The organism is Actinomadura sp. NPDC000600 (assembly GCF_040492135.1).
Classification (GTDB): domain Bacteria; phylum Actinomycetota; class Actinomycetes; order Streptosporangiales; family Streptosporangiaceae; genus Spirillospora.
This window is the reverse complement of record NZ_JBEUPD010000019.1, coordinates 111,209-163,671: the sequence shown is the minus strand read 5'-3', so window position 1 is coordinate 163,671 and position 52,463 is coordinate 111,209. Positions and strand designations below refer to the sequence as shown.

The window sequence follows — 52,463 nt, the reverse complement described above, 5'->3', positions numbered from 1 at the left end:
CGCGGGCCCGCCCCCGCGCGTTCACCCCCCCCCCCCGCTCACCCGCCCCCCCGGGTGTACGGCCCCCTGCCCGACGGGGGGCGCCCCCCCCGGGGGCCCGCCCCGCCGCGCGCTCGGGTCGGGTGTCAGACGGAGGCTTCGACCTTGGTGTCGCTGTTCTCGGGCTCGGGACGGGCCCGGGACGTGCGGGCCGCGAGCAGGTCGCGGGCGGTGCCCCAGACGCCGCGGCGGAACAGCAGGACCACCACGATGAAGATCGCGCCGGTGATGATCCCGGTCTCCTCGAAGCCGGCGGTGGCCAGGTAGTCGTTCAGCTCCACGATCAGCGCGGCGCCGATGGCGCCGCCCCACAGGGTGCCGATGCCGCCGAGGACGACCATCATCACGGCCTGGCCCGAGGTCGTCCAGTAGACGCCCTGGAGGGACGCGAAGCCGTGCCCGACGGTGAACAGCCCGCCCGCGAGGCCCGACAGGGCCGCCGACAGGACGAACGCCAGCAGCTTGTAGCGGTCGATGCTGTAGCCGAGCGCCCGCGCCCTGTTCGGGTTGTCGCGGATGGACATCAGGACCCGGCCGAAGGGCGACCGGACGATGCGCCAGGCGGCGAACAGCCCGGCCAGGACGAACGGCAGCGCCGCGTAGTAGAAGAAGAACGGGTCGGACAGGTCCAGCCCGAACAGCTCCCTGGGGATGCCCTGGAGGCCGTTCTCGCCGCCGGTCGCCTCCCTCCACTGGTTGGCGATGAAGTACACCATCTGCGCGAAGGCCAGCGTGACCATCGCGAAGTAGATGCCGCGCAGCCGCACCGACAGGAAGCCGATCGGGACCGCGAGCGCCGCCGCGAAGGCGGCGCCGCCCAGCACGGCCACGGGGAACGGCAGCCCGGAGTGCAGCGCGATCAGGCCGGTGGCGTACGCCGAGCCGCCCCAGAACGCCGCGTGTCCGAACGACAGGAGCCCGGTGAAGCCGAGCAGCAGGTCGACCGCGGCCGCGAACAGCGCCCAGCAGACGATGTCGAGGGCGACCGGCGGATAGATGAACCAGGGCAGGACGAGCGCCGCGACCAGACCCGCGGCCAGCAGGACCGGCCGTCCGGCCAGCTTGGAGAGGATCACAGGATCTCCTCTGAAATCACGGGATCTCGGGCGGTCACAGGGCCTCGGGCGGTCACAGGGCCTCGGGCGGTCACAGGGTCCCGGGCGGTCACAGGGCCTCCTCGCGTCCGAACAGGCCGGCGGGGCGCCACAGCAGCACGGCGGCCATCAGGATGAACACCAGCGTCTGCGACAGCGACGGGACGTAGTAGTTGCCGAGGGCCGAGACGAGCCCGACCGCGAACCCGGCGGCGACCGAGCCGAACACCGAGCCGAGGCCGCCGATCACGACCACCGCGAACACCGTGATGATCAGGTCGGAGCCCATCAGCGGGTTGACCGCCCGCATCGGCGCGGCGAGCACGCCGGCGAACGCGGCGAGCGCGATGCCGAACCCGAACACCGGCGTCACCCAGCGGGCGACGTCGATGCCGAGGGCCCGCGACAGCTCGGGCCGCTCGGTCGCCGCCCGGACGATCATGCCGACGCGGGTGCGGGTCAGCACCACCCACACGACCCCGCACACCAGCACCGACACCGCCAGCACGAACACCTGGTACTTCGGGTAGGTGAACAGGCCGAGGTCGATCGACCCGTCCAGCAGGGACGGGCGCCGATAGGGCTGCGACTGCACCCCGTACTTGCGCTTCACCAGGTCCTGGAGGATCAGCGCGAGCCCGAAGGTGAACAGGAAGTTGTAGAGCGGGTCCAGCGGCGCGAGCCGGTGGATGAACAGCCGCTCCAGCAGCACGCCCGCGATCCCGAGGACGACGGGCACGATCAGCAGCGCGAACCAGAAGTCCACGCCGAACGAGTCGAGCAGCACGAAGGAGCCGAACGCGCCGAGCATGTAGAACGCGCCGTGCGCGAAGTTGACCACGCCCAGCATCCCGAAGATGACGGCCAGGCCGAGGGCGAGCAGGGCGTAGAACGCCCCGCCCACCAGCCCGTTGAACGCCTGTTGCAGCACGTCGCGGCCCGCCTAGAGGGAGCAGGACGGGTCGGGCTGCTGGAACGCCTCCGCCGCCGGGATCGTGCTGAGGATCTTCTCGTAGTCCCAGGGCTCCTTGACCTCGCTCTTGGGCTTGACCTGGGCGACGTAGGCGTCGTGGGTGAGCAGGTGGTCCTCGGCGCGGATCGTACCGGTGGAGGTGAACATGTCGTTGACCTTGGCGCCTTCGAGCTGCTTCACCACGTCGTCGGACTTGTCGGTGCCGCCGCGCTGCACGCCCTCCAGGTACTGGAGCGCCGCCGAATAGTCGGCCGCCTGCACGGCCGTCGGCCGGGTGCCGGTCTTGGCCTTGAACTTGTCGGCCCAGGCGCGGTTGCCCTCGTTGGCGTTCCAGTACCAGAAGTCGGTGAAGCGCGTCCCGGCGAGGGCGTCGGAGCCGAGCGAGTGGATGTCGGTGAGGAACATCAGTCCCACGGCGAGGTCCACGCCCTTGTCGCGCAGCTTGTACTCGTTGTACTGCTTGACCAGGTTGACGAGGTCACCGCCGGCCTGCATGGCGCCGAGCACCTGCGGCTTGGGCTTCAGGCCCGGCGCCTTCAGCAGGAACGTGGAGAAGTTGTCGTTGGGGAACGGCGTCGGGTCGCTCTTCACGACGCTGCCGCCGGCGCCCTTGATGGCCGTCGTGAACGTCTTCTGCATGTCCTGCCCGAACGCGTAGTCCGGGTAGACGATGTACCAGTTCTTACCGCCGTCCTTGGTGACGCCGGTGCCCGTGCCGTGGGCCAGCATGTAGCTGTTGTAGCCGTAGTGGAAGGTGTACTTGTTGCACTGCTTGCCTTCCAGCTCGGTCGTCGCGCCTCCGACGTCGATGAACACCTTCTTCTTGTTCTTGGCGACGGTGGCGACGGCGAGCGCGGCGGACGAGGTGGGCACGTCCAGGATCAGGTCGGCCTGCTTGCGGTCGTAGAGCTCCTGGGCCTTGGAGTTGGCGACCTCGGGCTTGTTCTGGTGGTCGGCGGAGATGACCTCGATCTTGTCGGTGACGGCCTTGTCGCCGTACTTGGCCTTGAAATCGGCGACGGCCATCTTCACCGCCTCGACGGCGTTCTTGCCCGACAGGTCGGCATACACGCCGGACTGGTCGGTCAGCACCGCCAGCACGATCTTGTCGTCGCTGATCTTGCCCCCGCCCCCGCCGGGTCCGCCCGCGCAGCCGGCCAGCAGCGCTCCGGCGGTCGCGAGCGCGGCCGAGCGTCCGAGAACTCTCATCGGGGTCTCCCTATATTCCGAGGTACTGGAGGAGTTCGCTCTCGCGGGCGCGGACCTCGTCGTTGTCCATGGACTCGACGATCCGGCCCTCGGCGAGCAGGTGGTGGCGGTCGGCGACGGTCGCGGCGAAGTGCACGTTCTGCTCGATGAGCAGGACGGTCACCCCGGCCGCCTTGACCTCGCGGAGGATGTCGCCGATCTGCTGGACGATCAGCGGCGACAGGCCCTCGGTGGGCTCGTCGCAAAGGAGCAGGCGGGCGCCGGTCCGCAGCACGCGGGCGAGCGCGAGCATCTGCTGCTCGCCGCCCGACAGCTTCGTCCCGGGGAAGCGGCGGCGCTCCCGCAGGCGCGGGAAGGTCTCGTACACCCGGTCCAGCGACCACGGGTCGGGACCCATCGCGGGCGGCAGGGTGAGGTTCTCCTCCACCGAGAGCGTCGCGAAGATCCCGCGGTCGTCGGGGACGTACCCGAGGCCGCGGCGGGCGCGCTTGTGCGGGCTCATCGAGGAGATGTCCTCGCCCAGGAAGCGGACCGTTCCGGACGCGCCCTTGTGCAGCCCCATCAGGGAGCGCAGGAGCGTGGTCTTGCCGGCGCCGTTGCGTCCGACGAGGGTGACGATCTCCCCCTCGTCGACGTGCAGCGACACCTCGCGCAGGGCCTGGGCCTCGCCGTACCAGGCGGACAGTCCGTCAACGCGCAGCATTGGAGTCTCCGAGGTAGGCGGTGACGACGCGGGGGTCGTGGCGGATCTCGGCGTAGGGGCCCTCCACGAGGACCTGGCCGTGCTGGAGGACGGTGACCCGGTCGGCGAGGCTGGAGACGACGCTCATGTTGTGCTCGACCATGACCACGGTCCGCCCGTCCCGCACCTTCTTGATGAGGTCGACGGTGCGGCCGACGTCCTCGACGCCCATGCCGGCGGTCGGCTCGTCCAGCAGCAGCACCTTCGGGTCCAGCGCGAGGGCCAGCGCCAGTTCGAGGGCGCGCTTGCGGCCGTACGCCAGGGATCCGGCCGGCACGTCCGCGTGCCCGTCCAGCCCGACCTGCCCGAGCAGCTCGGCGGCGCGGTCGGAGTGGCGGTCGAGGGCCTTGTCCGACCGCCAGAACCGCCAGCCGAGGCCCGTCCGCCCGGCGAGCGCGAGCTCGACGTGCTGGCGCGGGGTCAGCTCCGCGAACAGGCTCGTGATCTGGAAGGACCTGGCGAGGCCGAGCTTCGCGATCAGCTCCGGGCGCCGCCCGGCCAGCTCGTGCGCGCCGAGCCGCACGCTGCCCGCGGTCGGCTTCAGGAATCCGGTCAGCAGGTTGAACAGCGTGGTCTTGCCGGCGCCGTTCGGCCCCACCAGCGCGTGGACGGACCCTTCGGCGATGTCGAGGTCCACCCCGTCCACGGCCCTGAAGCCGCGGAACTCCCTGACCAGGCCGCGCGCCGCCAGCACCGGGGCCTTTCGGTCCGGGTCGCCCATGCGCCCTCCTCGCGCTCGTCGTGGACGGCCCGAACCACACTCGGGCCGCCGTGACCGGGAACGCTAGGTGGGACCCGCGGACCGGACCATGTGACCGGGACCCACATTCGGACGGCCTGATACGGGTGTGAGCCACATCACGCGCAGGTCACGACCACGGGCACATGGCGGCTTCGCCGGATATGTGGGCGGTCCACGTGGCAGCGGTCACAAGCGGCGCCCACCATGGCGGGCACCTGACATCCGTCCCGAGGAGCCGGAATGCCGATCGTCCGCCCCGCCCTTACCGCTGGCACCGCCCTTACCGCCGGCACCGTGGCCGGCGCCCTCACCGCGGCCCTGGCCTTTCCCCTGGCCGCGCACGCGCAGGCCCCGCAGGCCGGCGCGCGGCAGAGCCCAGGCTGCGCGTCCGGGCTCGCGGTGCCGGGAGCGGAGAAGCAGGCGGCCGCCTGCCTCGACGACCTCACGACCGCCGGGACGGTCGGCTCCGGCCACACCGTCCCCGCCGACTGGGCCGGGCTGCACGCCGCGGGCACGCGCAACCCGTCGGGCGTCCCGGGCATCCAGCTGGACGGCTACTTCCCGGACACCTCGACGTTCAACACCAACAACGGCTGGAACCACGACGCCCAGTTCGTCATCCGCCTGCCCGAGCGCTGGAACGGCGGGCTCGTCGTCGCCGGCTCGCCCGGCAACCGGCGCCAGTACGCCAACGACTTCACCATCTCCGACTGGGCGCTCGCCAAGGGCTACGCCTACGCCGCGACGGACAAGGGCAACAGCGGCATCGAGTTCTACAAGGACGGCCGCCGCCCAGGCGACGCCGTCGTGGAGTGGAACGACCGGGTGACGCAGCTGACGCGGGCCGCCAAGAAGGTCGTGGCGCAGCGCTACGGCCGGACTCCTCGCCGCACCTACGCGGCGGGCATCTCCAACGGCGGCTACCTCGTCCGGTGGCAGCTGGAGAACCGCCCGGAGCTGTACGACGGCGGGATCGACGCGGAAGGCACGCTCTGGCGCGCCGACGGCCCCAACCTGTTCACCTACCTGCCGAAGATCCTGCGCGCCTACCCGTCCTACGCGGCCACCGGCGACCCGTCCGCGCACGAGGCGCTCCTGAACGCCGGTCTCGCCCCGGGCTCGGAGTTCCTCTGGCCGTTCCACAACCAGGTCTATTGGGAGCTCACCCAGCGCATCTACCGCCAAGAGTTCGACCCGGCCTACACCGGAGAGGAGGCCGACTACAACTACGCCGCACGTCCGAAGGAGGTCCGCCGTGCCGTCGCCCGCGTGGCGCTCACGGGCAGGATCCGCAAGCCCCTGATCACCCTGCACGGCACCTACGACTCGCTCCTGCCCATCACCACCGACTCCGACGTCTACGCGAAACTCGTCCGCGCCAAGGGGAAGGCGCCCTACCGCTACTACCGCCTGGAGGCCGCCAACCACGTCGACGGCCTCTACGACTCCTTCCCCGACCGCCTGCGCCCGCTCCTGCCCTGCATGCGCACGGCCTTCACGGCCATGGAGTCCTGGACGCAGAACGGCACCACCCCACCGAAGAGCGCCACGCTCCCCCGCCCCACGTCGGGCGACCCCGTGAACACCTGCTCCCTCAGCTAGGGGAACACCCCCTATTTATTGCGTTTTCTCCTCCTTCGGGCCTTGGCGGCCCTCCACCGTCGATAAACGCGGGCGATCGCTGGCATCGCTCCGACTCGCCTTGCGGCTCGCTGCGCGATCAGGGTCTCGCTTCGCTCGCCCCTGCCCTCGGACGCGATCGCAACCTTGAGGTCGTCGCGTGGTTGCGGCGAGGGCTGGGCTCCGGTGCTTCGGGCCGCGTTTCGTCCCGTCTCCACTTCGGGATGGCCTCCGCCGTGCAGGCTGATGGTGGCGCTGCACGGATGCCAGCAGGGGCGCGGCGTCGTCGCGAACACGTTCGCGACGAAGACCTACCTCAACGAGTACGCCGACACCAACGGCATGATCGTCCTGTATCCGCAGGCCACCGCGTCCAGCTGGCTGGGCGGCAACCCCCAGGGCTGCTGGAACTGGTGGGGCTACGGCGGCGACACCGCCTACGACATGAAGGGCGGCAAGCAGATCGAGACCATCATGCGCATGGTCCACGCCTCGGCGGCTGACGTCTCACAGGTCGAGTTCGCCGCGTTTCACCCGGGCCAGAAAAGCGGCGAACTCGGCCCCTCCGAAACAGAAAACCGCTCCGCCCGGCGCCTTGGAATCACGGACGAACACGACCGGATCCGGGCTGCCGACCGCGGCGCGCGCCGCCAGTTCGACGCATTCGTCAGCGGAGGCACTGCGGGTGCTCTTTCGCCATGCGAGGGCGGCACCATGAGACGTCGTCGTCATTAACGGAGATTCACTGTTCTTCTAGTATTCCCTGGCGATGCGGTCGATGAGGTCACGCGAGGCGGTCTCGTCGAGCGCATTGCCGCAGATTTTCTCGAACGCATTCGTATAACGAAAGACCTGACGTTCGTCCTCGATGATGAGACTACCGCCCATCTGCTCGATGTAAACGATATCCGGGTACTCGGGCTCCTGGAATCTCAGAATGCTGAAGTCCGTGAGACCGCCAGGGTAGCCGTTGTCGAAAGGAATGACCAGAATTCTCACATTCGACAGCTTCCCGACCTCCAGCAGGTACTCCAGCTGGCCCCGCATCACCTCGTCGCCGGCGATCCGGCGGCGCAGCGCGCCCTCGTCCAGGACGGCGAAGAGCTCCATCGCCTCCAGGGACCGCAGCCGGGCCTGCCGCTTCAACCGGATCTCCACCTGCCGGTCGACCTCGCCGGGAGACAGCGCGGGGACGTTGGCCATCATGCAGGCCCGGGTGTAGTCGGCCGTCTGCAGCAGCCCGTGGATGATCGCCACCCGGTAGGACTGCATCGCCTGCGCGTCGGCCTCCAGGCCGATGAAGGCGGCGTAGCGCTCCCCGAGCGTGTCGCCGTAGGTCTCCCACCAGCCGCGTTCGCGCGCCGCCCTGGCCAGCTTGATGTAGCGCTCCACCGCGGGTTCGTCCACCCCGTAGAAGGCGAGCAGGCGCTGCAGGTCCGCGACGGTGATCAGCGTGTAGGCGGTCTCGATCCGGGAGACCTTGGCCGTCGACCAGTTCATCTCCGCGGCGACCTGGTCGATCGTCACTCCGGCGCGGGTGCGCAGGCCGCGCAGCTCGCGGGCGAGCTGCCGGGCTCGCACGGACGGCGACTGGCGCACCGCCATGTCCTCCTCCTGAGAACTCTCGGCCTGAAAACACTCGTGCACGGATTCAAGAAACCCTACATGCAACCTTGCATGAATGCTTGCGGGCGCGCAACATGTGAAGCGGGGGCAGTGGGCGCGTCGGCCATGACCGAAGGCAGGGGTGTGATGAGAACCGGGGTACCACGATCGCCAGGCCGCACACCGGAGTAGCGGATGAGCGGTGCAGCGACGAACACGGCGGCGACGAGCACGGCGCCGGACCCGGCGGACACGCCGTTCACCGTGCCGGTGACCGACCGACTGACGTACCACTTCCTCATCGCGGTCGACGTCGAGGGTTTCAGCAGGCTGAGCACGGCGCAGCAGAAGCAGGTCCAGCTGGATCTGCACGAGGTGCTGGAGACCGCGGCGGCCGCGGCCGGTCTCGACCGGCGCACCTGGTTACGGCAGGTCGGCGGGGACGGCGAGATGGCGATCCTTCCCCCCGACACCGACGGGCTGCTGGTGCTCGTGTCCTATCCGCGCGCCCTGGCCGCCGCGCTCGCCGGGCTCAACCGGGAGCGCACGCCGCCGATCAGGCTGCGGGTGGCGATGCACCACGGTCCCCTGTCGGGCGGGCTGTTCGGGGCGGTGGGCCGCGCGCCGATCGTCGTCGCCCGGCTCCTCGACTCCCAGGAGCTCCGGGACGAGCTGCGGGCCGATCCCGTCCGCGAGATGGCCCTGATCGTCTCCTCCTCCCTCTACAGCGACATCGTCGAGACCGGTTTCGAGGGCCTGGCCCCCGAGGAGTTCCATCCCGTGGAGATCACCGCCAAGGGCGCCTCCTTCCCCGGGCACATCCACCGGGGACCTCGCTGATCGTCAGAGTTTCGAGCGCGTCCAGGTGAGGAGGTCGTCGACGGCAAGCGTGTTGACGATCCGGGACGCGGGGACGCCGCACCGGGCGGCTCGCTCGCAGCCGAACGGCTGCCAGTCGAGCTGCCCGGGCGCGTGGGCGTCGGAGTCGACGGAGAACCGGCAGCCCGCCTCGACCGCCAGGCGCAGCAGGCGCTTCGGCGGGTCGAGGCGCTCCGGGCGCGAGTTGATCTCGACGGCGACGTCGTAGGCGGCGCAGGCGTCGAAGACGAGGGCGGCGTCGAACTCCGACTCCGGGCGCAGGCCGCCGCGCTTGCCGCCGGCCTTCACGATGCGCCCCGTGCAGTGGCCGAGGACGTTCACGCGCGGGTTCGCGATCGCGGCGACCATCCGCTTGGTCATGGCGACGCGGTCCATGCGGAGCTTGGAGTGGACGCTGGCGACGACGACGTCCAGGCGGTCGAGCAGGTCGGGCTCCTGGTCGAGGGCGCCGTCCTCCAGGATGTCGACCTCGATGCCCGTCAGGATGCGGAAGGGCGCCAGGGACTCGTTGAGCTCGGCCACGACGTCGAGCTGGCGGCGCAGGCGGTCGGCGGACAAGCCGTTGGCGACCTTCAGGCGCGGCGAGTGGTCGGTGAGCGCGAGGTACTCGTGGCCCAAAAAGCGGGCGGTCTCGGCCATCTCCAGGATCGGGGACCCGCCGTCCGACCAGTCGCTGTGGGTGTGCAGGTCGCCCTTCAGCGCGGAGCGGAGCGCGGCCGTGGCCTCGTCCAGCGGCTCGCCCTCGGTGGCCTCCAGTCGCCGCAGGTAGACAGGGGTCTCGCCGCGCAGCGCCTCTTCGACCACCAGGGCGGTGACCTTGCCGATGCCGGGCAGCGCGGTCAGCGTCCCGTCGCGGGCGCGGTCGGCCAGCTCGTCCGGGGCCGTCTCCTCCACGCGGTCGGCGGCGGTGCGGAAGGCCCGCACGCGGTAGGTCGGCTCGTGGGCGCGCTCCAGAAGGAACGCGATGCGGCGCAGCGCTTCGACGGGCTCCACGCCTCGCACCGTACCCAGGTATGACCCGGCACGTCCCACCCCGGTGTCATCCGAGTGAGACCGGGGCTCCCTAGCCTGGTCCCCATGGCGGGCGAGAACCTCACACTGCGCGGCGTCCTGCGGGACGTGCTGCTCGCCGCCGCCGTGACCGGCAGGGCGGACCCGGCCCCGCTGAACCGGCCGTGGCCGCTGCTGCTGCGCTGGACGCGGTACATCGGCGTCGGGCGGCTGCCGTACGGGCTGGTGACGAACCTGTTCGGACTGGCCCTCACCGTCGGGCTCGTCGCCGGGACGGTGTCGCTGCTGTCCACCGAGACGCTGCGGCGCGGCATCTACGTGTCCGACGGGACGAAGCTGTTCATCGCCGTGGCGGTGACGGCGCCGCTGGCGCTGCGCGACCGGCATCCGCTCGGCGCGTGGCGGCTGAGCTTCCTGGCGATGGCGCTGATCGACGTCGACGGCTGGCTGACCGTCCCCTTCGTCCCGGCGGGCTCGGTCGCGGCGCTCGTGGCCGTGTACACGGTCGCGGTGCGCTGCTCGCGCGACATCACGCTGGGCGTCGGGCTCATCTCGTTCGCCGGGCTGTGGATCAAGGCCCCGGAGACCGGGCCCGGGGCGTCGGTGCTGCTCCTGCTGGCGCTCACGGTGGGCTATGCCGTCCGGGTCCGGCAGACGTCCCGGCGCGAGCTGGCCGAGCAGGAGAAGCGGCACCAGGACGCCGAGGCTGTGCTGACCGAGCGGCAGCGGATCGCCCGGGAGCTGCACGACGTCGTCGCCCACCACATGTCGATGATCGCGATCCAGGCGGAGGCGGCGCCGTACAAGGTGGAGTCCGTCCCGGACGAGACGCGCCGCGACCTCGCCGAGATCCGCGCGACCGCGCTGGACGCGCTGACGGAGCTGCGCCGCGTCCTCGGCGTCCTGCGCGCGGAGGACGGCGCAGAGACCGCACCGCAGCCCAGCCTGGCGCGCCTGGACGAGCTGGTCGGCAACGCGCGCGGCGCCGGCCTGCGCGTCGAGACGCGGCTGAGCGGCGACCTCGCCGGGCTTCCCCCCGGCGTCGGGCTCACCGCCTACCGGATCGTCCAGGAGGCGCTGAGCAACGCCATGCGGCACGCGCCCGGTTCCCGGGTCGAGGTCGAAGTGTCCTGTGATGACGGCGCTTCCGGTGATGGCGGCGCTTCCGGTGATGGCGGCGTAGTGTTGCTCGGCGTCGTCAACGGCCCGCCCGCCGGGGGCCGAGGCTCCGTGCCGCCCCTTCCGGGCGGCGGCCACGGGCTGGTCGGGATGCGGGAGCGGGCCGCCGCGCTGGGCGGCGAGCTCACCGCCCGCCCCACCCCCGAGGGAGGATTCGCCGTGACCGCATCGCTGCCGGTGAAGGCGCGGGAAGCGACGTGACGATCCGGGTCGTGATCGTCGACGACCAGGGCATGGTGCGCACCGGCTTCGGCGTGCTGCTGAACGCCCAGCCCGACATCGAGGTCGCGGGCGAGGCCGCCGACGGCGCCGAGGGCCTGCGCCGCATCGCGGAGCTGCGTCCCGACGTGGTGCTGATGGACGTCCGGATGCCGGTGATGGACGGCCTGGAGGCGACCCGCCGGCTCCTCGCGGACGCCGGGGAGGACGCCCCGAAGGTCCTCATGCTGACGACGTTCGACCTCGACGACTACGTCTACGAGGCGCTGCGGGCGGGAGCCAGCGGGTTCCTGCTCAAGGACGCGTCCGCGACCGAGCTGTCCGACGCGGTGCGGGTGGTGGCGGCGGGCGACGCGCTGCTGTCCCCGTCGGTCACGCGGCGGCTCATCGCGGAGTTCTCCCGGCTCGGCGGCCCGCGCGCGCCGTCCCGCAAGCGGCTGGAGCAGCTGACCCAGCGGGAGACCGAGGTGCTCGCGCTGGTGGCGCGCGGGCTGTCCAACGGCGAGATCGCGGGGCGGCTCGTCGTCGCCGAGCAGACCGTCAAGACCCACTTCGGGCGGATCCTGATGAAGCTCGGGCTGCGGGACCGCCCGCAGGCGATCGTCTACGCCTACGAGGTGGGGCTGGTGCGGCCCGGCGACTGACGCCCGGCCGCCGTCGTCATACCTGGGGCGCACCCGTCATACCGGGGGCGCACGGCGCGGGACGGCACCGCGGGCCGATGTGCTCTTGTACGTCCGATTTCTACCTTCCTGATCAGTGCTCCACTCCACTGACCAGGAAGGACGCGCGGGATGCCCAGCGTTCGCAGGACCCTCGCCGTTCGCAGGCCCCTCCCCGTCCGGCGAAGCCTCGCCGCCGTGTCGGTGCTGGCCGCCACCGGCTCGGCGACCGCCGCCGGGCACGCCGAGGTGTACGCGCCGCCGGCCGCGGCGCCCGCCCTGGCGCCGTCCGCCCTCGGCGCCCGCTACGAGACGACCGGCCGGGACATCACCCGCGCGCTGGCCACCGCCAGGCGCGTCCACGACGAGGGGCGGGCGCGGGTCCTGGCCGCCTTCCTGGCGCCTGACCGGCGGTTCCTGTCGTTCGACCCGCGCGGCGACGGGCGCGCTGTGGAGGTCCTGGGCGATCTGGAGCACGCCGACCGGATCGCGGTGGTCGTGCCGGGCGCGGACAACTCGCTGGCCAACTACGACTCGCCCAAGTTCGTCGGCGGCGGCAGCCGGGCGCTCTACCGGCAGGCCCGCGACGCCGCGCCCGGCGCGCGGATCGCCGTCATCGCCTGGCTCGGCTACGACTCGCCCTCGACGCTGAGCACGAGCGCCCTGACGAGCGGAAGCGCCGAGAAGGGCGCGCGCGGTCTCGAACGTCTCCTCACCGGCGTGCACCGCCTGAACGGGAGGGCCCGCTTCGCCCTGCTCTGCCACAGCTACGGCTCGGTGGTCTGCGGCAAGGCCGCGCGGCGGCTCGCGCCCCTGCCGGTGGACGAGATCGCGCTGTTCGGCAGTCCCGGCACCACCGTGCGCCACGTGTCCGGCCTGGGGACGTCCGCCCGCGTGTGGGCGGGCCGGTCCAAGGGCGACTGGGTGCGGTACGTGCCCCACGTCCGCTTCGCCGGGCTCGGCTTCGGGGCCGATCCCGTCACTCCCGGCTTCGGCGCATTGCGCTTCGACGCCGGGACGGGCCCGCACAGCGGCTACCTGAAGCCCGGGTCCCTCGCGCTGCGCAACCTCGCCCTGATCGCCCTCGGCCGCGACGCGGAGGTCACCCATGCCTGAAGCCCAGGCCTACGACCAAGCCCAGGACCGCGAAGAGGCCAAGAACCGCGACGGGGCCGTGGACGCCATGCGCGCCTTCGCGATCCTCGGCGTCGTGCTCGGCCACTGGCTCGTCACCGCGCTCGTCGTGGACGGCACAGGCCACCGGCTGCACGTCACCAGCCCCCTCAAGACGATGCCCGAACTGACTCCCATCTCCTGGGTCCTGCAAACGCTCGCCGTCTTCTTCTTCGTCGGCGGCTACTCGGCGGCCAAGAGCCTGCGTCCCGGCGAGCCCTGGGGCCGCCGCCTGCGGCGGCGCCTGGCGCGCTTCGCGCGGCCCCTGCCGGCTCTGATGATCGTCTGGCTCCCCGTCGCCGCGGTCCTGTCATGGGCCGGGTTCTCGGGGAGCAGCATCCGCGTCCTCGTCGAGCTGGTGCTGAGCCCGCTGTGGTTCCTCTGCGTCTACGTGGTGCTGACGGCGCTCACCCCGCTCATCGCCGCCTCGTGGAACCGGTTCGGGATCGCGGGCGCGGCGGTCCTCGCCGCCGCGACCGCCGGGATCGACCTCGGCCGGTTCGCCCTCGGCGCGCCCGGCTGGACGGGCTGGGCCGCCGTCCTCACCGCCTGGCTCCTGCCGTTCTATCTCGGCATCGGCTGGGCGGACGGAGCGCTGCGGTCCCGCAGGGCCGGGCTCGCCCTGCTGGGCGGGGGCGCCGCGTCGGCCGCGCTCCTCGTCCTGTTCGCCGGATACCCGGCGAGCATGGTCGGCGTCCCCGGCGCCGCCGTCTCCAACCTCAGCCCGCCGACCCTCGCCGCGGTCGCGTTCGGCCTCGCCCAGACGGGCCTGGCCGTCCTGCTGCACGGGCCCCTGACCCGCTGGACGCGGCGCGCAGGGCCCCGGTCGGTGATCGCCGCGGCCAACCGCTCCGCGATGGCGATCTACCTCTGGCACCAGACCGCGATGATCTCCGTGACCGTGGGGGCGCTGCTCGCGTTCGGTAGGCTGAACGGGTTGCACACCGTGCCCGACCAGCCGGAATGGGTCGCCGAGCGGCTCGCCTGGCTGGTCGCCTTCGGTGGCGCGCTCGCCGCCGGCAGAGCGGTGGCCGCCGCCGCCCGGAGGCCGCGGCCGCTCGTGCGCGGCACCGCCCCGGGAACCAACCCGGCCCCCGGCCCGTACATCTCCAGAGGCGTCTCCTGACCCGCCAGGGGGTGAGCCGAACCCGCACCGATCTTCGATGGTAGAAAGGCGACGATGCCGCCGCACCTCACGACGACGACCTCGCCGCGCCCCGGGCGACGGCACGCCCGCCGGCTCCGGCGGGCCACGGCCGCCGCCGCCTCCATCGGAGTGGTGATGCTGACCACCGCGGGGACGGGCCACGCCGACCCCTACGCGGCCCCCGTCGCGGTCCCCAAGATGGCCCCCTCGACGCTGGACGTCCGGTACGCGGCCGAGCGCGGCTCCATCGAGAAGGCCCTCAAGACGGCGGAGAAGGTCGGCGACGCCCCGCGGCAGAAGGCGCTCGGAGGGTTCCTCCAGCCCGGACGCCACTTCCTGTACTTCGACCCGCGCGGCCGGGGCCGGGCCATCGAGGTGATCGGCGACCTCACCCGGGCGCAGCGCGTCGCGGTGCTCGTCCCGGGCGCCGACACCACGCTGTCCTCGTTCGACAAGCGGGGCGGCAAGCCGTGGTCGACGCCGGGCGGGGGCGCCCGCGCCGTCTACGCGCAGGCCCGCGCCGCATCGCCGGAACCCGGGCTGGCGGTCGTCGCCTGGCTCGGCTACGCGGCCCCCAAGACGTTCAGCGGCGACGTCCTCACCAGCGACCGGGCCACCGAAGGCGCCGTCCAGCTCCGCAAGTTCATGAAGGGCGTCCACCAGGTCAACCCCCGCGCGAGCGTGGGCCTCCTCTGCCACAGCTACGGATCCGTGGTCTGCGGACGGGCCGCGTTGGACGGCTCCAACAACACCGCCTGGAAGCAGGTCACCGACATCGCCCTCTACGGCAGCCCGGGAACGACCGCCTGGTCGGCGTCCAAGTTCGGCGGGACGGCCCGCGTCTGGGCCGGGCGGGGCGCGACCGACTGGATGGAGGACGTCCCGCACGTGCGGATCTTCGGGCTGGGGCTCGGCCCCGACCCGGTCTCCCGCGGCTTCGGCGCGCGGGTCTTCGACGCCGGGGGCGGCGGCCACAGCGACTACCTCGCACCCGGCTCCGCGTCCCTGCGCAACCTCACCGGCATCGCGCTCGGGCACGCCTCCGAGGTGACCCGCGGCTGACCCGTTTGCTCACTTCCGGCCAGGACACCGCGGGTGTGGTGGCACCCTGGGGTGGTGAACACCGCGAACGACGCCGAGATCCGCGAGCAGACCACCCAGCGCCTGGAGAAGGCGATGGGGACCTTCGGCACCGCGGCGCTGAGCAGCATGGAGGAGCAGCTCCCCTGGTTCCGCCGCATGCCCGCCGACCAGCGCTCCTGGATCGGGCTCGTCGCGCAGGCCGGCATCGCCGCGTTCGTGGAGTGGTTCAAGAGCAACGAGCGGAGCCGCCCGGCCATCGCCGGTGAGGTGTTCGGCACCGCGCCGCGCGAGCTGCTGCGCTCCATCAAGCTCCAGCACACCATCGACATGATCCGCGTCATCATCGACGTGGTGGAGACCCGGCTCGCCGAGCTGGCCGCGCCCGGTGGCGAGGCCCAGCTGCGCGAGGCCATCCTGCGCTACACCCGCGACGTGGCGTTCGGCGCCGCCCAGGTCTACGCCCGCGCCGCCGAGACCCGCGCCGCCTGGGACGCCCGCCTGGAGGCCCTCGTCGTCAACGCGGTGCTGCGCGACGAGGTCGACGACGGCATGCACTCCTGGGCCGCCGCGCTCGGCTGGACCTCCAAGCCCGTCACCGTCATCGCGGGCTTCACCCCGGAGGACGAGGAGCCCGAGGTCACCATCGACCAGATGCAGCTCGCCGCGCGCCGCGCCCGCGCCGACGTGCTCGCCGGCGTCCAGGGGCACCGGGTCGTCGTGATCGTCGGCGGCGACACCGACCCCATGGAGGCCGCCCGCCCGATCGCCGCCAAGTGCGGGCCGGGCCCGGTCGTCGTCGGCCCGCAGGTCGCCGACCTCTACGAGTCCACGAGCTCCGCCCGCGCCGCCGTCGCGGGCCTGCGCGCCGCCGCCGGATGGCCGGACGCGCCCCGCCCCGTCCTCGCCTCGGAGCTCCTGCCCGAGCGCGCCCTCGACGGCGACGACGAGGCGCGCCGCTACCTGGTGGAGAGCGTCTACAACCCGATGCTCGCCGCCGGCGCCCCGCTCCTCGACACGCTCACCACCTACCTCGAGCAGGGCTCCTCCCTGGAGGCCACCGCCCGGCTCCTGTTCGTCCACCCCAACACCGTCCGCTACCGGCTGCGGCGGGTCAGCGAGCTGACCGGCCTCGCCCCCACCGACGGCCGCAACGCCTTCACGCTCCGCATCGCCCTCGTCCTCGGCCGCTTCCACTCCCGCGCCTCCAGGGGCCAGGGGCAGTGACCGGCGTCGCACCGGCGCGTTGGCCGGTGCTTACAGGCGCTCACCAGGGTTCCTTGTAGGGGTCGTACAAAGCGCCAAGACCAAACTTCGTCGTGATCGGCATCGTGGGCGCGACCACATGACGGCAGGCTGGACGCTGTGATACTCCTCGCATCGCCCGGCCAGGGCGCCCAGACCCCCGGCTTCCTGCAGCCATGGCTAGAGATACCCGGAGTCGCCGACCGGCTCGCGTGGTGGTCGGCGGTCACGGGTCTCGACCTGGTCCGCTACGGGACGGTCGCGGACGCCGAGGAGATCCGTGACACCGCGGTCGCGCAGCCGCTGCTCGTCGCCGCCGCGATCGCCGCCTGCGAGGTGCTCTACGAGGACGCCCCGGCCGGCAAGCCGGGGCCGGACGCCGTCGCCGGGCACAGCGTCGGCGAGCTGGCCGCCGCCGCGATCGCCGGGGTGCTGACCCCCGAGGCCGCGCTGGTCCTGGTCCGGGAGCGGGGCCGGGCGATGGCCGAGGCCGCCGCGGTCACCGAGACCGGCATGACGGCCGTGCTCGGCGGCGATGCCGACGAGGTCCTCGCCGCGATCGACAAGCACGGGCTCACCCCCGCCAACGTCAACGGCGCCGGCCAGGTCGTCGCCGCCGGGACCACCGAGCGGCTCGCGCGGTTCGCCGAGGAGCCGCCCGCCAAGGCGCGGCTGCGGTCGCTGTCGGTCGCGGGCGCGTTCCACACCGAGCACATGGAGCCCGCCGTCGGCGTCCTGCGCCGGCTGGCGCCCGGCGTCCCCGTCGAGGACCCGCGGGCGAAGCTGCTCCAGAACCGCGACGGCGCCGTGGTCGACGACGGCCGCGAGTTCGTCGCCCGGCTCGTCGAGCAGGTCAGCGCCCCCGTCCGCTGGGACTCGTGCATGGCGACCATGCGCGAGCTCGGCGTCACCGGGATCATCGAGCTGCCGCCCGCCGGGACGCTCACCGGGCTCGCCCGGCGCGAGCTGAAGGGCGTCGAGCTGGTCGCCCTCAAGACCCCCGCCGACCTGGACAAGGCCCGCGAGCTGATCAAGGCGGACGCGTCATGACCGCCCTCACCATCCCCGAGGCGGCGCCCGGCGCCCGCGTCCTGGCGTTCGGCGACTACCGCCCCGCCCGCATCGTCACCAACGACGAGCTCGCCGAGACCGTCGACACCAACGACGAGTGGATCCGCAGCCGCGTCGGCATCTCCGAGCGGCGCATCGCCGGAGACGACGAGGGCATCGTCGAACTCGGCGTGCACGCCGCGGGCAAGGCGCTCGCGGGCAGCGGCCTCGCCCCCTCCGACATCGACCTCGTGATCCTCGCGACCTGCTCGGCGGAGACGCCGATGCCGGGCCACGCCGCGCAGGTCGCGCACCGCCTCGGCATCGAGGCGCCCGGCGCCTTCGACCTCAACGCCGCGTGCGCCGGCTTCTGCTACGCGCTCGGCACCGCCAGCGCCGCCGTCCGGGCCGGCAGCGCCCGCAACGTGCTGGTGATCGGCGCGGAGAAGATGTCCCAGTGGGTGGACTGGACCGACCGCTCCACCTGCATCATCTTCGCCGACGGGGCGGGCGCGGCGGTCGTCGCGCCGAGCGAGACCCCCGGCATCGGCCCGGTCGTGTGGGGCAGCGCCGGCGACAAGTACGACAAGATCATCATTGACGACCGCAACTCGTTCATCCGGCAGGAGGGGCAGGCGGTGTTCCGCTGGGCCACCAGCGCCATCGCGCCGATCGCCCTCCAGGCGTGCGAGCGGGCCGGGGTGAAGCCCGAGGAGCTCGCGGCGGTCGTCCCGCACCAGGCCAACCTGCGGATCATCGAGGCGATCGCCCGCAAGGTGAAGGCCTCCAACGCCGTCGTGGCCGACGACATCGTGCAGTCCGGCAACACCTCGGGCGCCTCGATCCCGCTGGCCCTGTCCCGAATGATCGAACGCGGCGACGTGCCGTCCGGCGCCCCGGCCCTGCTGGTCGGGTTCGGCGCCGGACTGTCCTACGCTGCCCAAGTCATCCAGATCCCGTAGGCCGTCACGCCTGAACGCAGGCTCTGGACCAACCCACCGAAGGAGAACGCAGAACCATGGCAGTCGCCACCGAACAGCAGATCCTGGACGGCCTCGCCGAGATCATCGACGAGATCGTCGGCATCGACAAGTCCGAGGTCACCCCGGAGAAGAACTTCATCGACGACCTCGACATCGACTCGCTGTCGATGGTCGAGATCGCGGTGGCCGCCCAGGACAAGTTCGGCGTCGAGATCCCCGACGACGAACTGCGCAACCTGAAGACGGTCAAGGACGTCATCAACTTCGTCCAGAACCTGCAGAGCTGAGCCGCGGGAGGGCGCGCCGCCACCCGGGAGGCGGCGCGCCCTGCCCTCCTCCCCTCACAGTCCGCAAGGAGCACCCAATATGAGCAAGAGCCAGACCAGGGTCGTCGTGACCGGTCTCGGTGCAACGACCCCACTCGGCGGCGACCTGCCGTCGACCTGGTCCGCCCTGCTCGCCGGCGAGTCCGGTATCCGCAAGCTGGACTGGGAGGGCGTCGAGGACCTGCCGGTCCGGTTCGCCGCGACGCTGAAGGTCGACCCGTCCGAGGTGATGCCGAAGCAGAACCTGCGCCGGCTCGACCGCAACCAGGCGATCGCGCTGATCGCCGCGCGCGAGGCCTGGACGAGCGCCGGGTTCGCCGCGCCGACGGGCGGCAAGCCGCAGAAGGGCATGGAGCGCCCCGGCGTCGAGGGCGGCTTCACCGTGGACGGCGAGCGCCTCGGCGTGGTGCTGTCCAGCGGCATCGGCGGCCTGCACACCGCCCTGAACAGCTATGACGTCTTCCGGGAGAAGGGCTGGTCGCGGGTCTCGCCCTTCACCGTCCCGATGCTGATGCCGAACGGCGCCTCCGGGCACGTCGGCATCGAGTTCGGCGCGATGGCCGGCTCGCACGCCCTGGTCAGCGCCTGCGCGTCCAGCGGCGAGGCCGTCGGGTACGCCATCGACATGATCCGCGCGGGCCGCGCCGACGTGGTGATCTGCGGCGGCACCGAGTCGTGCATACACCCCCTGCAGATGGCCTCGTTCGGGGCGATGCGCGCGATGTCGACCCGCAACGAGGAGCCGGAGCGCGCGTCCCGGCCCTACGACAAGAACCGCGACGGGTTCGTGCTCGGCGAGGGCGCCGCCGTGATGATCCTGGAGTCGGAGGAGCACGCCCGCGCCCGCGGCGCGACCGTCCACGGCTTCGCGGCCGGCTGCGGCTACTCCGGCGACGCCTACGACATCGTGCTGCCCGACCCGTCCGGCTCGGGGCAGGCGAAGGCGATGCAGCGGGCCCTCAAGGACGCGGGCCTGGAGCCGACCGACCTCGTCCACATCAACGCGCACGCCACCTCCACCCCCGCGGGCGACGTCGCGGAGCTCGCCTCCATCAAGGCGGGGCTCGGCGAGGAGGCCGCCCGCCAGGTGGTCATCACCGCGACCAAGTCGATGACCGGGCACCTGCTCGGCGGCGCCGGCGCGCTCGAGTCGATCTTCACCGTGCTCGCGCTCAAGGAGGGGCTCGTCCCCTTCGTGGCGAACCTGGAGGACATCGACGACGAGGTCGACCTCGACATCGCCCGCGACGAGCCCCGCAAGCTCCCGGACGGACCGGCCGCGGCGCTCAACAACTCGTTCGGATTCGGCGGCCACAACGTGTCGGTCGCCTTCCAGCGCGCTCTCTGATCCGTCTCGTCGAGCGGCCCGGCCGGGGGTTCCCGCCGGGCCGTTCGCGTGCGCCCGTCCGGCCGCGCTCGTTCGGCCGCGCTCGTTCGTTCAGGGGACCTTGAGGGTGACGAGCGCGATGTCGTCGCGCGGCACGCCGTCCTGGAAGTCCAGGACGCGGTCGGCGATGCGGGCGGTGATGCCGTCGGCGTCGAGGGCCCGCACCTCGGACAGCAGGTCGGCGAGCCGTTCCTCGCCGAACAGCTCCCGGCCCCGGCGGGCCTCGCTGACGCCGTCGGTGAAGAAGAGGACGCTGTCGCCGGACCGCAGCTCCACGGCCTCGTCGGCGAGCGCCACGTCCTCGAACACGCCGAGCAGGTCGCCGGTCCGGCCGATGGACCGCACCTCGCCCGCGGCGGTGCCGAGAAGCGGCGCCGGATGCCCGCCGAGCGAGACGGTCAGGAGCGGCCCGCCGCCCGGACCGCGCTCGATGCCGGCGTAGACGGCGGTGCAGAACCGCTCCGCGCCGGGGCGCAGCAGGGACGAGTTCAGCCTGCGGAGGACGCCGGCGGGCGAGTCGGCCTCCGCGGCGACCGCCCGCACCGTGTGCCGCGCCAGGCTCGTCACCACCGCGGCCTCGACCCCCTTGCCGCACACGTCCCCCAGCACCAGCCCCCACCGGCCGGGAGAGACCTCGAACACGTCGTAGAAGTCTCCTCCCACCTCGTCGCCGGCCCCCGCCGGGCGGTAGGCGTCGCCCACCTCCAGGCAGGGCACGGGCGGCAGCGCGGGTGGGATGAAGCTGCGCTGCAGGGTCTCAGCGAGCTGCCGGACGCGCGCCTCCGACTCCCGCGCACGGCCGCGGGCGTGAAGCAGCTCCCGCTCGTACTCCCGGCGGTCGGTGGCCTGGAAGACGCTCACCAGGACGGCGGCGGGCCCGCCCGGCTCCTCCGGGTGCAGCGTCGAGTTGACCAGGACGGGCAGCCGCTCGCCGTCCGCGCACCTCAGGTCGACGGCGATCTCGCGGACCTCGCCCTGCATGGTCAGCAGCGGCGTGAAGTGCGTCTCGTAGTAGATGCGGTCGCCGATGGGGAGCAGCTCCTGGAAGCGCGTGCCGCCGAGCAGGTCTTCGGCGCGGTGGCCCGTCCAGTCGAGGAACGTCCGGTTGACCCTGGTGATCGTGCCGTCCGGGCGCAGCGACAGGTAGCCGCAGGGCGCGTGCTCGTAGAGGGTGCGCAGGCGGGCGAGTTCGTCATCCGTGCCGGCCATCGCGGCCACCCGGAACCTTCGCCAGGAAATCCCTGATCGCCTCGATCGTCTCCTCGGGCGCGCTCAGGTTGGGGCAGTGCCCGGTCGCCTTCATCCTCACCAGCTCGCTCCCGGGGATGGCGCGGTGCACGTACTCCCCCACCGCCTCCGGGGCGATGATGTCGTCCGAGCATTGCAGCAGCAGTGCCGGGACGCTCAGTTCGGCCAGGTCGGCCCGGTTGTCGGACAGGAAGGTCACCCGCGCGAACTGCCGCATGATCTCGGGGTCGGTGCGGCAGAAGGAGTTGGTCAGCTCCCGGCCCAGCTCGGGCCGTTCCGGATTCCCCATGATCAGCGGCGCCATCCGGCTGGACCAGCCGAGATAGTTGCTCTCCAGCGACTCGAGGAGCTCGGTGATGTCGGCGCCGGTGAACCCGCCGACGTAGTCCCCCTCGTCGACGTAGCGGGGCGAGGGGCCGACCAGCACGAGGCCGGCGAAGCGGTCCGGCTCCCGGTTGGCCGCCAGCACCCCGATCATCGCGCTGACGGAGTGCCCGACGAAGACCACGTCGCGGAGGTCCAGTTCGTGGACGATGTCCAGGACGTCCTCGGCGTAGGCGTCCAGGGTGTCGTACCGGTCCGGCGAGTAGGCCGCCAGATCCGAGTCCCCCATCCCGACGTGGTCGAAGAGGACGACCCGATGGTCGGCCTCGAAGGCGGGCGCGGTGAGCCGCCACATCGTCTGGTCGCAGCCGAACCCGTGCGCGAAGAGGAGGGGCTGCTCTGACCGTCGGCCCAGGTCGTGGACGTTGTTGCGGGTCAATGCGGTCATTGCCCCAGCCTGCCCCGGACCTCCCGTCTCCACACCTCCCGGGCCGCCCGGTCGCGGGCCTGGGCGCCTCCCGATCGGGCGGAGCGTACGAGTTGCGGGACGGGTACGCTTCGCGCGGACGGCGCCCGGCCGGCCGTTCGGACGGCGGCCGGGCGGCTCAGACGGCGGCGTGCAGCCAGCGGACGGGGGCGCCGTCGCCGGCCCTGCGGAAGGGCTCCAGCTCGTTGTCCCACGGCGTGCCGAGCAGCCGGTCGAGCTCCTGCTCCAGGGCGGTCTTGCCGACGGCGGCGTTCGCCATCACCGCGCGGAGCCGGTCCTCGGGGATCATGATGTCGCCGTTGGCGCCGATGACCCCCGTGAACACCCCGAGGGACGGGGTGAAGCTGAAGCGGACGCCGTCGGTGCCGGGCGTCGGATCCTCGGTGGCCTCGAACCGCACCAGTTTCCAGTTGCGCAGCGCGGAGGTGATGCCCGCGGCGGTGCCGGGCCTGCCCTCCCAATGAAGCTCGGCGCGCAGGGTTCCGGGCGCGGCCGGCTGATCTGCCCACTCAAGGGAAACGGGCACCCCAAGAACACCTGCGGCGGCCCACTCGATGTGCGGGCTCAGCGCAGGTGGCGCGGAGTGGACGTAAAAAACGCCACGTGCGGTCACCGGACCTCCTGGATCTGTACCGAGGCTCGTCTTCCCCTACGGCCTCGTACGTCCCAAGTCGGCGTCCGCGTCCCTCATTGTGCATCATCGGCCCGAGTCGCACCACCGGGAGTTCGCAGTTTGTTGAACGCTTGAACACACGATGCACATCGTTCACCCGGCACTTCCGGCAAGATCCACTATTGCGGACGGGCCGGCGGCGTGCCCGCGCCCGGAGGTGACTCCCGTCACGGAGCCGCCGTCGGCCACGTTCCGGTTGCGCTTCCGCACGGAGGGGCATCATTCCGGCGGCCCTGACCACCGCTGGTCGCCAGGGTCGCCTTCGGGTCAGCCTGCGCGCGAGGAGGGCCCTCGGCGCCCCGCGACTCTCAGCGAGGCGGCGCGGGGTCGGCGTTCCGCTGCTTCAGGTAGCGGACGACGAGGAACGCCAGGCCCACCGCCGCGGCGACGACGCCGACGCCCACCAGCGTCCCGACCAAGCCGCCCCAGGCCTTCACCGCGCCGTAGAACGTCATGAAAGCGGCACCGAGCACCAGCGTGATCCCGATGGCGAGACCGGCACGCGCCAACTGCTCGTCGAACGGCATCACCGCCAGACCGACGAGCAGCAGCGCGATCGGGATGGCGACCGGTTTGGGCACACCGACGGCCATCTGCAGCAGGGCGACCAACCCGACCGCGGAAAGGAGTACGAGTATGACGATTTTACGGAGCGACGGGGGGATGCGCACCTCGGTGACCTTTCTTTGGCGTTCATAGAGAGCGCTTTCAAGTGAAGACCATGATCGAAGAAATATCAACAGCGACCGGAGCGCGGGCGGATGGCGGCATGGACAATTCGCCAGGCAACCTGGCGTTTCTTACCGCGATGGCAACAATCGGACAGCCCATCGACCACTTCCCGGCCGAGCGGCTCCTCCGTCCTCGGAGGTGGTCGCAGCCCCGCCTTGGCGGGACGATCAGGCAGGTCAGGCGAATGGGGACCGCAGGCTGCCGCCGGCCGGATGGCGAATTCGCCAACGGCGGCATTGGTTGGACGCGAGAGAACTCCCGCCGGTTTACCGGACTCCTGAATTTTCACCGGGAATCGTCTTCCCTGCGGCCTCATACGCCCCAAGTCGGCATCCACGTCCCGCTTTGCGTGTCATCGACCTGAATCGCGCGACCGAGTTCCCAATCCACTGAACGCTCAGCCCCATGTCGCCACATTCGGCCACCTTCGGCCCTTTACTGGACACGAGGAGTCACCAGGCGGGCACGATGGGCAAGAGGGACCGGTTCGGGGAAGCGAGGGGCGATGTTCGATCAGCAGGCGCGGCTGGACCGGGTGCTGGCGCGGCATCCGGACGCGGTCGTGGTGGAACCGATGCCGGGGCGGCCGGCGCTGGTCCGCCGGGACGAGATCCTGGTCGCCGGGCGGGACGCCGGCGCGGCCGAGGCGCTGGTGCGGCGCTGGTTCGACTCGCGCCACGACGAGGGCGGCGTCGCGCGGCTGCGGCTGCGCGCCCCCGCGAAGGTGGACGTGTGCGAGCTGGCGTCCGTGCTCGGCGGCGCCGACCGGCGGCACCGCAGGCTGAGCGTGTCGCCGAACCACCTCGTCCTCGGCCAGCCGATGTGGTGGAGCGGCCCCGCGGACCTGCCCCGGCCCGCCGCTCCCCTGCCCGCGCCGAGGCGCGTCCCCGTCCGGCGGGACGTGACGGTCGCGATCCTGGACACCGGCCTGGCGCCGCACCCCTGGTACGAGGACGAGGAGTGGTTCCGCGAGCAGCGGGACGAGGTGGCGGAGGTCCTGGACGCCGATCTCGACTTCAGGCTGGACGCGCAGGCCGGGCACGGGACGTTCATCGCGGGCGTCGTCCTGTCGCAGGCGCCGTCCGCCGTGCTGCGGGCCCGCCGCGTCATCGGCGGCGACGGGGTCGGCGACGAGCTGGAAGTGATCCGGGCGCTGGAGTGGCTCGCCGCCTGGGGCCGCGCCGACGTCGTCAACATCTCGCTCGGCTGCCACACCTACGACGACCGGCCCTCACCGGTGCTGTCCCAGGCGATCGCCGCGCTCGGCCGCCGCACGGTCGTCGCGGCGTGCGCGGGGAACGCGGCGACGGACCGCCCGTTCTGGCCCGCCGCGATGAAGCCGGTCATCGGGGTCGGCGCCCTGGACGGCGACGACCGGGCCTGGTTCTCCAACCACGGCTGGTGGGTGGACGCGTGCGCGCAGGGCGTCGGCCTGGCCAGCGCCTTCGTCCGGTTCGACGGCCCCCGCGCCGCGGTGAACGGGTCCGATCCCGACCGGTTCGAGGGCTTCGCGACATGGAGCGGGACGTCCTTCGCGACGCCGGTCGTGGCGGGCCGGATCGCCGCCGTCGCGGCGGAGGAGGGCATCGGCGCGCCCGAGGCGGCCGACCGCGTCCTGGATCCCGCGCGGCACCCGGTTCTTCCGGGTCTCGGCACCGAAGTCCACACTGCGTCATCGGTCGATGCCTTAGGGTGAAAGCGGAGCAGGGGGCCTCGGTAGGAGACTTCGGTGGCCCATAGGGACGATGCCCATAGGGACGACACGGACGAGCTGGTGGTCCGGGCACGCGACGGCGACGGGGACGCGTGGGCCCGGCTGGTCGAGCGGCACAGCGGGCTGCTGTGGTCGATCGCCCGCTCGTACGGTTTGAACGACGCGGACGCGGGCGACGCCGTGCAGACGACATGGCTGCGGCTGGTGGAGCGCATCGGGGAGCTGCGCGAGCCGGCCGCCGCGGCGTGCTGGCTGGCCACGACCGCGCGGAACGAGAGCCTGCGGCTGGCGCGTCGGCGCGGTCGCCCGCTTCCGCCGGTGCCCGCGCCGCGCGCGGCGGAACCCGAGCCCGACCGGGTGGTCGCGGCGCGCGAGCGGCTCGGCCTGGTCGGCGCGGCGCTGGAGCGGCTGCCGCTGCGCTGCCGGACGCTGCTGCGGCTGTTCGCGCTCGCGCCGAGCCACGCCGAGCTGGCCGCCGCCCTCGGCATCCCCGTCGGCAGCGTCGGCCCCACGCGGGCGCGCTGCCTGGAGTCGCTGCGGAGGCTCGTCCCGTGAACGACGAAGAGCTGATGGCGGGGATCCGCGAGACGTTCGAGGTCCTCGACCCCGTGCCGCCGGCCGTCCTCGCCGCGGCCCGCGCGTCGATCGCGTGGCGGGCGCCGTCCGCGCGGCTGGCGGAGCTGGCGCAGGACCAGGATGGGCAGCCGGCCGGGGTGCGCGGCGGCCGGACCCGGACCCTGACGTTCACCTGCCCCGCCGCGACGGTCGAGATCGAGGTGTCCCCGGACGGCCGGTACCGGGAGGTCCACGGGCGGCTGGACCCGGCCGCCCCGGCGCTCGTCGAGGTCCGCCACCGCGACCTGCCGCCGGGCGGGGCCACGGCGCGCACGGACCCGGCCGGCATGTTCTGGCTGCCGCGCGTCCCGTCCGGGCTGGTGAGCCTGATCCTGCGGCTGGACGACGGGACGTCGATCGTCACGAGCTGGATCCGGCTGTGACCGGGCGCGACGAGCGCGCCCTGCTGCGGATGGCGGCCGAGGCCCCCGCGACCGCCTTCACCCGCGCGCTCGCGCTGCTGGAGGACGGCGGCGGGATCCTGCCGCTGCGCGTGGCCGGCCTGGCCGCCAAGGAACTGGGGCGGCTGGACGAGGGGGTCGCGTTCCTCCAACGCGCCCTGGAACTGGCGTCCGGGTCTGATCCGTATGCGGCGGCGCAGGTGCGGATGAACCTCGTCGGGCTGCTCACGGCGCGCGGTGAGGTCACCGAGGCGCTCGCCCACGCTCGCCGGGCGGCGTCCGTCCTGCACGGTCCCGACGCCGACCGCCTGGCCGCGAACACGGCGGGCGCTCTCGCGCGGGCCGGACGTCTGGAGGAGGCACACGAGGTCGCCGTGCAGGCCCTGCCCCGGTTGCGTGAAGGGCACGACCCCGCCGCGCTCAACGGCCTGCTCACCAACCTCGGCCTGGCACGGGCGTTCCGCGGCGACTACGACGGCGCGGAGGAGGCTCTGGCCGAAGCCGTGGCCGTAGGGGAAGCCGCCGGGTTACGCCATCAGACGGCCATGGCGAAGGGGAACCTGGCGTTCACGGTGTCGCGGCGTGGGGACGTCCCGCGCGCGCTTCGCCTCTTCGCAGAGGCCGAACCGGGCCTGACCGGTGAGCGCCTCGCGCAATGCCGGTTCGACCAGGCGGAGACCCTCATCATGGCCGGTCTGCCAGGGGAGGCGCGTCCCGTCCTCACCGCCGCCTTGGAGGCCGCCACAACGAACGGCTACGGATGTGACATCGCGGACGGCTACCTGCTCCTCGCCCACGCCGAACTGGCCGACGGGAACCCCGAACAGGCCACCGTGGCGGCCGAGCGGGCCCGCACGACGTTCGCCCAGCAGAACCGCACCGGGTGGGCGCTCCTGGCCGAGCACGTGCTGCTCAAGGTCCGGTGGGCGTCCGGGGAACGCTCGCCCGTCCTGCTCCGCTCCGCCACGGCGGCGGCAGAACGGCTGGAGGGCGCCGGCTGGGCGGACGCCGCCGACGAGGCCCGCATCATCGCCGCGCGCGTGGCGCTGTCCCTGGGCCGCCCGGCAGGCCATCTCCTGGCCTCCGTCCGGCGGACGTGCGGCCCGGCCTCGGCCCGGATCGCCGCCTGGCACGCGATAGCCCTCGAACGCTCCTCCCGGGACGCCCGCAGGGGCGCGCTCGCGGCGGTGCGCGCCGGGCTGGAGGTCACCGAGGAGCACGCGGAGGTCCTGGACGCGCTCGACCTGCGCGCCCGTGCGGCGGGCCTGGCCGCGGAGCTGGCGGAGCTCGGCCTCCGCCTGTCCGGGTCGGCTCGGGAGCTGCTCGCCGTGGAGGAGCGGCGGCGGGCCATCGCGCGGCCCGTCCGCGTCCGCCCGCCCAAAGACCCCGAGCGCGCCGCGGCGCTGACGGCGCTGCGCGCCCTCAGCGTCGACCGCACCGCCGACACGGCCCGCGGCGGAGCCCCGTCCGCCCCGCCTGCGGACCTGGCCGAGCTGGAGGACAGGATCCGCGAACGGACGCGCCGCCGTCCGTCCGGCGCGTCCCCGGGGCGCCCGGCCACGGCAGGCGCGGTGGCGGCCGCGCTCGGCGACCGCGCCCTCGTCGAGCTGATCGCGATCGGCGGCGAGCTGCACGCCGTCACCGTCGCGGGCGGCCGCCTCCGCCGGCACCGCCTCGGCGCGCAGGAGGAGGCGCTGCGCGAGACCGTCCTGCTCCGCTTCGCCGCCCGCCGCCTCGCCGAGGACGGCCGCCGGCCGGAGCCGTCCGCCCTCACGGGTGCGGCGGAACGCCTCGACCGTCTCCTGCTCGATCCGCTTCACGCCGTCCTGGGCGACCGCGAACTGGTGATCGCTCCGACGGGCGCGCTGCACGGGCTGCCCTGGGCGGCCCTCCCGTCCCTGGCCGGACGCCCGGTCACGATCGTGCCGTCCGCACGTGCCTGGCTCCATGCCTGCACGCGCGCTCCCTCCGACGGGCATGCCGTCCTCGTGGCGGGCCCCGACCTCCTGCACGCCGACCGTGAGATCGCCGCCCTCCGTCGCCTCCACCCCGACGCCGTGGTGCTGGACGGCCCCGACGCCCGCGCCGAACCCGTCCGCGACGCTCTGGAAGGGGCCGCCCTCGCCCACATCGCCGCCCACGGCGAGTTCCACCAGGGCAACGCCCTGTTCTCGCGCCTGCGCCTGGCCGACGGCCCGCTCATGGTCCACGACCTGGACGAGCTGACCGATCCGCCGCACCTGATTGTCCTGTCCGCGTGCGACATCGGCCGCGCCGACGAGGGCGACGCCGTCCTCGGCATGGCCGGCGCCCTCCTCGCACTCGGCACCGCCACCGTCATCGCCAGCGTCCTGCCCGTCCGCGACGACGCGACCCCCGCCTTCATGACCGCCTTCCACTCGGCCCTGGCTGACGGCCTGGCCCCCTCCCGGGCGCTGGCCGCCATCCCGCGGACCCCGGCCACCGCCGGTTTCCTGGCCATGGGCGCCGGCTGAGACGGGCCCGGAGCGCGGGTCAGCCGTCGCCGGTGGCGACCGGGTTGCCGGGGTCTGTCACCCAGTTCGACCAGGACCCCACGTAGAGGGCGGCCGGGATGCCGGCGAGGTGGAGGGCGAGGATCTCGTGCGCGGCGGTGACGCCCGAGCCGCAGTAGGCGCCGACGTCGAGGGCGTCGGTGGCGCCGAGCTGGGCGAACCGCTCGCGCAGCAGTTCGGGCGGCAGGAACCGGCCGTCGACGCCGACGTTGCCGGACGTGGGGGCGTTCCGGGCGCCCGGGATGTGCCCGGCGACGGGGTCGACCGGCTCCTGCTCGCCGCGGTAGCGCTCGGCGGCGCGGGCGTCCAGCAGCACCCCGGCCCGGGCCAGCTCCGCGGCCCCCTCGGCGTCCAGCACGGGCAGGCGGCCGGGGTCGGCGGTGAAGTCGCCCGGCTTGACCTCGGGCTCGGCGGTGCTCACCGCGTGGCCGGCCTCCGCCCAGGCGCGGTACCCGCCGTCCAGGACGCGGACCCGCTCGTGCCCGAAGTAGCGCAGCGACCACCAGACCCGGGCGGCCGCCGTGGAGTCGGCGTCGTCGTAGACCACGACCAGGCTGTCGGCCGAGACGCCGGCGCGGCGCATCGCGGCCTCGAAGGCGGCGGGGTCCGGCAGGGGGTGGCGCCCGCCGGGGCCGGGCGGCCCGGCCACGTCGCGGTCGAGGTCGACGAACACGGCGCCCGGCAGGTGCCCCTTGCGGTAGGACTCGATCCCCGGCGGTCCGGCCAGATGCCATCGGACGTCCAGCAGGACCACGTTCGCCTGTCCTCGGAGCAGCCGGTCCAGCGCGGGCACTTCGATGAGAGGGTGCACATCGCCAGTTTGGCCGTCGTTGCCCCGATTAGGGAGGGGCGAATCCGGGTTCATCTCAACTCCGCACGGGATCTCAGGGCCGGGACGCGGTGAGCAGCGGCACCAGTTGCTCGGCCGGGACGAGGGAGCCGTGCATGCCGACCATCCGGTCCAGCCAGGGCTCCCGCTCGGACGCGGTGATCGCGAGGTCGGCGTGCGGGACGGCGATCACGTCGCCGACGCGTTCCAGCATCCCGGGGCCGATCCGGCCGAACCATCCGTTCTCGGCCGCCTGCTCGCTGCTGACGACCCATGCCCGGTCGCCCAGCACGGCCGTCCAGGCGGCGAGCACGTCGTCGTGGGCGCCCGGCTCGCTGTAGACGTAGCGGGCGCGGGCGTCCCCGCCGAGCAGGGCGACGCCCTCCCCCAGCTCGGGGACGGTGTCGGCGTCGATCCGCTCGCCCGGGTCGACCATGCCGTGGTCGGCGGTCACGTGCAGGGACGACCCCGGCGGCAGCACGGACGCGATCTCCTGCGCGAGGAGGTCGACGAACCGCAGCTGGTGCCGCCAGTCGGCCGATCCGACCCCGAACCGGTGGCCGGTCGCGTCGAGGTCGCCGTGGTAGACGGTGACGTAGGAGCGGTCGCCGCGGCGCAGGGCCAGCTCGGCGCGTCCGACGAGCTGGCCGAGGCCGGCGGCCCCCACGTAGTCGGCGCCGCGCGCGGTGGCGCGGCTGAGGCTCGACTTCCGGTACAGGGGGTTCGACACGTACGCCACCTCGACGCCGTCCGCCGCCGCCCGGTCGTAGACGGTCGGGACCGGCTGGAACGTCTCAGGGTCGACGGTGTCGTCCCCCCAGCGCAGGAGGTTCAGCAGCCGGCCGGTGCCGGGGACCGCGACCTGCACGCCGAGCAGGCCGTGCTCACCGGGCGGCGCGCCGGTCGCCAGCGAGCCGAGGCTGCTGACGGTCGTCGCCGGGAACCCGGCGGTGATCGGGCCGCCTTCCAGCGCGTTCAGGAAGGGCGCCTCGGCGGGGTGGGCCTTCAGCTGCTCCCAGCCGAGGCCGTCGACCAGCAGCACGCAGACGCGCGGCACGGCGGGCAGCCCGAGGGCGTTGGGCGCGTCCGGGACGCCCAGCGCGGCCAGCGCGGAAATCGGCAGGTCGGCCAGTGCGCCCTCTCCATAACGCGGGACGGGCGGTGCGGCGATGTGCGCGCCTTGGCGGGGCTCGCCGCCCCCTCCGGCGGGCACCCCGCTCACTTGGCGGTCGCGGCGGACAGTTCCTCGGCGAACGCCAGCACCTGGCTCACGGCGTCCGCGCCGTCGGCGGCCTCGCTGACCCGCAGCGACAGGTCGTCGGCGGTGACGCTGCCGGTGTAGCCGTGGTCGGCCTCGCAGTTCTCGTCGCCGCACGTCGCGGGTTCGAGGTCGATGTGGGCGATGGCGCCCCAGCCGATGGTCAGCACCACCTCGGTGGGCGGCACCCCGGGCACGTAGGAGGCCGGGTCGGGGACCACCCGCGTCACCGCCACCGACTGGACGCGCTCCAGCTTGACGGCCTCGGTCGTGGTGGACGCGTGCGGCCGGGTCATGCCCTCGCCGGGCGGGTGCTCGTCGGTGTGGCACACCAGCAGCCGGCTCGCCGACAGCACGAGCACGGTCACGTGCCGCCGCACCTCCATCGCCGGGTCGAAGGTCGCCTCGTGGTGGACGACGTAGGCGACGACGCGCTCGTCCCCCACGGCCGACTCGACCGCGTCCGCGACCAGGGCGGGGTAATATCCGCTGCGCTCGATCGCCGTGCGCAGACCACTGACGGTCGCTCGGGTTTCCCTCATGGCCCCATCCTGCCCTGTCCGGGGCCGGACGCGCACATGACCGGCACGGCACACGGTCATATGTCCCCGCGCGGGGTAGGGGGTGGGCATGGACGAGCATCCACTGCCGACCCCGCCGCCGGTGCCCCCGCCCACGCCGGACCCGGCTCCGCCCCCGCAGCCCCCCGTGCCGCCCGAGCCTCCGCCCGGCCCCACGCCGGGGCCCGCGCCGCAGCCCCCCGGCCCCGTCCCGCCAGGCCCTTCGCCCGAGCCCGTGCCGCCCGGACCGCCGCCGGAGCCCACCCCGCCCGGCCCGGCACCGGAGCCGGTGCCGCCCGCGCCGCCTCCCGAGCCGATCCCGCCGGGGCCCGAGCCGGATCCCGTCCCGCCGACGCCGCAGCCCAGCCCTCCCCCGCCCCCGGGGTGAGACCGCGGCCCGACCCGGGTCAGAGGTGGCGCGGCTCCAGTTCGGGACGCGGCCCGAGGGGGCGTCCCAGCGTCAGCCTGACCGCGCGCACCGCGACGCCGGACGCGCCGACCATGACGGGGTTCAGCTCCAGCCGCGCCACCTCGGGGAGGTCGTAGCCGAGGCGGGACGCGCGCAGCAGCAGCTCCTCCAGGGCCCCGAGGTTCACCGGATCGGCGCCGCGGTGCCCGAGCAGCAGCGGCGCGGTGCGGATCGCGCGGATCATCTCGGCCGCCTCCGCGTCCGCGAGCGGCGACAGGCGGTAGGCGCGGTCCTCCAGCAGCTCGGCGGTCTCGTCGGCGATCCCGAACGAGACCAGCGCGCCGAACGAGGGGTCCTCCCGGACCACGATGCGGGTCGCGACCCCGTCCGTGCCGCCGGCGAGCCCGATGCCGTAGCAGGCCAGCAGCTCCACCGCCTGCTCCGGGTCGACCTCGACGGGGCCGCCGTCGCCCAGCCACCCGGCGACCAGGTCCCGCGCCTTGGCGCGGTCCACGTCTTCGAACACCGGCATGCGGCCGTGGGGGCGCTGCCGCCACTGCGCGTACCGGATCACGTACGCCAGCGCCCTGACGGCGTCCTCCGGCGAGGCGTAGGACGGCACGGAGCCCTCCGCGGCCATCCCGTCCGGGCCGATGACGCGCAGCTCGGCGGGCATGCCCTCGGTGCCGAGGTAGGTCGCCACGATCGGCTTCCTGCCCTCGGCGGCCAGCCGGAGGATCTTCTCGGGGACGCGGACGTCGAAGCCGCCGATCGTCGGGGGCGTGAACAGCGCCACGACCGCGTCGACCGAGTCGTCGTCCAGCGCCCCGGCGAGGGCGGCCTCGTAGTCGTCGGCGTCGGCGCTCGGGCCGAGGTCGATGCGGGGCCGGACCTCCAGGCCGAGCGCGACGGCCTCGTCCTGCGCCAGCAGGCCCAGCGAGTTGGAGTTGTCGATGATCGCGATGCGGTCGCCGGCCGGGAGCGGCTGGTAGGCCAGCACCTGCGCCACGTCGAACAGCTCCGCGAGGTCCTCCACCCGGATCACGCCGGCCTGCTCGAACAGCGCGCTGACCGCGTGGTCGGGCAGGGTGAGCGCCCGCGCCGCGTGCCCGATCGGGACGCCCTGCGTGCTGCGGCCGCTCTTCACCGCCACGATCGGCTTGCGGCGGCCGAGCCTGCGCGCCAGCCGCGCGAACTTGCGGGGGTTGCCCAGCGACTCCAGGTAGAGCAGGACGGCCCTGGTCGCCGGGTCCTCCTCCCAGTACTGCATGAGGTCGTTGCCGGAGACGTCCGCCCGGTTCCCCGCCGAGACGAACGTGGACAGCCCGAGACCGCGTTCGGCCGTCCGCTGCAAGATGGCGATGCCCAGCGCGCCGGACTGGGAGAAGAACCCCACCGGGCCGCGTCCCGGCATGGTCGGCGCCAGGGTCGCGTTCAGCCGCACGTCGGTGTCGGTGTTGGCGATGCCCAGGCAGTTGGGGCCGACGACCCGCATCCCGTAGGCGCGCGCAAGCCGCACCAGTTGCTCCTGGGCGGCGCGTCCCTCTTCCCCTACCTCGCCGAAGCCGGACGACACGACGACCAGCCCGCGCACACCCTTGCCTGCGCACTCCTCCACGACCTCGTGGACGGCGTCGGCGCGCACGGCCACGACGGCGAGGTCCACATCGTCCGGGATCTCCAGCACGGACGCGTACGCGCGGACCCCGGCCACCGCGACCGCCGACGGATGCACCGGGTACACCGGTCCGCTGAAGTCGCCGGCGAGCAGGTTCCGCAGGACGGTCTGCCCCACGCTGTGCTCGGCCCGGCTCGCCCCGATCACCGCCACCGACCGCGGGAACAGCAGCCGCTGGATCGACCGCGACTCGGCCCGGTGCTCGCGCGCCGTCATGACCTCCAGCGAGGTGTCGGTCGGCTCCAGGTCGAGGACGAGCTCGATCACGCCCTCCTCGAAGCGCTGCTCCGCCTGGTACCCCGCCTCCCGGAACACCCGGGTCATCCGGCGGTTGTCGGGCAGGACGCTCGCCACGAACCGGCGCACGCCCCGCTCCCGCGCCGCCGCGGCGATGTGCTCCAGCAGCACGGCACCGAGCCCGCGGCCCTGGTGCGCGTCCTCCACGAGGAACGCCACCTCCGCCGTCTCGGGCCGGTCGGCCAGGCTGTCGTAGCGGACGACCGCCACCATCTCCTCGGCGATCGTGGCGATCAGCGCGACGCGCCGGTCGTAGTCGACGGTCGTGAAGTGCTCGACATCGCGGTCCGACAGGTGGGGGCGCGGGGAGAAGAACCGGTAGTAGATCGACTCCGGGGACAGCCGCGCGTGGAACGTGCGCAGGAGCTCGGCGTCCTCGGGCCGGATGGGACGCAGATGGGCCGTCCCGCCGTCGCTGAGGACGACGTCGGCCTCCCACTGGTCCGGGTAACGCTCGGTCACGTACCCGAGGGTAAGGCACGGATGCGTCACGGCCCCCGCGAAGAAAAACGGGCTTCCTCGGTTTCGCTGCGCGTTCGAGACCTAATCGGGGCTCGAGAGCTGTTACGGTCGAGCACACGCCCTGAATGCCGCTCGCGCGGGCCGTGTTGATCGAGGTGATGACTCCATGACGCGCGTGGTCGTGGTCGGCGATCTTATGACAGACACCGTGGCTCGTGCCGCGTATCCCCTTGCGAAGGGGAGCGACACGCCCGCCGCCGTGACGACCCACGGTGGCGGCTCCGGCGCCAACGTGGCCGCATGGCTTGCCGTGGAGGGGACCGACGCCGCCTTCGTCGGCCGCCGCGGCTCCGACATCGCGGGCCGTAACCGGGACATGGAGTTGATGGGCTACGGCGTCGACGCCCGCCTCGTCATGGACCAGGAGCGTCCCACCGGCACCTGCGTGGTCATGGTCACCCACAAGGGCGACCGGACGATGCTGTCGGACCCCGGTGCCAACGCCGCCCTCCTCCCGGAGGACATCGAGCGCTGCAAGGACCTGTTCTCCCAGGGCACCCACCTGCACCTGTCGGGGTACTCCCTGATCAACGAGGGCTCCCGCAAGGCGGCCATCCACACCCTCGACATCGCCCGCAAGGCGCAGATGTCGGTCTCCGTGGACGGCGGCTCGTCCTCCCCGCTCAAGCGGATGGGCGCCGAGCCCTTCCTGGAGTGGACGCAGGGCGCCCGCCTCCTGGTCGTCAACGCCAAGGAGGCCGAGATCCTCACCGGCCGCGACACCCCGGAGCAGGCCGCCAAGGTGCTGACCGCCTGGTACCCCCAGGTCGTCATCAAGAGCGGCGCCGACGGCGCCCTCTGGTACACCAACGGCCGCCCCGAGCCGGTCACCGTCGCGGCGGAGCCCGTCGAGAAGATCGTCGACGGCACCGGCGCCGGTGACGCGTTCGTCGCCGGGTTCCTCCCGCCCTGGCTGGACGGCAAGCAGCCGGCCGACGCGCTCACCGCGGGCTGCCGCCTGGCCGCCCGCGCCATGCAGCACCTGGGCGCCCGCCCCACCCTCGACGTGGTCGACAACCAGATCAAGTAGCGGCGGCCCGGTCGCTCGGGAGAGCAGCGCCCGTCAGGCGAGCGGGGTGTAGGTGCGGACGTCCTCCTTGACCGCGTCCCAGAGGCGGTTGAGGGGGTGCCCCGCGTCATAGCGTTCGAGATCGGCGCGGCGGACGAAGGCGCCCGTCATGAGCTCGGCCTTGGGCTCCAGGTCGTCGTGCAGCTTGATCGCGCGGAGCGGGACGGCGTCGGGGTCCTCCTGCGCCGCCATGCCCCGCCCGATCGAACCCGTGACGATCATGCAGCCGCGCACGAACCCGGAGCGCAGCAGCGACAGCCCGTAGTGCAGGTCGTCGATGTCGGCGACGACGCTCAGGCGCTCGCGGAAGTTCGTCCCGTACCAGGTGGCGAGCAGGTCGGCGACGAGCCCTGCGGGCGGCACCACCAGCGGGATCCGGCCGAGGCGGCTGGTCTCCACGGGGGTGTCGGGCAGTTCGCCCTCCGGCAGGTTGGTGAGCAGCAGCGCCTGGCCCCGGGCGTACTCGATGACCTCGTACTCCTTCAGGCGCAGGTCGCCCTCCGGGGTGCTGACGATGCTGCCGCAGATGAGGTCGACCTGGCGGGTCTCCAGCCGGGACCACAGGTCCTTGGTGCGGACGTGGGCGACCTTGAACTCGACCTCCCGCTGCCGGAACTCCTCGGAGACCCGGTCCCAGGCCCGGGAGACGATCGGCAGGGTGAACTCGGTCGTCCCGACCGTCAGCATCCGGCCGAGGCGGCGCCGGCTCCAGTGAATGGACTCCAGCCATTTCTCGAAGGTCGTGCGCGCCAGTTCGACCGTGGTCTCCCCGGTCGGGGTGAACAGGTAGTCCTTCCCGCGCCCCTGCCGGACGGTCAGGACCTCGCCGCACAGGACCTGGCTGTTGCGGTTCAGCGTGTCGAGCTGCTTCTGGACGCTCGACTGCTCGCGGCCCAGCACCCGGGCCGCCCGTAGCGCCGACCCCGTCTCGTGCACCACCAGCAGCGTCCGGAGCTGGTCGAACGTCATGTCCAGCAGGCCGGGCGGACACTCCAGGAGCGAGTCGAGGGTCGGGGACATGGGGTGGGACATTACTACCTCATCCGGCGGGTCGCGGAAATGGCCGCGCGGTCAACTAAGCGGGAAATGATGACATTTCCGCCTGAACTTATCTCAAGATGTTCTGCCAAACAACTGGACAGAGTTTTCTAACCTCTAGAACACTTTCCTTCGAGCCGCTCCACCGCCGCCGTCACCCGTCCCACTCCCAGGACGGCGGCGCTCCCGGGCGCGCCCCGGTGGTGCCGGCCGCCGGGGCCGCCGCCCGGCGCCCCGACTCCCGTTCGCCGCGGCTCTTCTCCGCCGCGGCGCCGGGACCGGACGCCGGCCCGTGCGCGGGGCCGCGCGCACGGCCCGGCCCGAAAACGTCCCGCCCGCGCCCTCGGGGGCGCGCGGGCGGCACACTCTTCCCCTGCCGCGAACCCGGCCCGCGGCGGGGCACGGCGTCCACCCGCCAGCGGCGCGGCCGCCGCCGCACGCCGAGGACGAGACGGCCCGGCCCAGCGCGGTCACCGCCAGAGCCGCCTCGTGCCGCAACCGGCGGCAGCGGTCACACGCGGCATCCGCCCTCCGCGAAGGCCGGGCAGAGATCGTCCCTCCGCGCTCCCGGGTCCGCTGTAGGCGAGGGCGGACCAGGATCCGCCACCTCCGCCGGGCAAGAGGTCGGTCGGTCCCTCCGTCTTCCCGGTCCGACGTGGGCGAGGGGGCGGACCAGGATCAACCGCCTCCGCCCAACCGGGGGCGTATCTCGCCGAGCGGCACTGGATCGCAGGGCTTCACCGGACCGCGCACCTGGTACAAGCTGAGCTGCACCGCCGTCATGCCTCCGGCGCGGGTCACGGCGAGCGTCCAGACCAGGGTGTTTCCGGGCTTGATGCGTTCAGGATGCACGTAGAAGATCGCGCGCTTGTCCCGGTGGGGCAGGAGCCATCCGTCATCGACCGGGCTCGCACGCCTGTTGGCCTCCACGTCGAGATCACCACGCGGGACGCTCGAACACTCCGTCTGGGAGGGGATCAGTTCGATGTCCGCCTTGACGCCCAGCGCGGCGAGCTCGCGTTCCACCCTGTCCAGCCGCCGCTCGATGATCGCCGGTGGGCCTGCGAGGTCGTCCATCGTCACCTTGATCCGGCCGTCCGGCAGCCGCTCGGCCGCGTACGCCTGGTCACCGCCCGACCCTCCGCCGAGCGGCACCGTCGCGACCGCCGCGGCGCCGATGGCCGCGACGCCCAGCACGTAGCGCCGCCGCACCCGAAACCTGCGCTCCCGTGTCCGCGCCCTCTCCTCCAGCCGGGCTCGTGCCTGGGCGGTCACCTCGGACGACGGACCGGGACGGGCGTCGTGGTACTCCCGCAGCATGCGCATCTCGTCCATCACTCCGCGTCTCCTTCAAGGGCTTTGCGCAGCTTGCGCCGCGCCCGGTTGAGCCGGGAGCCGACCGTCCCGACGCGGATGCCGAGGGCCTGCGCGACCTCCTCATAACCCAGGTCGCCGTACGCGACCAGCAGCAGAACGTCGCGGTCTCCCGCGCCCAAGCCCGCCAGCGCCGCCGCCAGCCGGGGCCGCATCCCCTGCGCGCTGACCATCTCGGCGACCCGGTCGGCGTGGTCGGTCTCGTCGGCCGCGCGTCCGACCGCCCGGTAGGCCCGCGTCTCGGAACGGCGATGCCGCCGGAGGAGGTTGGTGGCGATGCCGTACAACCACGCGCGGGCCTGGGGGCGTCCGGTGTCGTACTTGTGCCGCAGCGTGAAGGCCGTCAGGAACGTCTCGGCGGCCACGTCGTCGGCCGCGGCGTCCCCGAGACGGGACGCGACGTAGCGGTGGATCTCCGCGAAGTACCGGTCGAAGATCTCCGAGAACCGCTCAGGATCACCACGGGACGCCGCCATCACCACGGCGTCGCTGGGCTCCACGGGCATCCCGGCCGGCGCCGCGGACGAGGGAACAGTGGCGGCCATGCGTCGGCACCTTCCGAGTGGCTCCCCTGACACCCGTTATTGCCCGCCCACTCCCCCCGCCTTCACGCCAACCCCCAAAATGGCCAATAGGGGCCGCGCCACCATGGCCACCGCAGCCTGCGCACGCCCGACACCCGACACATCGCACGCCCGGCCGCCTGTCCGGCGGGTCGAACACGCCGGTACCCGGGCCTCGGCCGTCCGCGTGCGGCGGTAGGGCGCGCGCCCGGCAGCCTGCACACGCCCGGCACCCGACACGCCCCCGGCACGTCGCGCGTGTGGTTGCAGGCCGCGTGCCCGGTGGGTTGAGCGCGCTCGGCGTCCTGCGCGTTCGGGTGTTGCGTGTGGTGGCAGGGCGGGGATTGGGAAGGGTGCCGGGGTGGGGAGTGCGGGGCTTCGGGGTTAGGTGGGCGTGGCTAGTGCCAAGGGGAGGGTTGATTGAGCGCCGGACTCTTTTAGGAGGCGGGTGGCTACGGTCATTGTCCAGCCGGTTTCTATGCGGTCGTCCACCAGGAGGATGTGGCCGGGGTTGTCGGCTAGGGCCTCGGCCAGGTCTTGGGGGACGGCCAGGGCGTTCCAGACGGAGCGGAGGCGTTGGGCGCTGTTGTGGCGGCGGGGGGCGGGGTCGCCGATGGGGGTCAGTTCGCCCAGGTAGGGCAGGCGGCCTATCTGGGCGATGCGCCGGCCGAACGTCGTGACCAGGCGGGGGCGGGAGCGGGAGCCGATCGTGACGACGCCGGTGGGGCGGGCCGTCCAGTCCCAGGCGGCGAGGACCTTCACGACGGCGTCCACCAGGTCGGCCGGGACGTCGGTGTCGTCGGCGGCGAACAGGCCGCGCAGGCGGTTGCCCCAGCCGATGTCGGTGAGGCGGCCGAGGGCGCGGCCCGTCTCGGCCTGGAGCTCGGGCTTGATGCGGCCGGAGACGCCCAGGTCGTCCTTCACGCCCGTCGGCCACATGCGGCGGGGGGCGATGTCGACGCCGGGGCGGTGCAGGCGGTCGCGGGCCTGGGTCGTGCTCTCCTGGGTGACCTCGGTGGGCCAGTGGCGGCCCGTGCAGTTGTCGCAGCGGCCGCAGGGCGCGGCGGCGGGGTCGTCCAGCTGGCGGCGCAGGAACTCCTCGCGGCAGCCGGTGGTGGCGATGTAGTCGAGCATCGCCTGCTGCTCGCGGCGGCGCTCGGCAGTGACGCGCTCGTAGCGCTCGCGGTCGTAGGACCAGGGTTCGCCCGTGGACGTCCAGCCGCCCTTGACGCGGCGGGCGGCGCCGTCCACGTCGAGGACCTTGAGCATCATCTCCAGGCGGGCCCGGTTGAGGTCGACCATCGGCTCCAGGGCCGTGGTGGAGAGCGGGCGGTCGGCCATGTCAAGGACGTCCAGCGTGCTGCGGACGATGTGCTCCGGAGGGAAGGCCAGGCTTGCGAAGTAGGCCCAGATGTCGCGGTCTTCGCGGCCGGGGAGCAGGATCACCTCGGCGCGGTCGACGCCGCGGCCGGCCCGGCCGATCTGCTGGTAGTAGGCCACCGGGGACTGCGGCGCACCGACGTGGACGATGAAGCCGAGGTCGGGCTTGTCGAAGCCCATGCCGAGGGCGCTGGTGGCGACGAGGGCCTTGAGCTTGTTGTCGTGGAGGTCCCGCTCGGCCTGGAGGCGCTCGGCCTGCTCGGTCTGGCCGGAGTAGGCGGCCACCTCGTACCCGCGGTCGCGGAGCCAGCCGGTGATCTCGTGGGCCGCGGCGACGGTGAGGGTGTAGATGATGCCGGAGCCCGGGAGGTCGCCGAGGTGCTCGCCCAGCCAGGCGACGCGCTGCTCGGCGGAGGGGAGGTTCACCACGGCGAGGTGCAGCGAGTCGCGTTCGAGGGGGCCCCGCAGGACCAGGGCGTCGTCGCCGGCGAGCTGCTCGGCGACGTCCTTGGTGACGCGGGCGTTGGCCGTCGCGGTGGTGGCGAGCACCGGGATGCCGGGCGGCAGGTCGGCCAGCAGGGTGCGCAGCCGCCGGTAGTCGGGGCGGAAGTCGTGGCCCCAGTCGGAGATGCAGTGCGCCTCGTCGACCACGACCAGCCCGGCCCCCGCGGCGAGCTTCGGCAGGACGAGATCGCGGAAGTCGGGGTTGTTGAGCCGCTCGGGGCTCACCAGCAGGACGTCGACCGCGCCCTCCTCGACCTCGGCGAAGACCTGCTCCCAGTCGCCGGTGTTGGACGAGTTGATCGTGCGGGCGCGGATGCCCGCCCGGTCGGCGGCCTCGATCTGGTTGCGCATCAGCGCCAGCAGCGGCGAGACGATCACGGTCGGGCCGGCGCCGCGCTCGCGCAGCAGCCGGGTCGCCACGAAGTAGACGGCGGACTTGCCCCAGCCGGTCCGCTGGACGACGAGGGCGCGCCGCCGCTCGACGACGAGCGCGCTGATCGCCGTCCACTGGTCGTCGCGCAGCCGCGCGTGGTCACCGGCGAGGGCGCGCAGGCACCGCTCGGCCTCGTCCCGCAGACCGTCCGAAGAGCTCATGCGTCCTTGGTACCAGTGCCGCGGAGCACCCGCACCAGAACGACGTTCTGTGGAAAACGGCCGGTTTCGGCTGATCACGGCTTGCACCGCGCGACCGATACTCTTCGCGAGTGGACTGGGAACAGACGATCGACACGGCCATCAAGGCGGCTATGATCCCGCTCTGCACAGGGCTTTCCTGCTGGGCCTTCGTAGAAGCGTGGGCCAACTTCCGACTCCTGGTCCGCGGGCAGTGGATCGAGGCGGAGATCGTCGGAGTCCGTGAGGACTCCGACGGCGAGGGCGATCCCCGCTTCTATCCCGAGGTCGCCTTCAGCCCGCCGGACAGCGACGAGGTCAGAGTGGAGTCCAAGGTCGGTCGGCTCTATCCGATCGACCGCTCGACGCGGCTGCGCGTCCGGTACGACCCGGCCAAGCCTCAGCGCGTTCGCTTGGAGGGCTACGACAGGCCCGGCCTGTTCTCCTGCTTGGCGGCCGGAGTCGCAGGGGCATCTCTTGCCGTGGGTTTGGTCGTGAACTTCGTCACCTGATGTCCTGAGCCGCGGCCACAGGTCGGCGGCCCCAGTGCGCTGCGTCGGCCACTGCCGCCCGGCATTCGCATGGCGACGCCGGTGAGTGAGAAGGGTGGGACGCAGGCCACGGATTGGGGACGCCGGGCAGGTGGGTAGCCTGCCAGTCAAGATCGGTTCATGGGCGGGAAGGGACACCTGGGGGGAATGGGCGCGGCTGATCGCTTGCGGCGGACATGGCAGGTCCTGATGGACACCACGCCCCCCGAGGCGCCGGAAGACGAGCCGAGCGAGATCGTCGACGCGCGCGTCGTCGATCTGGTGCTGCGCGTGGGCGAGCTCCTTCTGGCCAGTGGCGAGACCACCGAGCGCGTCAACGAGGCGATGCTCGGTCTGGCCGTGGCCTACGAACTCCCCCGCTGCGAGGTGCAGGTCACGCTGACCAGCATCCTGGTCTCGGCGCACCCGGGAGGGGGCGCGGCGCCGATGACGGGCGCGCGCGCCATCCGGCGGCGGACTCCGGCCTACTGGCGGCTCACCGCGCTGCACCAGCTCGTCCAGGACGCGTCCATCGGCATGCTCGAACTGGAGGAGGCCCACAAGCGGCTCGCGGAGATCAAGAGGGGCCGCCCTCCGTACCCGACCTGGCTGCTGGTCGTGTCGCTCGGGCTCATCGCCGCGTCGGGCAGCGTGCTGTCCGGCGGCGGGCCGCTGGTGGCGACCACGGCGTTCGTCGCCACGATGCTGGGCGACCGCACGGCCGCCGCGCTGGCGCGCCGGGGCATCGCGGAGTTCTTCCAGCTGTCGGTGGCCGCCGCGATAGGAGCGGCGGCGGCCGCGGGGGTGGTGGCCCTCGGCAACCCGGGCCAGGCCGCGACGATCGTCACCGGCTCGATCCTGGCGCTGCTCCCGGGACGCCCGCTGGTGGCGAGCATCCAGGACGGCATCACCGGAGACCTGGTCAGCGCCGGGGCGCGGGTCCTGGAGGTCTTCTTCATGATCGCGGCGATCGTGGCCGGGCTGGGCGCCGTGGTCTACCTCGCGGTGAACATGGGCGTGCCGATCGACGTGGTGCACCTGCCCACCCCCTCGGCGAGCCTGAAGCCCATCGCCGTCCTGGCCGCCGCCGCCATCTCGCTGACGTTCGCGGTGTCCCTCGCCGCCCCGCGCGACGTGCTGACCACGGTCGCCCTGGGCGGCGCGATGATCTGGGTGCTGTACGTCCTGGGCCGCGGATGGCACGTTCCACCCGTCCTGGCCGCCGCCGTGGCGGCGACCCTCGTCGGTGTCATGGCGAGCTGGCTCGCCCGCAGGCACGGGGCGCCCGTCATGCCCTTCGTGGTCCCCGCCATCGGCCCGCTGCTGCCGGGGACGGCGCTCTACCGCGGCATGGTCGAGCTCAACACCGGTTCGCCGCAGGCGGGCGTGCTGAGCCTCATCGGAGCGATCTCCGTGGCGCTCGCGCTCGGCGCCGGCGTGAACCTCGGCGGCGAACTCGTCCGCGCGTTCCAGCACGTCGGCCTCAGCGCGTCGGGCCGCTGGGCCCGCCCGGCGGCCCGCCGGACCCGCGGCTTCTGACCCCGCCCGGTCCTGCCGGCGGCCGGTCCTGCCGGCGCGCGACCTCGCCGGTGGGCGCCTCGTCGGCGCCCAGGCGGTGGGTGGTTCCGGCGGCGGTTTTGTCGGTGGTGGACGTTACGTTCGCGGCATGTACCGACAGGGAGACGTCCTGATCCTGCCCGTGCCCGAGGAATCGGTTCCGCAGGCCGTCCGCGAGCTGCCGCCGTCCCCGCGCGACGGCCGGGGCCGCATGGTGCTGGCCCGTGGTGAGGCCACCGGGCACGCCCACGCCCTCGCCGCGCCCGGCACGCTGCTGCGCACCCCCGACCCGCTCGTCCCGGACCACCTGCACCTGCCGTCCGGCGGGCGGCTGGTGCATGAGGAGCACGCGGCGATCACCCTGCCCAAGGGCTGGTACCGGGTGATCCGCCAGCGCGAGTACGTGCCCGGCGCGGTCCGCGTCGTGGCCGACTGAGGGGCGGGACGATGCTCACCGGAACGATGCTCACCGGAACGGTACGCGAGACCCATTACGTGGTCGGAGACTGGCAGGCGGCGGCGTTCGCCACCGGTCCCGCCGACCGTGCACGCGCCGAGGCGGGCGTGGCCGCCGCCTACGCGGCCGCAGGGTTGGAGCCCCCCGAGCGGTACCTGTGGGTGCCCTCCCCCATGCGGGGCGCCGTCGCGGCGGCCGTCCTCGCCGGGCATGGCGAGGCGTTGGAGAAGGCCGGGCTTGACGACCTGCTCCAGCAGGCCCGCGCCGACCTGGGCGCCGACGCGGCGGGGCGGAGCGTCCTGACGGACGTGCGCACCCGGCCTTGGGAAGCCGAACGCGCGGCGGCCTGCTCCGAACAGGGGCCGGAGCAGTGGCCGCGCACCTGGGCCGAGACGGGCGGGCTGCTGTGGGACCAGGTGCAGGCGCTGGTGACGCGCGTGCGCGGGGCTGTCGGCGACCGGGCGCACGGCCGGTCGATGGCGGCGGGGAACGAGCGGTCCACCCCGGAGGAGGACGCGGCCGAGTCGCTGCTGCGCGCGGCCACGCTCGACGCCGTCCTGGGCCAGCACGACGCGCCGTGGCTGGCGTTGTTCGAGTCGCTCGGACGGCTCGACGGCCCGCTGACCGGGCTGGCGGAAGTCGCCCGGTCGGCCGGCTGGTGGTGGCCCTACGAGCGGCTGGTGATCCTCTCCGAGCGGCCCAGTGAGCTGTACCGCGACGAGCCCGGCCGGCTGCACCGCGGCGACGGCCCCGCCCTCGCCTACCCGGACGGATTCGCCCTGCACGCCTGGCGCGGCATGCCGATCCCGCCCGATTTCGTCGAGTCGCTCACCGACCTGACGCCCGACCGCATCTCCGCCGAGCAGAACGCCGAGCTGCGCCGCGTGATGCTGGAGATCTTCGGTTACGACCGGTACCTGGCCGAGACCGGCGCGCGTCCGCGGCACCGCGACGAGACGGGCGTCCTGTGGTCGATCGACCTGCCGGGCGACGAACCGGTGGTCATGGTGGAGGTGGTCAACTCCACGCCCGAGCCGGACGGCACGCACCGCACCTACTACCTGCGCGTCCCGCCCGACACTCGCACGGCGCGCGCGGGCGTCGCGTGGACGTTCGGCGTGGACGAGGCCGACTACCACCCCGAGAAGCAGACCTGAGCCTGTAGGCGACCGGAGTATCCGGTCTGGCCGGCGTCCCCTGGTCTCACTTCCCCAGTCACCAGGGGGCGCCGCCCGTTCAGGGAGCCTGGCCGAGCAGGGCGGGGATCCGTTCGAGGACGCCGCCGGCGAAGGTGTCGTAGAGGCCGAGCGGTTCGAGGTGGACGTAGCCGATGTGGCAGTCGCACGTGTCGAGCGGGCAAGGGCGCGGTGCCAGGGCGTCCTGGAACGATCCGTCGTAGAGGTTGCCCAGCACGGACGGGACGAAGTGGCAGCGCCGGACCGTTCCGTCGCCGTCCACCGACACGACCGTGTCCCCCGTCCGGCAGGGGAGGCCGCGGCTCGCGTGCGGATGGCGGCTCACGGGGAACAGCGGGTCGATGTCGGTCCAGGAGGCGGCCTCGGCGTCGTCGTAGACGCGTCCTTCGGCGGCGTTGACCCAGAGATAGGTGGTGTCGGGAAGGTCCGCGCGGAGGCGGCGGGCGGCGTCGAGGTGCTCCGGCTGGCCGACGATCCCGACGCTGAAGCGGACACCGCGCGACGCCAGGTCCAGGCATTTGCCGAGGAACCGCTCGTAGGGCACCTGGCCGGGGTGGTAGGTCGCCCACAGCGCCAGCCGGGTGAGGTCGGCGTCGGCCGTCCACGACACGCGGTGGCTGAGGTTCGTCTGGATCGCGACCCGCTCCACGTGCGGGAGGTGGCTCAGGTCGGTCAGGGCGCGCCGGTACCAGGAGCGGACGAGCCCCTCGCCCCACGGCGTGAAGAGGACCGAGACGCGGTGGTCGCGGTGCGCCACCCACTCCGTGAAGCGTTCGAGCGCGGCGCGGTCGGCGCGGAGCTGCTCGGGCGTGTCGCGGCGCTTGGCGAACGGGCAGTACGGGCAGTCGTAGTCGCAGCTGGCGAGCGGCCCCCGGTACAGGATCGTCAGATGGTCCATCACCGCGCCTCGTAGGAGGCCATCAGGTCCCGGACAGGGGACGAGAACAGGGCCGGGCCTATGGCGTCGGAGTAGGCGAGCCCCTCAGGGGTGAGTCGAACGGCGTCCTCGGTGGTCTCCAGCCATCCGCGATCGGCGAAGGACTTCAGATCGGCGGGGAAGTCGTCCATCGGGTCGCTCCCGAAGCGCGCGCGGTAGGCGCCCAGATCGACGCCGCTCGCTTGCAGAAGGGACTGGACGAGATGCCGCCGGCGGCGTTCGTCGTCGCCCAGCGCGAAGCCGACGCGGGCGGTGGTGAAATCGGACTCGCGCACGTAGTCGTCGATGATGGAGCGCACCTGCCCGGCTCCGACGGCGTACTCGAACGAGTAGTGGAGGCGGGAGGTGTAGGAGCGCGCCCCGCAGCCCAGACCGACCATGCCGTCCGTCTGGCAGCAGTACTCCGTGCCGCCCGCACCGGATGACGGCAGCCGGAACATCCGCATCGACACCTGCTCGTAGCCCTCGCCGAGCAGGTGGTCGCGGCCGAGCCGGTAGAGGGTGAGGCGCTGGTCGTCCCAGTCCTGGGCACGGCGGCCGAGGCCGGTCAGCGGGCGGACGTAGAGCGGGTACAGGTAGACCTCCTCAGGGCGCCACGCGAGAGCGGCGTCCAAGGAGTGCGTCCACGTCGCGGGCGTCTGGCCGTCGATGCCGTAGATCAGGTCGATGTTCAGGATCGGGAACCCCACGGCACGGATGCGGTCCAGCGCGGCCTCCACTTCGGCGCGCTTCTGCGGCCGGACGGCGGCGCGCGCCTCCTCGTCCAGGAAGCTCTGCACGCCGATGGATACGCGGGTGGTCCCGTGTTCGGCGAGGACAGTCAGCCGGTCGGTGGTGGCGGTCGCAGGGGACGTCTCCACGCCCAGCGGGATCGAGCCGAACCCGGGGAACCGTCCGGCGATGCCGCAGAGCCGTTCCAGCTCGGACGCGGTGAAGTAGGTCGGCGTCCCCCCGCCGAACGCCGCGGTGGCGAAGGCGGGCCCGTCCAGGGCGTCCAGGACGGCGGTGGCCTGCCGGTCGAGCGCGTCCAGGTAGGCGCCGGTCAGTTCCTCCGGCGCGCCGGTGCGGGTGAAGAGGTTGCAGAAGCCGCACCTCATCTCGCAGAACGGCACGTGCAAGTACAGGAAGAGCGCGTCGAGCGGCTCGTCCGCCCACACGTCCCGCAGCGCGGGCTCGGGGCGCAGCGGACGGTAGGCGGTCTTGTGCGGATAGGCGTACACGTACGCCTGATATGGGTTCACGGCGTTCAGGTTCACGGCAGAACGAACTCCCCGTACGGAACGGTCCAGACGACCTCGTGGCCGATGCGGTGGCCCGTGTGGCCGTCCTCGCCGTACGCCGTCCCGTGGTCGGAGCAGACGATGACGAAGCACGGCCGGCGCATCAAGCCGAACAGCCTGCCGATGTGGGCGTCCACATGCCGGAGCGCGGCGGCGTGGCTCGCACGCGTATCCCCGTCTGAACGTGTGGCGCCGTCCATGTAGAACCAGTTGGGCTGGTGCAAGGACGCGACGTTCAGCAGCAGGAACAGGCGCCGTCCGGCAGGCAGACGCGCCATGACCTCGGCGATCCGGTCGATCTGGTTGGGCAGCGACTCCGGGTCGGTCACGCCGAACTCGCGCTCCCAGTGGCTCTCGGCGAAGAGCGACGGCAGCGCCGACCCGAGCGGTGTCAGCTTGTTGAAGAACCCGACGCCGCCCACGCAGACCGTGTGGTAGCCCGCGGCGGCGAGGCCCGCCGGCAGGTCGGCGGCGTCGAACGTCCACGTGCCTGCGGCGGTGGTCTCGCTGCCCGGGAAGGCGCCGGCGAACAGGCGCGGATGCGGGCCGGGCGATGCGGGCGTCGGCAGGAAGCCGGCCAGCATCGCCGCGTGCGCGGCGTAGGTGAAACTGCCGGGCGTGTGGCGGCGCTCCCAGCGGCCTTCCGGGAGCAGCGCGGCCAGCGTGGGGGTGTCCCCCGCCGCGGCCAGTTCGGCGGCCACGTCGTACCGCAGCGTGTCGAGGGTCACCAGCAGCACGTCGTGGCTGCCGATGACCTCGTTCATGTCGTGCACGCGCTCAACACCGCCCGGACCTGGGCTCCGTAGGTGTCCAGGCCCTCGGCCGAGGTCCCGGGGAGCCCGGTCAGCCCTGGCAGCAGGTCGCCGAAGGCGTTCACCTCGCAGACCGCGAACCGCTTCAACCCGAATCCCGCGAGCAGGTCGACGCCGACCATGGGGCTGCCCGGGAAGCAGGCGGCGGCCCGCGCGCACACGCCGAGGGCCCGGTTCCAGCCGTCCTCTCCAAGCGCGCGCCGCACCGCCCCCAGGTCTCCCCTGGCACCGCCCAGGTGCAGGTTCGTCATCGGGGTCCGGCTGGTCCGGACGACGGCGTGCGTGGGTTCGCCGCCGATGACGACGACCCGCAGGTCGAACACGCGCCCGCCGATCGTCGCCTTCGGCAGCCAGCGCTCCACGTGCAGGCCGTCCGGGGCGAGCAGGTCGATCAGCGCCGCGACCTCGGCCTCGGTCTCGTACGAGCGGACGCGCAGCGAGTTGACCAGCCGGTCGCCCTCCAGGAGCGCCGACGTCACGGCACGCACGCGGCCCGGCGCCGTCTGGAGCGCGACCACCCCGGAGGCGGACGAGCCGTGCGCCGGCTTCACGAACACCCGCCGCTCGCCCGCCTCGGTCATCCGGGCGCGGAGCGAGGCGTATCCGTCGACCTCCGGCAGGGCGGGCGGGACGGGCACTCCCGCACAGAGCAGGCGGGCATGGGTGAGCCGCTTGTCGAACATGACCGCGATCTCCTCGACGTCGCCGAGGAGACGGGCACCGGAGGCCGAGGCCGCCGCCGACACCCGCCGCAGCGCCGCCGTGAACGTCCGGTGCCAGCGGGCCCCGCCGCCGACCCGCTCGGGCGCGCCGGGGCCGCGCAGCAGCGCGTCGGCCTCGGCGTCCTCTCCGGGCGAGTCGACGCGGACGGCCTCGCCCGCCGCGAAGGAGAGCGGGGCGCCGCGCAGCACGCCGGTCCAGGGGACGAGCCGGGGCTCGGGCAGCCCGGCGGACCGGCACGCCGCGGCGAGCAGCGCGGGACGCCGGTCGCCGGGCGAGCCGACCACGGCGAGCGTCATTCCGACACCGCGATGTAGGAGTCGCTGAAGAGCCATTCCTGGTCCCGCCACGACGGCTCGCCCAGCGCGTCGGTGAGATCGAGGTCGACGCCCGGCAGCGCCGCACGGAGCCGCTCGGCCATCGCCTCGCTCAGGAAGGCGTGGTGGAGGTCGAGGCTGCGCAGGTGGGTGAGGGGCTGCCCGGACAGGAGGGCCTCCGCTCCCCGGTCGGACAGCATCCCCATCGCCAGGCTGAGCGACTCCAGCCGGGCGACGACCGGCGCGCTCGCCAGGGCTCCCGCCAGCTCGTCCTGGAACGGGCCGTTCTCAAGGCCGAGGTGCTTCAGGGACGGGAACCGCTCGCCGGTGAGGATGGGCGCGAAGTCCTCGGCCGAGGACGACCCGCCGTACTGCTCCGAACCGATCCACAGGTCCAGGTGCTCCAGTAGGGGCAGGTCGCCGCCCGCGACCGCCCGCACGACCTCCGCCGGCAGCCCGCCGGACTCGATCCGCAGCGCCTTCAGCCGTTCGAGGCGCAGCGGCTCGAATCGCAGGTCGGACGCGCCCCGGATCTCGAAGTGCTCCAGCCCCGGGTAGGCGTCGAACACCGGCGAGATGTCGCCGTTCTGGACCCAGGAGATGTGGCACTCCCAGTCGAGGACGTCACCGAAGAACAGCGCGCGCAGGCGGGGGAAGCGCCCGGCGTTGTCCACCAGCCACCGCACCAGGTCGAACTCCTCGCGGGAGAACCCCCAAAAGCCGATGACGAGGTGAGTGACCTTGGAGGTGTCGACCGTCGTCAGGAGGAGGTCGAGGTTCTCGGGGACCTCCGCGCCCCACGCGCCGTTGTCGTGGACGTGGTGGTAGACGCCCCAGGCCACCTCGTCCGGCTCCGGCAGCGGGCCGTCCGGCTCGCCGTCGAAGGTGTGGACGGGCAGCCCCGCGAAGGTGGAGAGGCGTTGCTGGATCATTCGGACACCGCGATGTAGTGCCAGTCGCCGTCCGGCTTCTCCTGGTCGTCGAGGTCGACCTTGACGCCGGGCAGCGCCGCCCGCACCCGCTCGATCATCGCGTCGGACAGGAAGTGGTGGTGCAGGTCCAGCTTGCGCAGGTGGGTCAGCGGCTGGCCGGCCAGCAGCGCCTCGGCGCCCTGGTCGGTCAGGACGCCCATCGCGAGGCTCAGCGACTCCAGCCGCGCGACGATCGGCGCGCCGGCGACCGCCGCCGCGATCTCGTCCTGGATCTCGCTGTCCTCCAGGCCGAGGTGGCGCAGGTTCGGCAGCCGCTCGCCGGACAGGAACGGCGCGAGGTCGGCGACGGTGGCGTCGCCGCCGTAGTTCTCCTCGCCGAGCCACAGGTCGAGGTGCTCGAGGTTCGGCAGGTCGCTGGCCCCCACGGCGCGCACGATCCGGGCGGGCAGCCCGCCCGACTCGAAGCGCAGCACCTTCAGCTTCTCGCTCTTGACCGGGTCGAGGACGAGCCCCTGCGCGCCGCGCACCTCGAAGCGTTCGAGGTCGGGGAACGCGGCGAACAGGGGCGTGATGTCGGCGTGCTCGATCCAGGAGATCTCCGCTTCCTCGCCGGTGATGTCACCGAGGAACAGCGCCCGCAGCTTCGGGAACGACGCGGCGGCCCCGGTCAGCAGCGCCACCGGGTCGGGGAAGTCGTCGGACTCGTAGGACGCGCCCCAGTAGCCGATGATGAGCGCCGTCACCTCGGTGGTGTCGATCGTGTCGAGGAACCGCCGGAAGACCGCGTCGAACGGCTCCTCGTCGAAGGAGGTCCCGACGAACCAGGCGGCCTCGCCCGCGGGCGGGAAGTCCTGGCCGGTGAGGGGGTCGGCGCCGGCGCCGCGGCCGTCGTCCTCTTCCTCCTCGGTGCCGGTGTCCTCGTTGAACGTGGCCACCGGCAGGCCGACGTACTCCTCAATGTGCTCATATACGCCCATGGGTCCCCTTCGCCTGATCTTCGGCACATGTCCTATCAGGACCGGCGGACAAACCGCGCCGCTTTCCGCGGTTCGGGGACGGGCCCGGGGTCAGGAGGCGATCAGCACCGACCCCTTGTACTTGTCCTCGACGAACTTCTTCACCTCGGGGCCCTGCAGCAGCTGGACGAGCTTCTTCACGCGGGGGTCGTCCTTGTCCTCCGGCAGCGTGACGATGCCGTTGGCGTAGGGGTTGCCCTCAGCCTTCTCCGCGACGAGCGCGTCCTTGTTCGGGGCCAGGCCGGCCTCGATGGCGTAGTTGCCGTTGATCACCGAGAGGTCGACGTCCGCCAGCGAGCGGGGCAGCTGCGCGGCCTTGAGCGGCTTGAACTTCAGGCCCTTGGGGTTGGCCGCGACGTCCCGCTCGGTCGCGCTGGTCGGCGCGCCCTGCTTCAGCGTGATCAGGCCGTTGTCGGCGAGCAGCTTCAGCGCGCGCCCCTCGTTGGCCGGGTCGTTCGGCACGGCGACGGTCGCGCCCTGCGGAACCTCCTGCAGGCTCTTCACCTTCTCGGAGTACACGCCGAGGGGTTCGAGGTGCACCGGAGCGACGAACGCCAGCTTCGTCCCCGACTTCTTCTCGAACTCCTCCATGAACGGCACGTGCTGGAAGTAGTTCGCCGTGACCTGCTTCTCCTTCAGCGCGGTGTTCGGCTGCTGGTAGTCGCTGAAGGTGACGATCTCGAGCTTGAGGCCGGCCTTGCCCGCCAGGTCGTCCTTGACGTACTTGAGGATGTCGCCGTGCGGGACGGGGTTGACCGCGACCTTCAGCGGGGCGTCCGGGTCGTCGGACGCCGAGGACGAGCCGCAGGCGGTGAGGCCGGCGAGGAGGGCGACGGAGGCCAGCGCGGTGGTGAACTTGCGAAGCACGAGGAGTGCCTTTCTCTGCGGTACCGGAATCTCTGCGGTGGGAGGGGGTCGGTGCGTCATCTGCGGGTCAGGCGGCGGGCGGTGAGGTCCCCCGCGGCCTGGACGGCCAGGACCAGGACGATCAGCAGCGCCACGGTGGAGACCATGACCTTGGTCTCGAAGCGCTCGTAGCCGTAGACGACGGCGAGGTTGCCGAGCCCGCCGCCGCCGACCGTCCCGGCCATGGCCGTGTAGCCGATGAGCGCGATGACGGTGACGGTCAGCCCGGACACCAGGCCCGGCCGCGCCTCGCGCAGCAGGACCTTGCCGACGATCACGCGGCGGGTGGCGCCCATCGCCTGCGCCGCGGCGAGCACGCCCGGGTCGACCTCGCGGAGCGCGATCTCGACGAGCCGCGCGTAGAACGGGATGGCGCCGACGGTCAGCGGGACGATCGCGGCGGCGTTGCCGATGCTGGTGCCGACGACCACCCGGGTGAACGGGATGATCGCCACCATCAGGATCAGAAAGGGCAGCGACCGCCCGATGTTGACGATGACGCCGAGCACGGCGTTGACCGGCGGCGCGGACAGCAGCCCGTCCCGTTCGGTGATCACCAGCAGCACCCCGAGCAGCAGCCCGAGGACGGCGGTGAACAGCGTCGCGACGCCGGTCAT

49 protein-coding genes and 1 pseudogene (1 of these 50 cut by a window edge) are annotated in these 52,463 nt (G+C 72.9%); 22 read left to right on the top strand and 28 right to left on the bottom strand.

Features of this window, described 5'->3' with window-relative positions:
- Nucleotides 1–125 precede the first annotated feature (125 nt).
- From ABWI07_RS26520 to ABWI07_RS26500, 5 genes are all read right to left on the bottom strand, one after another.
- A complete protein-coding gene (locus tag ABWI07_RS26520; protein ID WP_149262201.1) occupies nt 126–1,115 on the bottom strand; it encodes a branched-chain amino acid ABC transporter permease in 990 nt (329 codons plus the stop codon).
- Between the two features lie 88 nt (nt 1,116–1,203).
- Entirely contained in the window at nt 1,204–2,064 is an 861-nt protein-coding gene (locus tag ABWI07_RS26515; protein ID WP_149262200.1) for a branched-chain amino acid ABC transporter permease, read from the bottom strand.
- A 12-nt stretch (nt 2,065–2,076) separates the two neighbouring features.
- Complete coding sequence (locus ABWI07_RS26510) at nt 2,077–3,315, bottom strand: ABC transporter substrate-binding protein (protein ID WP_353820129.1); 1,239 nt, start codon at nt 3,313–3,315, stop codon at nt 2,077–2,079.
- Nucleotides 3,316–3,325: 10 nt separating this feature from the next.
- A complete protein-coding gene (locus ABWI07_RS26505) occupies nt 3,326–4,018 on the bottom strand; it encodes an ABC transporter ATP-binding protein (RefSeq protein WP_353820128.1) in 693 nt (230 codons plus the stop codon).
- A complete protein-coding gene (locus ABWI07_RS26500) occupies nt 4,005–4,778 on the bottom strand; it encodes an ABC transporter ATP-binding protein (RefSeq protein ID WP_353820127.1) in 774 nt (257 codons plus the stop codon). The genes ABWI07_RS26505 and ABWI07_RS26500 overlap by 14 nt, the downstream gene beginning before the upstream one ends.
- A 261-nt stretch (nt 4,779–5,039) precedes the next feature.
- On the opposite strand from ABWI07_RS26500, the gene ABWI07_RS26495 reads away from it, so the two are divergent.
- Together ABWI07_RS26495 and ABWI07_RS26490 are read left to right on the top strand one after the other, a co-directional pair.
- On the top strand, nt 5,040–6,401 hold the full coding sequence (locus tag ABWI07_RS26495) for a tannase/feruloyl esterase family alpha/beta hydrolase (protein ID WP_353820126.1): 1,362 nt from the start codon (nt 5,040–5,042) through the stop codon (nt 6,399–6,401).
- 264 nt (nt 6,402–6,665) lie between these two features.
- Nucleotides 6,666–6,908: pseudogene (locus ABWI07_RS26490) on the top strand (PHB depolymerase family esterase); the annotation flags it as partial.
- An 18-nt stretch (nt 6,909–6,926) separates the two neighbouring features.
- Here ABWI07_RS26490 and ABWI07_RS26485 read toward each other — a convergent pair.
- Together ABWI07_RS26485 and ABWI07_RS26480 are read right to left on the bottom strand one after the other, a co-directional pair.
- Nucleotides 6,927–7,151: a DUF397 domain-containing protein gene (locus ABWI07_RS26485; protein ID WP_149262418.1), complete on the bottom strand. Its 225-nt coding sequence runs from the start codon at nt 7,149–7,151 to the stop codon at nt 6,927–6,929.
- 21 nt (nt 7,152–7,172) lie between these two features.
- Nucleotides 7,173–8,024, bottom strand: coding sequence for a helix-turn-helix domain-containing protein (locus ABWI07_RS26480; protein ID WP_149262195.1), 852 nt, complete (start codon nt 8,022–8,024; stop codon nt 7,173–7,175).
- 195 nt (nt 8,025–8,219) lie between these two features.
- On the opposite strand from ABWI07_RS26480, the gene ABWI07_RS26475 reads away from it, so the two are divergent.
- Complete coding sequence (locus tag ABWI07_RS26475) at nt 8,220–8,864, top strand: nucleotidyl cyclase domain-containing protein (protein ID WP_235037131.1); 645 nt, start codon at nt 8,220–8,222, stop codon at nt 8,862–8,864.
- A gap of 3 nt (nt 8,865–8,867) precedes the next feature.
- Here ABWI07_RS26475 and ABWI07_RS26470 read toward each other — a convergent pair whose 3' ends face one another.
- Complete coding sequence (locus ABWI07_RS26470; protein WP_200842180.1) at nt 8,868–9,896, bottom strand: PHP domain-containing protein; 1,029 nt, start codon at nt 9,894–9,896, stop codon at nt 8,868–8,870.
- 84 nt (nt 9,897–9,980) lie between these two features.
- On the opposite strand from ABWI07_RS26470, the gene ABWI07_RS26465 reads away from it, so the two are divergent.
- The 10 genes from ABWI07_RS26465 (at nt 9,981) to ABWI07_RS26420 (ending at nt 20,326) form a co-directional block, all read left to right on the top strand.
- Complete coding sequence (locus ABWI07_RS26465; RefSeq protein WP_353820125.1) at nt 9,981–11,294, top strand: sensor histidine kinase; 1,314 nt, start codon at nt 9,981–9,983, stop codon at nt 11,292–11,294.
- Nucleotides 11,291–11,956, top strand: a complete 666-nt coding sequence (locus tag ABWI07_RS26460) for a response regulator (RefSeq protein WP_149262192.1) — start codon at nt 11,291–11,293, stop codon at nt 11,954–11,956. The genes ABWI07_RS26465 and ABWI07_RS26460 overlap by 4 nt, the downstream gene beginning before the upstream one ends.
- A gap of 150 nt (nt 11,957–12,106) precedes the next feature.
- On the top strand, nt 12,107–13,090 hold the full coding sequence (locus tag ABWI07_RS26455) for an alpha/beta hydrolase (RefSeq protein ID WP_353820124.1): 984 nt from the start codon (nt 12,107–12,109) through the stop codon (nt 13,088–13,090).
- Entirely contained in the window at nt 13,083–14,273 is a 1,191-nt protein-coding gene (locus ABWI07_RS26450) for an acyltransferase family protein (RefSeq protein WP_149262190.1), read from the top strand. Before ABWI07_RS26455 ends, ABWI07_RS26450 begins: the two co-directional genes overlap by 8 nt.
- Nucleotides 14,274–14,327: 54 nt before the next feature.
- Nucleotides 14,328–15,356, top strand: coding sequence for an alpha/beta hydrolase (locus tag ABWI07_RS26445; RefSeq protein ID WP_353820123.1), 1,029 nt, complete (start codon nt 14,328–14,330; stop codon nt 15,354–15,356).
- Between the two features lie 114 nt (nt 15,357–15,470).
- Nucleotides 15,471–16,601: a PucR family transcriptional regulator gene (locus ABWI07_RS26440; protein ID WP_149262416.1), complete on the top strand. Its 1,131-nt coding sequence runs from the start codon at nt 15,471–15,473 to the stop codon at nt 16,599–16,601.
- Between the two features lie 138 nt (nt 16,602–16,739).
- A complete protein-coding gene (locus ABWI07_RS26435) occupies nt 16,740–17,669 on the top strand; it encodes an ACP S-malonyltransferase (RefSeq protein WP_149262188.1) in 930 nt (309 codons plus the stop codon).
- On the top strand, nt 17,666–18,631 hold the full coding sequence (locus tag ABWI07_RS26430) for a beta-ketoacyl-ACP synthase III (RefSeq protein WP_149262187.1): 966 nt from the start codon (nt 17,666–17,668) through the stop codon (nt 18,629–18,631). Before ABWI07_RS26435 ends, ABWI07_RS26430 begins: the two co-directional genes overlap by 4 nt.
- 56 nt (nt 18,632–18,687) lie before the next feature.
- Nucleotides 18,688–18,939, top strand: coding sequence for an acyl carrier protein (locus ABWI07_RS26425; RefSeq protein WP_141583250.1), 252 nt, complete (start codon nt 18,688–18,690; stop codon nt 18,937–18,939).
- Nucleotides 18,940–19,018: 79 nt separating this feature from the next.
- Complete coding sequence (locus ABWI07_RS26420) at nt 19,019–20,326, top strand: beta-ketoacyl-[acyl-carrier-protein] synthase family protein (RefSeq protein ID WP_149262186.1); 1,308 nt, start codon at nt 19,019–19,021, stop codon at nt 20,324–20,326.
- A gap of 90 nt (nt 20,327–20,416) precedes the next feature.
- Here ABWI07_RS26420 and ABWI07_RS26415 read toward each other — a convergent pair whose 3' ends face one another.
- The 4 genes from ABWI07_RS26415 to ABWI07_RS26400 all read right to left on the bottom strand — a co-directional run bounded on the left by ABWI07_RS26415 (nt 20,417) and on the right by ABWI07_RS26400 (nt 23,690).
- A complete protein-coding gene (locus tag ABWI07_RS26415; RefSeq protein WP_353820122.1) occupies nt 20,417–21,574 on the bottom strand; it encodes a SpoIIE family protein phosphatase in 1,158 nt (385 codons plus the stop codon).
- Nucleotides 21,558–22,385, bottom strand: a complete 828-nt coding sequence (locus tag ABWI07_RS26410) for an alpha/beta fold hydrolase (RefSeq protein ID WP_149262184.1) — start codon at nt 22,383–22,385, stop codon at nt 21,558–21,560. The genes ABWI07_RS26415 and ABWI07_RS26410 overlap by 17 nt, the downstream gene beginning before the upstream one ends.
- Nucleotides 22,386–22,542: 157 nt before the next feature.
- Nucleotides 22,543–23,037 (bottom strand): DUF3145 domain-containing protein, encoded by a 495-nt coding sequence (locus ABWI07_RS26405; RefSeq protein ID WP_149262183.1) that lies wholly within the window; start codon nt 23,035–23,037, stop codon nt 22,543–22,545.
- Nucleotides 23,038–23,405: 368 nt separating this feature from the next.
- On the bottom strand, nt 23,406–23,690 hold the full coding sequence (locus tag ABWI07_RS26400; RefSeq protein ID WP_353820121.1) for a hypothetical protein: 285 nt from the start codon (nt 23,688–23,690) through the stop codon (nt 23,406–23,408).
- 644 nt (nt 23,691–24,334) lie between these two features.
- Here ABWI07_RS26400 and ABWI07_RS26395 point away from each other — a divergent pair.
- From ABWI07_RS26395 to ABWI07_RS26380, 4 genes are read left to right on the top strand one after another with little or no spacing between them, the layout of a single operon-like run.
- Complete coding sequence (locus tag ABWI07_RS26395; protein WP_353820120.1) at nt 24,335–25,525, top strand: S8 family peptidase; 1,191 nt, start codon at nt 24,335–24,337, stop codon at nt 25,523–25,525.
- Nucleotides 25,526–25,558: 33 nt separating this feature from the next.
- Nucleotides 25,559–26,098 (top strand): RNA polymerase sigma factor, encoded by a 540-nt coding sequence (locus tag ABWI07_RS26390; RefSeq protein WP_149262180.1) that lies wholly within the window; start codon nt 25,559–25,561, stop codon nt 26,096–26,098.
- A complete protein-coding gene (locus tag ABWI07_RS26385; protein ID WP_160161065.1) occupies nt 26,095–26,541 on the top strand; it encodes a hypothetical protein in 447 nt (148 codons plus the stop codon). Before ABWI07_RS26390 ends, ABWI07_RS26385 begins: the two co-directional genes overlap by 4 nt.
- Nucleotides 26,538–29,054 (top strand): CHAT domain-containing protein, encoded by a 2,517-nt coding sequence (locus tag ABWI07_RS26380; RefSeq protein WP_235037130.1) that lies wholly within the window; start codon nt 26,538–26,540, stop codon nt 29,052–29,054. The genes ABWI07_RS26385 and ABWI07_RS26380 overlap by 4 nt, the downstream gene beginning before the upstream one ends.
- Before the next feature lie 19 nt (nt 29,055–29,073).
- On the opposite strand, the gene ABWI07_RS26375 is transcribed toward ABWI07_RS26380, so the two are convergent.
- The 4 genes from ABWI07_RS26375 to ABWI07_RS26360 all read right to left on the bottom strand — a co-directional run bounded on the left by ABWI07_RS26375 (nt 29,074) and on the right by ABWI07_RS26360 (nt 34,586).
- Nucleotides 29,074–29,904, bottom strand: coding sequence for a sulfurtransferase (locus ABWI07_RS26375; RefSeq protein WP_353820119.1), 831 nt, complete (start codon nt 29,902–29,904; stop codon nt 29,074–29,076).
- A gap of 73 nt (nt 29,905–29,977) precedes the next feature.
- Nucleotides 29,978–31,135 (bottom strand): alkaline phosphatase family protein, encoded by a 1,158-nt coding sequence (locus ABWI07_RS26370; protein ID WP_353820118.1) that lies wholly within the window; start codon nt 31,133–31,135, stop codon nt 29,978–29,980.
- A 5-nt stretch (nt 31,136–31,140) separates the two neighbouring features.
- Nucleotides 31,141–31,722, bottom strand: coding sequence for a DUF5998 family protein (locus tag ABWI07_RS26365; protein WP_149262178.1), 582 nt, complete (start codon nt 31,720–31,722; stop codon nt 31,141–31,143).
- Nucleotides 31,723–32,147: 425 nt separating this feature from the next.
- Nucleotides 32,148–34,586 (bottom strand): bifunctional acetate--CoA ligase family protein/GNAT family N-acetyltransferase, encoded by a 2,439-nt coding sequence (locus ABWI07_RS26360; RefSeq protein WP_353820117.1) that lies wholly within the window; start codon nt 34,584–34,586, stop codon nt 32,148–32,150.
- A gap of 166 nt (nt 34,587–34,752) precedes the next feature.
- Between ABWI07_RS26360 and ABWI07_RS26355 the strand changes: the two genes are divergently transcribed.
- Complete coding sequence (locus tag ABWI07_RS26355; protein WP_149262176.1) at nt 34,753–35,676, top strand: carbohydrate kinase family protein; 924 nt, start codon at nt 34,753–34,755, stop codon at nt 35,674–35,676.
- Between the two features lie 33 nt (nt 35,677–35,709).
- Here ABWI07_RS26355 and ABWI07_RS26350 read toward each other — a convergent pair whose 3' ends face one another.
- The 4 genes from ABWI07_RS26350 to ABWI07_RS26335 form a co-directional block, all read right to left on the bottom strand.
- On the bottom strand, nt 35,710–36,735 hold the full coding sequence (locus tag ABWI07_RS26350; RefSeq protein WP_200842178.1) for a LysR family transcriptional regulator: 1,026 nt from the start codon (nt 36,733–36,735) through the stop codon (nt 35,710–35,712).
- A gap of 696 nt (nt 36,736–37,431) precedes the next feature.
- Nucleotides 37,432–38,088, bottom strand: coding sequence for a hypothetical protein (locus tag ABWI07_RS26345; RefSeq protein WP_353820116.1), 657 nt, complete (start codon nt 38,086–38,088; stop codon nt 37,432–37,434).
- A complete protein-coding gene (locus ABWI07_RS26340; RefSeq protein WP_353820115.1) occupies nt 38,088–38,672 on the bottom strand; it encodes an RNA polymerase sigma factor in 585 nt (194 codons plus the stop codon). The genes ABWI07_RS26345 and ABWI07_RS26340 overlap by 1 nt, the downstream gene beginning before the upstream one ends.
- A 402-nt stretch (nt 38,673–39,074) precedes the next feature.
- Nucleotides 39,075–41,168 (bottom strand): RecQ family ATP-dependent DNA helicase, encoded by a 2,094-nt coding sequence (locus ABWI07_RS26335; RefSeq protein WP_353820114.1) that lies wholly within the window; start codon nt 41,166–41,168, stop codon nt 39,075–39,077.
- A gap of 110 nt (nt 41,169–41,278) precedes the next feature.
- On the opposite strand from ABWI07_RS26335, the gene ABWI07_RS26330 reads away from it, so the two are divergent.
- The 4 genes from ABWI07_RS26330 to ABWI07_RS26315 all read left to right on the top strand — a co-directional run bounded on the left by ABWI07_RS26330 (nt 41,279) and on the right by ABWI07_RS26315 (nt 44,887).
- Nucleotides 41,279–41,698: a DUF3592 domain-containing protein gene (locus tag ABWI07_RS26330; RefSeq protein ID WP_149262172.1), complete on the top strand. Its 420-nt coding sequence runs from the start codon at nt 41,279–41,281 to the stop codon at nt 41,696–41,698.
- A 228-nt stretch (nt 41,699–41,926) separates the two neighbouring features.
- Complete coding sequence (locus ABWI07_RS26325) at nt 41,927–43,255, top strand: threonine/serine exporter family protein (protein ID WP_149262171.1); 1,329 nt, start codon at nt 41,927–41,929, stop codon at nt 43,253–43,255.
- A 127-nt stretch (nt 43,256–43,382) separates the two neighbouring features.
- Nucleotides 43,383–43,709: a DUF8820 family protein gene (locus ABWI07_RS26320; protein ID WP_149262170.1), complete on the top strand. Its 327-nt coding sequence runs from the start codon at nt 43,383–43,385 to the stop codon at nt 43,707–43,709.
- Between the two features lie 11 nt (nt 43,710–43,720).
- Nucleotides 43,721–44,887, top strand: a complete 1,167-nt coding sequence (locus ABWI07_RS26315; protein ID WP_235037127.1) for a DUF6745 domain-containing protein — start codon at nt 43,721–43,723, stop codon at nt 44,885–44,887.
- Between the two features lie 79 nt (nt 44,888–44,966).
- Here ABWI07_RS26315 and ABWI07_RS26310 read toward each other — a convergent pair whose 3' ends face one another.
- The 8 genes from ABWI07_RS26310 to ABWI07_RS26275 all read right to left on the bottom strand — a co-directional run.
- A complete protein-coding gene (locus ABWI07_RS26310; protein WP_149262169.1) occupies nt 44,967–45,824 on the bottom strand; it encodes an STM4011 family radical SAM protein in 858 nt (285 codons plus the stop codon).
- On the bottom strand, nt 45,824–47,113 hold the full coding sequence (locus ABWI07_RS26305) for an STM4012 family radical SAM protein (protein ID WP_235037164.1): 1,290 nt from the start codon (nt 47,111–47,113) through the stop codon (nt 45,824–45,826). Before ABWI07_RS26305 ends, ABWI07_RS26310 begins: the two co-directional genes overlap by 1 nt.
- A gap of 2 nt (nt 47,114–47,115) precedes the next feature.
- Complete coding sequence (locus ABWI07_RS26300; RefSeq protein ID WP_149262411.1) at nt 47,116–47,907, bottom strand: STM4013/SEN3800 family hydrolase; 792 nt, start codon at nt 47,905–47,907, stop codon at nt 47,116–47,118.
- Nucleotides 47,904–48,974 carry an STM4014 family protein gene (locus tag ABWI07_RS26295; protein WP_149262167.1) on the bottom strand — a complete coding sequence of 357 codons (1,071 nt, stop codon included), beginning with the start codon at nt 48,972–48,974 and terminating at the stop codon, nt 47,904–47,906. Before ABWI07_RS26295 ends, ABWI07_RS26300 begins: the two co-directional genes overlap by 4 nt.
- Nucleotides 48,971–49,924 (bottom strand): STM4015 family protein, encoded by a 954-nt coding sequence (locus tag ABWI07_RS26290; RefSeq protein ID WP_200842177.1) that lies wholly within the window; start codon nt 49,922–49,924, stop codon nt 48,971–48,973. The genes ABWI07_RS26295 and ABWI07_RS26290 overlap by 4 nt, the downstream gene beginning before the upstream one ends.
- A complete protein-coding gene (locus ABWI07_RS26285; RefSeq protein WP_149262166.1) occupies nt 49,921–50,901 on the bottom strand; it encodes an STM4015 family protein in 981 nt (326 codons plus the stop codon). Before ABWI07_RS26285 ends, ABWI07_RS26290 begins: the two co-directional genes overlap by 4 nt.
- Nucleotides 50,902–50,991: 90 nt before the next feature.
- Entirely contained in the window at nt 50,992–51,807 is an 816-nt protein-coding gene (locus tag ABWI07_RS26280; protein ID WP_353820113.1) for a MetQ/NlpA family ABC transporter substrate-binding protein, read from the bottom strand.
- A gap of 56 nt (nt 51,808–51,863) precedes the next feature.
- A protein-coding gene (locus ABWI07_RS26275) for a methionine ABC transporter permease (RefSeq protein WP_353820112.1) crosses the window boundary here: on the bottom strand, nt 51,864–52,463 show its 3' portion. The gene runs 57 nt beyond the window's last position; the window shows 600 of its 657 coding nt (coding positions 58–657); the start codon falls outside the window, past its right edge; its stop codon occupies nt 51,864–51,866.

Excerpts from the sequence above, each read along its gene's own strand:
- ABWI07_RS26510 (WP_353820129.1), bottom strand. The coding sequence starts at position 3,315 with ATGAGAGTTCTCGGACGCTCGGCCGCGCTCGCGACCGCCGGAGCGCTG.
- ABWI07_RS26505 (WP_353820128.1), bottom strand. The coding sequence starts at position 4,018 with ATGCTGCGCGTTGACGGACTGTCCGCCTGGTACGGCGAGGCCCAGGCC.
- ABWI07_RS26500 (WP_353820127.1), bottom strand. The coding sequence starts at position 4,778 with ATGGGCGACCCGGACCGAAAGGCCCCGGTGCTGGCGGCGCGCGGCCTG.
- ABWI07_RS26495 (WP_353820126.1), top strand. The coding sequence starts at position 5,040 with ATGCCGATCGTCCGCCCCGCCCTTACCGCTGGCACCGCCCTTACCGCC.
- ABWI07_RS26485 (WP_149262418.1), bottom strand. The coding sequence starts at position 7,151 with ATGACGACGACGTCTCATGGTGCCGCCCTCGCATGGCGAAAGAGCACC.
- ABWI07_RS26480 (WP_149262195.1), bottom strand. The coding sequence starts at position 8,024 with ATGGCGGTGCGCCAGTCGCCGTCCGTGCGAGCCCGGCAGCTCGCCCGC.
- ABWI07_RS26475 (WP_235037131.1), top strand. The coding sequence starts at position 8,220 with ATGAGCGGTGCAGCGACGAACACGGCGGCGACGAGCACGGCGCCGGAC.
- ABWI07_RS26465 (WP_353820125.1), top strand. The coding sequence starts at position 9,981 with ATGGCGGGCGAGAACCTCACACTGCGCGGCGTCCTGCGGGACGTGCTG.
- ABWI07_RS26455 (WP_353820124.1), top strand. The coding sequence starts at position 12,107 with ATGCCCAGCGTTCGCAGGACCCTCGCCGTTCGCAGGCCCCTCCCCGTC.
- ABWI07_RS26450 (WP_149262190.1), top strand. The coding sequence starts at position 13,083 with ATGCCTGAAGCCCAGGCCTACGACCAAGCCCAGGACCGCGAAGAGGCC.
- ABWI07_RS26445 (WP_353820123.1), top strand. The coding sequence starts at position 14,328 with ATGCCGCCGCACCTCACGACGACGACCTCGCCGCGCCCCGGGCGACGG.
- ABWI07_RS26440 (WP_149262416.1), top strand. The coding sequence starts at position 15,471 with ATGGGGACCTTCGGCACCGCGGCGCTGAGCAGCATGGAGGAGCAGCTC.
- ABWI07_RS26430 (WP_149262187.1), top strand. The coding sequence starts at position 17,666 with ATGACCGCCCTCACCATCCCCGAGGCGGCGCCCGGCGCCCGCGTCCTG.
- ABWI07_RS26425 (WP_141583250.1), top strand. The coding sequence starts at position 18,688 with ATGGCAGTCGCCACCGAACAGCAGATCCTGGACGGCCTCGCCGAGATC.
- ABWI07_RS26420 (WP_149262186.1), top strand. The coding sequence starts at position 19,019 with ATGAGCAAGAGCCAGACCAGGGTCGTCGTGACCGGTCTCGGTGCAACG.
- ABWI07_RS26415 (WP_353820122.1), bottom strand. The coding sequence starts at position 21,574 with ATGGCCGGCACGGATGACGAACTCGCCCGCCTGCGCACCCTCTACGAG.
- ABWI07_RS26410 (WP_149262184.1), bottom strand. The coding sequence starts at position 22,385 with ATGACCGCATTGACCCGCAACAACGTCCACGACCTGGGCCGACGGTCA.
- ABWI07_RS26400 (WP_353820121.1), bottom strand. The coding sequence starts at position 23,690 with ATGGCCGTCGGTGTGCCCAAACCGGTCGCCATCCCGATCGCGCTGCTG.
- ABWI07_RS26395 (WP_353820120.1), top strand. The coding sequence starts at position 24,335 with ATGTTCGATCAGCAGGCGCGGCTGGACCGGGTGCTGGCGCGGCATCCG.
- ABWI07_RS26365 (WP_149262178.1), bottom strand. The coding sequence starts at position 31,722 with ATGAGGGAAACCCGAGCGACCGTCAGTGGTCTGCGCACGGCGATCGAG.
- ABWI07_RS26355 (WP_149262176.1), top strand. The coding sequence starts at position 34,753 with ATGACGCGCGTGGTCGTGGTCGGCGATCTTATGACAGACACCGTGGCT.
- ABWI07_RS26350 (WP_200842178.1), bottom strand. The coding sequence starts at position 36,735 with ATGTCCCCGACCCTCGACTCGCTCCTGGAGTGTCCGCCCGGCCTGCTG.
- ABWI07_RS26345 (WP_353820116.1), bottom strand. The coding sequence starts at position 38,088 with ATGGACGAGATGCGCATGCTGCGGGAGTACCACGACGCCCGTCCCGGT.
- ABWI07_RS26340 (WP_353820115.1), bottom strand. The coding sequence starts at position 38,672 with ATGGCCGCCACTGTTCCCTCGTCCGCGGCGCCGGCCGGGATGCCCGTG.
- ABWI07_RS26335 (WP_353820114.1), bottom strand. The coding sequence starts at position 41,168 with ATGAGCTCTTCGGACGGTCTGCGGGACGAGGCCGAGCGGTGCCTGCGC.
- ABWI07_RS26325 (WP_149262171.1), top strand. The coding sequence starts at position 41,927 with ATGGACACCACGCCCCCCGAGGCGCCGGAAGACGAGCCGAGCGAGATC.
- ABWI07_RS26320 (WP_149262170.1), top strand. The coding sequence starts at position 43,383 with ATGTACCGACAGGGAGACGTCCTGATCCTGCCCGTGCCCGAGGAATCG.
- ABWI07_RS26315 (WP_235037127.1), top strand. The coding sequence starts at position 43,721 with ATGCTCACCGGAACGATGCTCACCGGAACGGTACGCGAGACCCATTAC.
- ABWI07_RS26310 (WP_149262169.1), bottom strand. The coding sequence starts at position 45,824 with ATGGACCATCTGACGATCCTGTACCGGGGGCCGCTCGCCAGCTGCGAC.
- ABWI07_RS26300 (WP_149262411.1), bottom strand. The coding sequence starts at position 47,907 with ATGAACGAGGTCATCGGCAGCCACGACGTGCTGCTGGTGACCCTCGAC.
- ABWI07_RS26295 (WP_149262167.1), bottom strand. The coding sequence starts at position 48,974 with ATGACGCTCGCCGTGGTCGGCTCGCCCGGCGACCGGCGTCCCGCGCTG.
- ABWI07_RS26290 (WP_200842177.1), bottom strand. The coding sequence starts at position 49,924 with ATGATCCAGCAACGCCTCTCCACCTTCGCGGGGCTGCCCGTCCACACC.
- ABWI07_RS26285 (WP_149262166.1), bottom strand. The coding sequence starts at position 50,901 with ATGGGCGTATATGAGCACATTGAGGAGTACGTCGGCCTGCCGGTGGCC.